This window comes from Nitrobacter vulgaris (assembly GCF_031453995.1).
GTDB classification, from domain to species: Bacteria; Pseudomonadota; Alphaproteobacteria; order Rhizobiales; family Xanthobacteraceae; genus Nitrobacter; species Nitrobacter vulgaris.
The window spans coordinates 92,251-147,977 of sequence record NZ_JAVDPZ010000005.1 but is presented as its reverse complement, the minus strand read 5'-3'; the positions used below and the strand labels follow the sequence as shown (position 1 = coordinate 147,977).

General features: G+C 58.2%; 57 protein-coding genes and 1 tRNA gene (1 of these 58 running past the window's edge). 32 read left to right on the top strand and 26 right to left on the bottom strand.

The window, feature by feature from the left end:
* The first annotated feature begins 46 nt into the window (after positions 1–46).
* Positions 47–718 (top strand): HAD family hydrolase, encoded by a 672-nt coding sequence (locus tag GGQ85_RS04825; RefSeq protein WP_309773598.1) that lies wholly within the window; start codon positions 47–49, stop codon positions 716–718.
* A 790-nt stretch (positions 719–1,508) separates the two neighbouring features.
* Here GGQ85_RS04825 and GGQ85_RS04820 read toward each other — a convergent pair.
* Entirely contained in the window at positions 1,509–1,700 is a 192-nt protein-coding gene (locus tag GGQ85_RS04820) for a DUF2934 domain-containing protein (protein ID WP_309773597.1), read from the bottom strand.
* Between the two features lie 251 nt (positions 1,701–1,951).
* Between GGQ85_RS04820 and GGQ85_RS04815 the strand changes: the two genes are divergently transcribed.
* On the top strand, positions 1,952–2,380 hold the full coding sequence (locus GGQ85_RS04815; RefSeq protein ID WP_309773596.1) for a hypothetical protein: 429 nt from the start codon (positions 1,952–1,954) through the stop codon (positions 2,378–2,380).
* A gap of 56 nt (positions 2,381–2,436) precedes the next feature.
* Here GGQ85_RS04815 and GGQ85_RS04810 read toward each other — a convergent pair whose 3' ends face one another.
* On the bottom strand, positions 2,437–2,844 hold the full coding sequence (locus tag GGQ85_RS04810; RefSeq protein WP_309773595.1) for a hypothetical protein: 408 nt from the start codon (positions 2,842–2,844) through the stop codon (positions 2,437–2,439).
* A gap of 420 nt (positions 2,845–3,264) precedes the next feature.
* On the opposite strand from GGQ85_RS04810, the gene GGQ85_RS04805 reads away from it, so the two are divergent.
* Positions 3,265–3,462, top strand: coding sequence for a hypothetical protein (locus GGQ85_RS04805; protein ID WP_309773594.1), 198 nt, complete (start codon positions 3,265–3,267; stop codon positions 3,460–3,462).
* Between the two features lie 548 nt (positions 3,463–4,010).
* Here GGQ85_RS04805 and GGQ85_RS04800 read toward each other — a convergent pair.
* A complete protein-coding gene (locus GGQ85_RS04800; protein ID WP_309773593.1) occupies positions 4,011–4,394 on the bottom strand; it encodes a hypothetical protein in 384 nt (127 codons plus the stop codon).
* A gap of 206 nt (positions 4,395–4,600) precedes the next feature.
* Here GGQ85_RS04800 and GGQ85_RS04795 point away from each other — a divergent pair, with 206 nt between their 5' ends.
* Positions 4,601–4,864 carry a hypothetical protein gene (locus GGQ85_RS04795; protein WP_309773592.1) on the top strand — a complete coding sequence of 88 codons (264 nt, stop codon included), beginning with the start codon at positions 4,601–4,603 and terminating at the stop codon, positions 4,862–4,864.
* A 290-nt stretch (positions 4,865–5,154) separates the two neighbouring features.
* Here the strand turns inward: GGQ85_RS04795 and GGQ85_RS04790 are convergent, their stop codons facing one another.
* Entirely contained in the window at positions 5,155–6,318 is a 1,164-nt protein-coding gene (locus tag GGQ85_RS04790; RefSeq protein ID WP_309773591.1) for a sensor histidine kinase, read from the bottom strand.
* 437 nt (positions 6,319–6,755) lie between these two features.
* Here GGQ85_RS04790 and GGQ85_RS04785 point away from each other — a divergent pair, with 437 nt between their 5' ends.
* Entirely contained in the window at positions 6,756–8,195 is a 1,440-nt protein-coding gene (locus tag GGQ85_RS04785) for an MFS transporter (RefSeq protein WP_309773590.1), read from the top strand.
* A 371-nt stretch (positions 8,196–8,566) separates the two neighbouring features.
* Here GGQ85_RS04785 and GGQ85_RS04780 read toward each other — a convergent pair whose 3' ends face one another.
* Together GGQ85_RS04780 and GGQ85_RS04775 are read right to left on the bottom strand one after the other, a co-directional pair.
* Positions 8,567–9,175 (bottom strand): cysteine hydrolase family protein, encoded by a 609-nt coding sequence (locus GGQ85_RS04780; protein ID WP_309773589.1) that lies wholly within the window; start codon positions 9,173–9,175, stop codon positions 8,567–8,569.
* 110 nt (positions 9,176–9,285) lie between these two features.
* Positions 9,286–10,074 (bottom strand): OBAP family protein, encoded by a 789-nt coding sequence (locus tag GGQ85_RS04775; protein WP_309773588.1) that lies wholly within the window; start codon positions 10,072–10,074, stop codon positions 9,286–9,288.
* Positions 10,075–10,320: 246 nt separating this feature from the next.
* Between GGQ85_RS04775 and GGQ85_RS04770 the strand changes: the two genes are divergently transcribed.
* Positions 10,321–11,022 carry a hypothetical protein gene (locus GGQ85_RS04770; protein WP_309773587.1) on the top strand — a complete coding sequence of 234 codons (702 nt, stop codon included), beginning with the start codon at positions 10,321–10,323 and terminating at the stop codon, positions 11,020–11,022.
* Positions 11,023–11,289: 267 nt separating this feature from the next.
* Here GGQ85_RS04770 and GGQ85_RS04765 read toward each other — a convergent pair whose 3' ends face one another.
* From GGQ85_RS04765 to GGQ85_RS04745, 5 genes are all read right to left on the bottom strand, one after another.
* Positions 11,290–11,997 (bottom strand): hypothetical protein, encoded by a 708-nt coding sequence (locus GGQ85_RS04765; RefSeq protein ID WP_309773586.1) that lies wholly within the window; start codon positions 11,995–11,997, stop codon positions 11,290–11,292.
* Positions 11,994–12,410 carry a phage holin family protein gene (locus tag GGQ85_RS04760; RefSeq protein ID WP_309773585.1) on the bottom strand — a complete coding sequence of 139 codons (417 nt, stop codon included), beginning with the start codon at positions 12,408–12,410 and terminating at the stop codon, positions 11,994–11,996. The genes GGQ85_RS04765 and GGQ85_RS04760 overlap by 4 nt, the downstream gene beginning before the upstream one ends.
* A 1-nt stretch (position 12,411) precedes the next feature.
* Positions 12,412–12,963, bottom strand: coding sequence for a hypothetical protein (locus GGQ85_RS04755; RefSeq protein ID WP_309773584.1), 552 nt, complete (start codon positions 12,961–12,963; stop codon positions 12,412–12,414).
* Between the two features lie 27 nt (positions 12,964–12,990).
* Positions 12,991–13,887, bottom strand: coding sequence for a DUF3618 domain-containing protein (locus tag GGQ85_RS04750; protein ID WP_309773583.1), 897 nt, complete (start codon positions 13,885–13,887; stop codon positions 12,991–12,993).
* 756 nt (positions 13,888–14,643) lie between these two features.
* The gene (locus GGQ85_RS04745; protein ID WP_309773582.1) at positions 14,644–15,129 is read right to left on the bottom strand and encodes a YciE/YciF ferroxidase family protein; all 486 of its coding nucleotides are present in this window, start codon (positions 15,127–15,129) and stop codon (positions 14,644–14,646) included.
* 286 nt (positions 15,130–15,415) lie between these two features.
* Between GGQ85_RS04745 and GGQ85_RS04740 the strand changes: the two genes are divergently transcribed.
* The 3 genes from GGQ85_RS04740 to GGQ85_RS04730 are packed head-to-tail and all read left to right on the top strand — an operon-like array spanning position 15,416 to position 16,790.
* Complete coding sequence (locus tag GGQ85_RS04740; RefSeq protein ID WP_309773581.1) at positions 15,416–16,006, top strand: phosphatase PAP2 family protein; 591 nt, start codon at positions 15,416–15,418, stop codon at positions 16,004–16,006.
* Positions 16,003–16,344: a DUF3147 family protein gene (locus tag GGQ85_RS04735; protein WP_309773580.1), complete on the top strand. Its 342-nt coding sequence runs from the start codon at positions 16,003–16,005 to the stop codon at positions 16,342–16,344. Before GGQ85_RS04740 ends, GGQ85_RS04735 begins: the two co-directional genes overlap by 4 nt.
* A 2-nt stretch (positions 16,345–16,346) precedes the next feature.
* Entirely contained in the window at positions 16,347–16,790 is a 444-nt protein-coding gene (locus GGQ85_RS04730; RefSeq protein WP_309773579.1) for a hypothetical protein, read from the top strand.
* Between the two features lie 11 nt (positions 16,791–16,801).
* Here the strand turns inward: GGQ85_RS04730 and GGQ85_RS04725 are convergent, their stop codons facing one another.
* Both GGQ85_RS04725 and ku read right to left on the bottom strand, forming a co-directional pair.
* Complete coding sequence (locus tag GGQ85_RS04725; protein WP_309773578.1) at positions 16,802–17,845, bottom strand: ATP-dependent DNA ligase; 1,044 nt, start codon at positions 17,843–17,845, stop codon at positions 16,802–16,804.
* The gene (ku, locus tag GGQ85_RS04720) at positions 17,842–18,693 is read right to left on the bottom strand and encodes a non-homologous end joining protein Ku (RefSeq protein ID WP_309773577.1); all 852 of its coding nucleotides are present in this window, start codon (positions 18,691–18,693) and stop codon (positions 17,842–17,844) included. Before ku ends, GGQ85_RS04725 begins: the two co-directional genes overlap by 4 nt.
* A 75-nt stretch (positions 18,694–18,768) precedes the next feature.
* On the opposite strand from ku, the gene ligD reads away from it, so the two are divergent.
* Positions 18,769–21,447 (top strand): DNA ligase D, encoded by a 2,679-nt coding sequence (ligD, locus tag GGQ85_RS04715; RefSeq protein ID WP_309773576.1) that lies wholly within the window; start codon positions 18,769–18,771, stop codon positions 21,445–21,447.
* A 511-nt stretch (positions 21,448–21,958) separates the two neighbouring features.
* Here the strand turns inward: ligD and GGQ85_RS04710 are convergent.
* The 7 genes from GGQ85_RS04710 to GGQ85_RS04675 all read right to left on the bottom strand — a co-directional run bounded on the left by GGQ85_RS04710 (position 21,959) and on the right by GGQ85_RS04675 (position 27,629).
* Positions 21,959–22,231: a hypothetical protein gene (locus GGQ85_RS04710; RefSeq protein WP_309773575.1), complete on the bottom strand. Its 273-nt coding sequence runs from the start codon at positions 22,229–22,231 to the stop codon at positions 21,959–21,961.
* Positions 22,232–22,440: 209 nt separating this feature from the next.
* Positions 22,441–23,295, bottom strand: a complete 855-nt coding sequence (locus GGQ85_RS04705) for a PhnA-like protein (protein WP_309773652.1) — start codon at positions 23,293–23,295, stop codon at positions 22,441–22,443.
* Between the two features lie 823 nt (positions 23,296–24,118).
* Complete coding sequence (locus GGQ85_RS04700) at positions 24,119–24,265, bottom strand: hypothetical protein (RefSeq protein WP_309773574.1); 147 nt, start codon at positions 24,263–24,265, stop codon at positions 24,119–24,121.
* A 458-nt stretch (positions 24,266–24,723) separates the two neighbouring features.
* Positions 24,724–25,110, bottom strand: coding sequence for a DUF3597 domain-containing protein (locus GGQ85_RS04690; protein WP_309773573.1), 387 nt, complete (start codon positions 25,108–25,110; stop codon positions 24,724–24,726).
* Positions 25,111–25,148: 38 nt separating this feature from the next.
* A complete protein-coding gene (locus GGQ85_RS04685) occupies positions 25,149–25,637 on the bottom strand; it encodes a YciE/YciF ferroxidase family protein (protein WP_309773572.1) in 489 nt (162 codons plus the stop codon).
* Between the two features lie 370 nt (positions 25,638–26,007).
* Positions 26,008–27,207, bottom strand: a complete 1,200-nt coding sequence (locus tag GGQ85_RS04680; RefSeq protein WP_309773571.1) for an extracellular catalytic domain type 1 short-chain-length polyhydroxyalkanoate depolymerase — start codon at positions 27,205–27,207, stop codon at positions 26,008–26,010.
* A 5-nt stretch (positions 27,208–27,212) separates the two neighbouring features.
* On the bottom strand, positions 27,213–27,629 hold the full coding sequence (locus GGQ85_RS04675; protein ID WP_309773570.1) for a ribbon-helix-helix domain-containing protein: 417 nt from the start codon (positions 27,627–27,629) through the stop codon (positions 27,213–27,215).
* Between the two features lie 174 nt (positions 27,630–27,803).
* Here GGQ85_RS04675 and GGQ85_RS04670 point away from each other — a divergent pair, with 174 nt between their 5' ends.
* Positions 27,804–29,909: an ATP-dependent helicase gene (locus GGQ85_RS04670; protein WP_309773569.1), complete on the top strand. Its 2,106-nt coding sequence runs from the start codon at positions 27,804–27,806 to the stop codon at positions 29,907–29,909.
* Between the two features lie 12 nt (positions 29,910–29,921).
* On the opposite strand, the gene GGQ85_RS04665 is transcribed toward GGQ85_RS04670, so the two are convergent.
* Positions 29,922–30,509, bottom strand: coding sequence for a cupin (locus GGQ85_RS04665; protein ID WP_309773568.1), 588 nt, complete (start codon positions 30,507–30,509; stop codon positions 29,922–29,924).
* Here GGQ85_RS04665 and GGQ85_RS04660 point away from each other — a divergent pair.
* The 8 genes from GGQ85_RS04660 (at position 30,508) to GGQ85_RS04625 (ending at position 37,953) form a co-directional block, all read left to right on the top strand.
* Positions 30,508–30,657, top strand: coding sequence for a hypothetical protein (locus GGQ85_RS04660; RefSeq protein WP_309773567.1), 150 nt, complete (start codon positions 30,508–30,510; stop codon positions 30,655–30,657). The genes GGQ85_RS04665 and GGQ85_RS04660 overlap by 2 nt on opposite strands.
* 760 nt (positions 30,658–31,417) lie before the next feature.
* Entirely contained in the window at positions 31,418–31,834 is a 417-nt protein-coding gene (locus GGQ85_RS04655; RefSeq protein ID WP_309773566.1) for a hypothetical protein, read from the top strand.
* A gap of 16 nt (positions 31,835–31,850) precedes the next feature.
* Positions 31,851–33,236: a site-specific DNA-methyltransferase gene (locus GGQ85_RS04650; RefSeq protein WP_510184772.1), complete on the top strand. Its 1,386-nt coding sequence runs from the start codon at positions 31,851–31,853 to the stop codon at positions 33,234–33,236.
* A complete protein-coding gene (locus GGQ85_RS04645; protein ID WP_309773565.1) occupies positions 33,233–33,718 on the top strand; it encodes a DUF5681 domain-containing protein in 486 nt (161 codons plus the stop codon). Before GGQ85_RS04650 ends, GGQ85_RS04645 begins: the two co-directional genes overlap by 4 nt.
* Positions 33,708–35,108, top strand: coding sequence for a phage terminase large subunit (terL, locus tag GGQ85_RS04640; RefSeq protein ID WP_309773564.1), 1,401 nt, complete (start codon positions 33,708–33,710; stop codon positions 35,106–35,108). The genes GGQ85_RS04645 and terL overlap by 11 nt, the downstream gene beginning before the upstream one ends.
* A 502-nt stretch (positions 35,109–35,610) precedes the next feature.
* Positions 35,611–35,958: a DUF3489 domain-containing protein gene (locus tag GGQ85_RS04635; RefSeq protein WP_309773563.1), complete on the top strand. Its 348-nt coding sequence runs from the start codon at positions 35,611–35,613 to the stop codon at positions 35,956–35,958.
* Entirely contained in the window at positions 35,955–36,452 is a 498-nt protein-coding gene (locus GGQ85_RS04630) for a DUF2924 domain-containing protein (protein WP_309773562.1), read from the top strand. The genes GGQ85_RS04635 and GGQ85_RS04630 overlap by 4 nt, the downstream gene beginning before the upstream one ends.
* Positions 36,442–37,953: a recombinase family protein gene (locus GGQ85_RS04625; RefSeq protein WP_309773561.1), complete on the top strand. Its 1,512-nt coding sequence runs from the start codon at positions 36,442–36,444 to the stop codon at positions 37,951–37,953. The genes GGQ85_RS04630 and GGQ85_RS04625 overlap by 11 nt, the downstream gene beginning before the upstream one ends.
* Before the next feature lie 406 nt (positions 37,954–38,359).
* Here the strand turns inward: GGQ85_RS04625 and GGQ85_RS04620 are convergent.
* Positions 38,360–38,434 (bottom strand) — tRNA-Gln (locus GGQ85_RS04620).
* 263 nt (positions 38,435–38,697) lie between these two features.
* Between GGQ85_RS04620 and GGQ85_RS04615 the strand changes: the two genes are divergently transcribed.
* The 8 genes from GGQ85_RS04615 (at position 38,698) to GGQ85_RS04580 (ending at position 48,673) form a co-directional block, all read left to right on the top strand.
* Positions 38,698–40,482, top strand: a complete 1,785-nt coding sequence (locus tag GGQ85_RS04615; RefSeq protein ID WP_309773560.1) for an acyl-CoA dehydrogenase family protein — start codon at positions 38,698–38,700, stop codon at positions 40,480–40,482.
* A 29-nt stretch (positions 40,483–40,511) separates the two neighbouring features.
* Complete coding sequence (locus GGQ85_RS04610) at positions 40,512–41,267, top strand: enoyl-CoA hydratase-related protein (RefSeq protein ID WP_309773559.1); 756 nt, start codon at positions 40,512–40,514, stop codon at positions 41,265–41,267.
* Positions 41,268–41,457: 190 nt separating this feature from the next.
* Positions 41,458–42,387 carry a histone deacetylase family protein gene (locus tag GGQ85_RS04605; RefSeq protein ID WP_309773558.1) on the top strand — a complete coding sequence of 310 codons (930 nt, stop codon included), beginning with the start codon at positions 41,458–41,460 and terminating at the stop codon, positions 42,385–42,387.
* 66 nt (positions 42,388–42,453) lie between these two features.
* Positions 42,454–42,702: an exodeoxyribonuclease VII small subunit gene (locus GGQ85_RS04600; protein ID WP_309773557.1), complete on the top strand. Its 249-nt coding sequence runs from the start codon at positions 42,454–42,456 to the stop codon at positions 42,700–42,702.
* Positions 42,703–43,233: 531 nt separating this feature from the next.
* Positions 43,234–45,162, top strand: a complete 1,929-nt coding sequence (gene dxs / locus GGQ85_RS04595; RefSeq protein ID WP_079445772.1) for a 1-deoxy-D-xylulose-5-phosphate synthase — start codon at positions 43,234–43,236, stop codon at positions 45,160–45,162.
* Positions 45,163–45,361: 199 nt separating this feature from the next.
* Positions 45,362–46,117: a TlyA family RNA methyltransferase gene (locus tag GGQ85_RS04590; RefSeq protein WP_309773556.1), complete on the top strand. Its 756-nt coding sequence runs from the start codon at positions 45,362–45,364 to the stop codon at positions 46,115–46,117.
* Between the two features lie 122 nt (positions 46,118–46,239).
* Complete coding sequence (locus tag GGQ85_RS04585) at positions 46,240–47,478, top strand: class I SAM-dependent RNA methyltransferase (RefSeq protein ID WP_309773555.1); 1,239 nt, start codon at positions 46,240–46,242, stop codon at positions 47,476–47,478.
* A 136-nt stretch (positions 47,479–47,614) separates the two neighbouring features.
* Positions 47,615–48,673: a class I SAM-dependent methyltransferase gene (locus tag GGQ85_RS04580; RefSeq protein ID WP_309773554.1), complete on the top strand. Its 1,059-nt coding sequence runs from the start codon at positions 47,615–47,617 to the stop codon at positions 48,671–48,673.
* A 138-nt stretch (positions 48,674–48,811) separates the two neighbouring features.
* Here the strand turns inward: GGQ85_RS04580 and aroC are convergent, their stop codons facing one another.
* Both aroC and GGQ85_RS04570 read right to left on the bottom strand, forming a co-directional pair.
* Positions 48,812–49,918, bottom strand: coding sequence for a chorismate synthase (gene aroC / locus GGQ85_RS04575; protein WP_309773553.1), 1,107 nt, complete (start codon positions 49,916–49,918; stop codon positions 48,812–48,814).
* 129 nt (positions 49,919–50,047) lie between these two features.
* Entirely contained in the window at positions 50,048–50,641 is a 594-nt protein-coding gene (locus tag GGQ85_RS04570) for a histidine phosphatase family protein (protein WP_309773552.1), read from the bottom strand.
* A gap of 616 nt (positions 50,642–51,257) precedes the next feature.
* Here GGQ85_RS04570 and GGQ85_RS04565 point away from each other — a divergent pair.
* The 3 genes from GGQ85_RS04565 to GGQ85_RS04555 all read left to right on the top strand — a co-directional run bounded on the left by GGQ85_RS04565 (position 51,258) and on the right by GGQ85_RS04555 (position 52,996).
* Positions 51,258–51,983, top strand: a complete 726-nt coding sequence (locus tag GGQ85_RS04565) for a helix-turn-helix transcriptional regulator (RefSeq protein ID WP_079445765.1) — start codon at positions 51,258–51,260, stop codon at positions 51,981–51,983.
* A gap of 78 nt (positions 51,984–52,061) precedes the next feature.
* On the top strand, positions 52,062–52,694 hold the full coding sequence (locus tag GGQ85_RS04560; RefSeq protein ID WP_079445764.1) for an acyl-homoserine-lactone synthase: 633 nt from the start codon (positions 52,062–52,064) through the stop codon (positions 52,692–52,694).
* 95 nt (positions 52,695–52,789) lie between these two features.
* On the top strand, positions 52,790–52,996 hold the full coding sequence (locus tag GGQ85_RS04555; protein ID WP_079445763.1) for a hypothetical protein: 207 nt from the start codon (positions 52,790–52,792) through the stop codon (positions 52,994–52,996).
* Between the two features lie 190 nt (positions 52,997–53,186).
* On the opposite strand, the gene GGQ85_RS04550 is transcribed toward GGQ85_RS04555, so the two are convergent.
* Positions 53,187–54,143 carry a DnaJ C-terminal domain-containing protein gene (locus GGQ85_RS04550; RefSeq protein ID WP_309773551.1) on the bottom strand — a complete coding sequence of 319 codons (957 nt, stop codon included), beginning with the start codon at positions 54,141–54,143 and terminating at the stop codon, positions 53,187–53,189.
* 121 nt (positions 54,144–54,264) lie between these two features.
* Positions 54,265–54,744, bottom strand: a complete 480-nt coding sequence (locus GGQ85_RS04545) for an RT0821/Lpp0805 family surface protein (protein ID WP_244553408.1) — start codon at positions 54,742–54,744, stop codon at positions 54,265–54,267.
* Positions 54,745–54,785: 41 nt separating this feature from the next.
* Here GGQ85_RS04545 and pdxH point away from each other — a divergent pair, with 41 nt between their 5' ends.
* Both pdxH and GGQ85_RS04535 read left to right on the top strand, forming a co-directional pair.
* Positions 54,786–55,427, top strand: a complete 642-nt coding sequence (gene pdxH / locus GGQ85_RS04540) for a pyridoxamine 5'-phosphate oxidase (RefSeq protein ID WP_079445761.1) — start codon at positions 54,786–54,788, stop codon at positions 55,425–55,427.
* A protein-coding gene (locus tag GGQ85_RS04535; RefSeq protein WP_309773550.1) for an SDR family NAD(P)-dependent oxidoreductase crosses the window boundary here: on the top strand, positions 55,424–55,727 show its 5' portion. Its footprint extends 488 nt past the window's final position; only the first 304 of its 792 coding nucleotides appear in the window; the start codon lies at positions 55,424–55,426; the stop codon falls past the right edge of the window. Before pdxH ends, GGQ85_RS04535 begins: the two co-directional genes overlap by 4 nt.

The window sequence follows — 55,727 nt, the reverse complement described above, 5'->3', positions numbered from 1 at the left end:
TCGGCGACTAAGCGTTGCCGCTTCTTTTGATCAGGAAGAATATTAATTGCCTAAGGCCGCTATCTTCGACCTAGACGGTACGCTTCTCGACTCAGTCGATCTGCACGCGCTCGCATGGCAAGAATCTTTGGTCAAATTCGGCCATGCCGTGCACTTCGAAAACGTCCGCAGCCAGATTGGCAAGGGCGGGGACAAACTCATTCCTGTCTTCCTGTCCGCCGACGAACAACGTAATTACGGCGAAGAGCTGGCACGATGGCGAGGCAATCATTTCAAGGATAAATATCTGCCGTTTATCAGGCCCTTTTCGGCGGTTCCTGAACTGTTGCACCGCGTGCGCGAGGCTGGACTTCAAATTGCCGTCGCTTCATCCGCCAAGAGGGATGAGCTCGATAATTTTCTTGAAATCGCGCAAATCGTAGATCTGGTAGATGTTGCGGTCTGTTCGGACGACGCCGAGGAATCAAAGCCGGCGCCGGATGTTTTCGAAGCCGTCTTGAAGAAACTTAACATCCAAGGACTGGATGCCATCGCGATTGGCGATACGCCCTATGATGCCGAAGCAGCCGCGAAGGCCAACGTAGCTACTATCGGTGTGCTTTGCGGCGGCTTTCCGGAAAAGGCATTAATCGACGCCGGATGCGTCGAGATTTTTCGAGGACCAGCCGCGTTGTTTGCCCGCTTTGGGGATAGCTTACTGGGGCGATCCGAAATCTAATTCCACGACGGAATGATGGCTGAGCGCCTGGAGGCCAAGCCAGCGCAACCATTACTTGTCCGTGAAGAACGTCAAAAGCACTTTCTTGTTTTCGTCAATGAGGCACAGGAAAGTTCGTCTTGTGTCTTGTTTTCCGTTTTCCATAAAGGCGTCACCGACCACGACTGTCTTGGTGTGTCCTAGATCTTGGATTTAGCCTTCGTGACTGTCATGCCTCGACGTCGAGTGTCATGTCTTTAATCGCCGGATTGCGCTCCCGCAGAGCCACCAAGCCGGTGGATTGGCATAATTCAGGACCTTGAGCCGCCGCGGATTGAACTGACACACAAGCTAACAGCAGCTACAGCATTGGTCGATTTCCAGACCGTCATCTTGATTCCCTCAGATAAGCCGCGGCGATGATGCTTCGAGACGGTCAAGCGTGCTCGGACGAGTGTCGCCCACGTACGCCGGGATCGTCAAAATTTACAGCGACAAACGGGATACTTCGAGCGAGCATCACCTTTATGATTGCGTCGGATTGTTCACGCCATGCCGAACTGCCGCGAATTGGGTTATGCTCATCCGCCCTGGCGTCGGCTTCAGCCAAAATCCGTCCGATGCTTTCGTGCGCCTCGAGCAGCGTCTCTTGGGAAGCGGTTTCGAGATTCCGATGGTGCAAAATATCACCGCGCATTTTGAAGCCACCGTTTATTACCGACAAAAGAGGTCCGCCGGCGTGAACGCCGCTGACACTCCTAGTCAACACGTGGCAAGCCGCTCATCATTCGCGCGGTGGAAGTGACCTCCCCTAGGACGATGTCGGTGCATCGTCCGGACTTCCCTTCGGGTCCTCGCCCCGGTCCTGCAGTCCTGACAATTCCCGTTCTGAAGTATGCCAGAACTCGTCATCGCGATTGTCAGGCTTGCCATGCGTCTCCCACAGTTCTTTGGCGCGCTGACGGATCTCTTGTTCTGATGGATTTGATGGTTTTGATGGCATCGCTGACCCTCTCCATACGTTCGTACAGACCTCGTCCTACGAAAGATTAAGAACCGCGCGGGCACTGCACCGCGGTCTTGCTGGTGACTGTCCCGCTGCCGCAGAATTCCGGCCCCACGACAAAAGTCGGTCATCGGGGATCTGTTCCTGGAATGTGGTCAGAATTCCAATTGCTAAACACTGGAACGCACCTGGACTTCAGGCATTAGTCGGGCTTAAGCGCTGCTCGAATAGCGCTTTGGAGGATTGTCATGTCGCGGGGTTTTGGCGCTATTCAAATGGCAGTGCTTGATGCCTTGTCAGCTAACCAGATCCTCTCCCTCTCTACGATTGATCTGGCTTTGGTGCTAAACAACGGCGTTCGCAGCAGGTCGATCATCGCATCGGTTCATCGTGCGCTCCGAACGTTGGAGGCTGTGGGAAAGGTGGTCCGTATTGAGGGCAAATGGGTCTTGGCGACGCGGCAGAGAGAAGCCAGAAATTACAATCGAAGAAAGCAGCATGCGCCGGCAACACCTCAAGATGGACGATTGAGGTTACTTTCGAAAATTCTTGGCATGCTCGGCTCGTCTGAAGATGGCGAAGTCCTAGCGGCCGCGAGAAAGGCAGAAGCCAAAAGAATGGAGCTCGGCTTGTCGTGGGAGACAATCATCATGCACGACCCAATCGCTATAGACTAAGCGTGCCACTTGCGCGCCGGCAGAGACGGATCACGCAGCCCTGTGCAGGCGTTGATCTAATCCGAACTGGCGTCCTTCGTCATGGTCGGAACGAGTCTGCCTCGATTGGCGCGCAACCCCCTCCAAAACTCTTCCAGATAGGGAAGCAATTTGAATAGCAGGACCATGCTCAGAATGGTGGTGACACAAAGGATCGGTAGCGGTTCGGGCTTCCAGCTTACGTCAGTACGCAACGCTTCCGATCCGGCGCCGAACACCGCCAGGAACTGTTGCCAGTGTAGCGACACGACGCTGACGATCGCCATCAAGGGTATTATCTCGAGGAAGCTATGGATATGCTGTTCGATAGGCGTGACCGTGCGAAGTGTCGTCGCATAACTCACATCCCATAATGCAGTTACTTCGTGAACGAAGAACATCACAATCATAAAGGCGATAATCAAACCGTTGATGTCCAAGAACATGGCGGCAAGCAGCGGAAACCCAACTCCGCGAACATCAAAAGATGGAGCAGTGACTCTTTTGCACCGCTTGTCGTTTCGATGTCACTCGCGCGGTGACAGAGCCAGTCAGCAAAGCCTGCCTCCAGCCAAAGCGGCAAGATAAAATACATCAGAATGATCACCGTCGGATCGTTTAGCATCGCATTCTACACCGAGGTCCTTTCCGATACGGTCCTGACAACCAAGTTTGAATTCGAGCATACGTTCCTGGCCGATCGGACGGAAGGAAACCCGACAGGCGAACGTAGGGCTTTAAAGCCCGGTGTGCTGAGCGAGACGATCTACCGCACCCCCGAGGTGACTAAGCCATGAGAATTTGATCGCCCGAAGTATTCTTCGACGTTAGAATTTCACTGGTGTTCAAACGGTGGAGGTGCGGCAATGGCCGAGCGTCATGGTTTGAAGCAACTTACTTTTCTGGCTCGCCTTGCAGCCTGGGCCGACCAGGTTCGGGAGCAGGCAGAGGCGATGGCGCCAGGGCCTGAGCAAGATGTTCTGCTTAAGAAAATCGCGCAGGCCGATGAAGCCACTGAGCTTTATAATTGGTTCAACTCGCCGGAGCTTCAGCCACCGAAGTGATCCACGACCGTTGCTTCACGCTATGGCCGATACCTTTACGCGCGATCGATATTGTAGTCGATGGCCACGCTGCGAACCGCGTATCCGACAATAGTGCGGCTGTAGAAGGCGTCACCCCTGTAAGCCGCTTGGTATCCTCGCGGCAAGGATACCTATATACGGCATTGCCGCAGCAGATGGGTCAACTCCACCCAACGCTCCGTTTGCGGTGAAATCGATAATCATGGCGTTGCCGCTGGGAGGGATAAGTCCCCCGTAGTCTCACTTGCGTCGAATGCGATACGTTTCGAGATGAGAAGGTAATGGGCTGACTGGCTGGCGATTTGAGTCGAGATCTGCCGAGGACCTGGATCTTTGTAATGCGTACCACCGGCTGCTAACGGACGCCTCAGTAGTACAGAGAACCTTAGCGATAACAGAGATAGGTTTTCCGCATTTCTTCATATGGCAGAGCTTCAGGTCATCATCGGTCGTCCATTGTCTTGCCATCGCTGAAATGCCTATCGTTTAAGCGAGACGCCCCCGATCTTTCGGGAGCGTCTTTCGCGTTACCTCGGGCTGGAGGGGCTGGACGTACCGGTTCCCGTTTGGCCCGGTGAGCGTGTGGATCCCGAGCCTTGTTCACCCAGCGGCTGACCGAGTCGTCCAGGCGCGCTGTCGGTCGAACTGCCGGGAGTATTGGTGCTTCCCATACCACCGGTGCTCATACCGCCGGTGCCTGCGCCGCCAGTCATGCCGCCTGTACCGGCCGATCTTCCACCCGTGCCAGTATTTCCACCGGCACCGCTACCACCAGCACCGCCTGCTCCAGCACTTCCGCCGCCGGCGCCACCTGCCCCACCACCACCTCCGCCGGCCTGCGCGAACGACACTTGAGCGGTACCAAGAGCCAGCGTGCATGCTAGCGCCGCCATAACGATCATCTTCTTCATGGTTCTCTCCCTGACTGCGATCTCGCGCGAGTCAAAGTCATGCCGACCGGCTCCGTTCCAAAATTCTTGCCTTCTATTGGTCGAATGTCCGACCCGACCAATTGGTTACGCGCTCGACCAACTTGGCGGCTGTCTTGCAAAGTCGTCATCGAGTCCCGGGTGGGGCCCGCAATTTGTCTCAAACCAGTGCAGTCAGGAGTACTCAAATGGCACAAAGCTTCGTTTCTGGGACAGACGGCATGTTCGATGCGGCACAGGTAGCGTCGTTGATTGGCGACCTTGATAGGACACTTCGACAGCTGGATTTGGAGATACAGGCGGAGGAAGAACGAACTAAATCGTTTGATCCGAACAGCATCGCTTACCCGCCGCTGGCGCGATCGCTGCGTATACGACGTGACAATCTCACAGCAACCCTTGCCACGCTCGAAATGAAAGCTGGTTCACCCACGATCCAAACCGCCGCCTGATGATTAAGGGCTAGCTTCTCGGTTCCATTCGTAAAGATGCTCCGGGCTGCGTAAGCTTTCTCGAAAGCAAAGCAGTGCGACGGATCAGTGATTCGTCCTGGCTTATCTTATTTTGGCATGTGAAGCATTCGACGGCAGCAAATCCAAAAGCGTTTCGGCGAGCCATCGTCACGGGAGCACCGATTCGATTGCGCTCACCATTATTGATGTCGCTCCGCTCGTTGGGCCTGTAATAGCGATATTAGAACAGCGAAAATGGGAGCCTCGGCTTTTTTTTAAGCCAAGTCCGATTAATTCATAAGCGGAAATATCAGCGTAGTTGTTGTGCCCGAACTGCCGCTCTGTTGAGTGATGGCGCCTCCGATTTGTCTGGCTAGAGACGTAATCAATCTAAGACCGGACCCATTTCCGTTGGATTTTTGGATGCCCCGCCCGTTATCGGAAACGGTCAACCGGGCCTCACCGAAGCCTACCCCTCCAACTAAGCGCACCTTGATACTGCCGCCATCCGGACCGAAAGCATGCTTTATGCTGTTCATCGCCACCTCATTCAAAATGAGGCCGACCCTCAGTGCCCGGTCGATGCTTAATTCCAGCTCATCGGATTCGACCTGGAGTTCGATCTCCTCGACTTGCTGGCGGATCGCACTGCAAAGCGCGTGTATATAATCGGAAAGCCTGACCGTTTGGCCTTCCTGTCCCGGCGCCAACTGATCGTGCGCAAGCGAGATGGCGTTGATAAGGCTCGCGACATGATCTAACGCGCTTTGAACCTCCGCTCCTTGATGCCGACGCTTCTGAAGGGAAATGGATGACAGGACCAGTTGAAAATTGTTCTTCACACGGTGCTGCATTTCGCGCAGTAGGACTTCTCTCTTTTGAGCCTCAGCAGCGGCGGCTGCAAAGCGAGCTTCGTAGTCCTGACCTGCATGTGGATGAATCACAGCTCCAAGGAGCGCAGCGGCGGCGGTTAAAAAATCTACACTGTCTTCTGTGAAATCTCGCGATCTGGTGCTGTCCACCTCCAGCACTCCCCAGGCTGCTCCGTTCATCAAGATAGGGACGTTCAATAACGAAAGGATGTGGTGGTCTCTCAAAACGTCCGAATAAACATATTCGCGCTGCTCCGGGAGATTATGAACAGTCACCGGTTCCGCTGTTTTAAAGGCGCGTCCAGGGGGTGAACGCAGGTCAGCAGATAAGGTGGCGCTGCCGACTACCCCTTCCTTCCAACCTACCCCTGCCACGATAAGAAGATCGGAGGTGCGCGGGCGGTACTGAAGCACTTTTACATGGTGTATTTCCACGGCGCGCGCGATTTGTACAACAACCTGCCCTAGGAGCCGGCTCATATCGGCATGCTCATTAACCAGCCGTCCGATGTCGACTAATATGCGGATGTAGCGACGGAGTTCCTGCCGCAGGTTATCGTCGCTCTGTGAAGTGCCCTCCATGTCTCATTAACCCGGTGCCTTCCGAAAAGTGCCAAATTGTCGGCTTGCCCCTCCGAGAACCTGGACGGGTGCTGTCGGGCCGGACGCCGGATCCTCCTCGCGGGCTTTGACACTTTTCGACTGAAACACACGGGGCTGGTCCGCCACCGCACGAACGAACCGACATCTAACCCAATCCCATTTACGGTAAGTACCTGCTGGTAGCTGGTCAGCGAACGTTGCTGCGAGACGGAGCCGAAAAAGCCCGTGGCTCCAACGCCTGCTTCAAGTCACTTAGTGTGGGGACGTTCAGTCTGCGATTCCTCGGTGCGTAATGGAGATTTCACTGTCTAGCCGGCCCGGCCAAGGCCATCGAACTCCTGCATGGCCATCGCGTTGCTTACCTTTGGTGAAGCTAATTCGGCCACTGACCCCACTTCAATCGACATGAAGCCAAAATGACAGAAGCCCTATCATCTCTCCCCATGATCCGGACCAATATCCCGTTCCGTCTCGATAGACTACCCTGGAGTCGGTTTCACTTGCTGGTCGTCATCGGCCTGGGGATCACCTGGATTCTTGACGGACTCGAGGTCACTATCGTCGGTTCGCTGGGTCCGGCCCTCCGAAGCGTCGAGACCCTGCATCTTTCCAATGCCAACCTCGGAGCCGTCGCGTCATTTTACGTTGTGGGAGCGGTAGTTGGTGCTCTTATCTTCGGCTGGATCACAGATCGGCACGGCCGGCGTCTCGTGTTCTACGTAACCTTGATCGTCTATTTGTGTGGAGTGCTTCTCAGTGCATTCGCCTGGGATTTCTGGAGCTTTGCAATTTTTAGGATGATTACCGGACTCGGCATCGGTGGCGAATACGCTGCTATCAATTCCGCGATCGACGAGCTCATTCCCGCAAAATACCGAGGGCGGGTCGATCTCGTCGTCAATGGCAGCTTTTGGCTTGGAGCCGCCGGTGGAGCGCTCGCCGTTCCATTTCTGCTCGACCAGCGGCTATTCGCGCCGGATATCGGCTGGCGGCTCGGCTTCGGCATTGGAGCAATTCTTGGCCTGGGCATTTTGTTGCTCCGCCGCTTCGTGCCTGAGAGCCCGCGGTGGCTTGTGACACATGGGCAGAACGAGAAAGCGGAGGAAACTGTCACCGAAATTGAAAAGGGAATTGCAAAGGCCGCAGGTAAGTATCCGCCCGCCCCGCGGGAAAGCATCGAAGTCCATCCCAAAAAATCCTTCGGAATCGGATTAATCTTATCGTCCATGATTGGGAAATATCGAAAACGGAGCATTCTGGCGCTTACCTTGATGATCGCGCAGTCCTTTCTCTATAACTCTGTATTCTTCACATTCGGTCTCGTACTCTCGCATTTCTACGGCGTCCCAAGCGAACGAATAGGACTCTACCTTTTACCGCTCGCAATAGGAAATTTCTGCGGGCCGCTGTTTTTGGGAACACTGTTTGACACCGTCGGCCGCAAGGCCATGATCGCAGGAACGTTTGCAATCAGTGGTTTGTTGCTGCTGATAACCGCCTATCTATTCGCAGCCGGTTTTCTCACTCCGGTGACACAGACGATAGCATGGTTTTCGATCTTCTTTTTTGCCTCCGCGGCGGCGAGTTCGGCCTATCTGACCGTCAGCGAGATCTTCCCACTCGAGACTCGCGCCTTGGCCATTGCTTGTTTCTACGCACTGGGCACCGCCATTGGCGGAAGCACATCGCCGCTTCTATTCGGATGGCTCATTGAATCCGGATCGGCTTGGCGCGTCAGTGCCGGGTATGCCTTGGCTGCCGGACTTTTGTTGACAGCTGCCGGTGCGGAACTAATGTTGGGCATCGATGCAGAAGGCAAATCCCTCGAAAGCATTGCCGATCCGCTATCCAGTTGAGTTAACAAAGCGCGTCATGCTTCGTTAACCGTTCAGTCCCTCAATTACCTGAATTGGCAGACCGTGCTGTTCCGTTTCGCTCGGACCGCCCTGCTTCGCCGATCGATGTTATAGTCGGGCGAGTGATAAGCCTCCGCGCTGTTTCATTCCTCTTACGGTGGACATTAGACCGCGCCCCCGGTGAGCGTCCAAACAACGCTCCATGATCCGAGATCGCCACTCTCGGCCGAGCCGACTGACCAAAGGACGCGCCCTCGGGGCGGACCGATGCCGGCGAAAGCCGTCGAACCAGTCCGACTGATCGACCGTTACCAGTTCCTTGGCAAGTCGATCAGCAGGAAATGCGAGACCCCCCGCTCGTGAAATTTTGTTTACCAGCATTTAAGAAGAGTCTCCGTCGTAACGGTCTCAACCTGCTCTCCGAACCGATTCATGTAGATATTCATCATCGCGTCATGAGTTTCATCAGCCGAACTGCAAAGCGCGTCCTGTACGAGGATGACCCGAAAGCCCCAGTCGATCGCGCCCAACATCGTGCTTAGAACGCACACGTCCGTTTCCCCGCCGGTTATGATGAGGCTGTCGATTCCAGCACCGCGCAGCTGCTGATGAAGGTCGCTTCCGGTCCAAGGGGAATAGACATGCTTGTCAAAGACCCTGCCGGGAGGGACGAACGCGGCGAGGTCAGGGACCAGCCCCATCATGTCAGACCCGATCCGGTCGATAGTCATTGAGGCCCATCGCTCGTAATAATGCCGCCACATCCCCACGCCGTGCCCCGGCTGCTCGGCCGGAATAAAGCGGGTGAAAATAGTTCTCTCAGGATGAACGGATGTGACCGCGATGATGTTCGGCAGGACTCGCTCAAGCCAGTGCATCTTCCATTCGGTGCCCTCGGCAAACATTCTCTGCATATCGACGCAGAGATGCACCGCGCTCTCTCCCGGAGGGCCATGCCGTAATGTATCGCTCTTTGACATGGCTTTCTCCGAAAGCAATACCGATTAGCGGGCCGGTCGGCTCGCAGAGTGTTAAGTTGGGCGAGCCACCCAAGCTGTCTCCCGCGCTGTTCGCAGTGCTTTTCCCCACATTATCGCTTATTCAAAAGAGGCGTCTTGGTTAGGACGAGCTGCTGCGTCGTGCCTTTCCACGCGTCGGCCGCCGCGTCGGGCTGCGGCGCGGAGCTCGCCAAATCCTCGCGGGACTTTTTCGCTTGCGAGGTGTAGGTGCCCAGCTCCTTGTCCCGGCTCTTGATCATCTCGGGCTTGAGCTGGCCGTCCGCCGTGAAGCCCATCATCAGTTGCGGGATGCCGGTAGGCAGACTGGAGTCCCTATCTATCTGCCAAGTATGCCAGGTCTTGCCATAAGTGGAGACGAGCGCAGTCATGGCGATGTGCTGCACCGTCGCCGGTATTCCCGGCATCAGCAGCTCGCCCGCGAGCGCCTCGTGGCGGTGGCTGTGCCATAGCGCTTTCTCCTCCTCGGGAAGCGACTTGAATATCCGCTCCGAGACGATGTACTCGATGCCTATGAGCCGGGAGTGGGGCTCGTTCCCGTCGTAAATGACGCACTGGTAGAATTCCTCAGTCACGTGGCTGCAATAATGATGCGCCTCGATCTGCCGGCCCATGTCGTCGGCATAGAAGTGAAAGCCGTTGAGGTACATGTTGATCGCGCTGACGGGGCCGCGGCTCTGCAAAAGGTCCGCCCCCGCGCCGAGCATTGTGCTCTTGGCGGATTTCTCCCCGCCCGGAATGCCGCCGCCTTTCTCAGGCTGCTGAGCGTGCGCGCGGCCGCACGCGCACGACAGGAAAGCCGCTGCCGATCCGGCGAGCCCCACAAACCCGCGGCGATTGAACGAGGGATATCTGAGAGCCATGGCGACAATCCGTGCGGTTGACTTACGGAACCGACAATCATCCCAAAACCTGATTGTTCCTGACGGGTGATGCAGGTGCCTCAACCTCGTCCGGATAAATGTACTTTATCAAGTTTGCGCGCGCCCTTGGGCATGTGTCATTGTCTTCACTTCTAGGAACGATTTGTCTCCGATCGCCATTAAATATTGTCGCGTTTGGAGCGTTCGACCATACCGTTGAGACACTGTCCGACGCTGGGAATCGACATGGAAAATCCTAACTCCCTTAGCCCAATCGAGCGCCGACCTGACCAGCTTCGGGAGGGGATTGAACGGCTGCAAAGGCAGATATCCGAACTGGAAGCGTTCGATTGCTCGCTTGTCAAAGCGCGCGGCGCGAATGAGACTCGAGCCCTCCAGGCAAAAATTGCCAAAACGCTGGCCAGAACGTTCGGTAAGGAAACATCCGATTATAAGTACTATGCGTCCGCAGCCCGATTAGACAATGGGCCGATTTACCTCAGCGGGCGCCCGCCGGTGGAACTTGTGGTCGAATGGATAAACGAGGGGAAAGCGATGTCTCTCGCGCTCCTAAGACGAGCGGTAGTGAGCCTGCAAGCAGAACTGACCAAATTGGGGGACAAGGCCTTTCCTGACCACGATCGCGCCGCAGAAGACGCCAGCTGGGATTTCGAAACCGTTAATCAAAATGAAGCCGAAGGCAAAATAGAAACAAATCTCCGGCTTATAAGTGCGGCAGCTCTGTTTCTTTCAACATGCATTCTGATCTTCCATGGACGAAAAGTAAAATCAAAGGTTCGAAAATCCACTGGCACTGCTTCCTGCAAAAAATGCGGCGCAAACATTTCGATTTCAAACCCGTCAGCTGTTAAGCAAGACTTTAGCGCAACATGCCCGGATTGCCAGACCACTGACACTTATAAAAGCACTGACTTTCAAGTAGCGTAGACCGGGCCTCGCAAAGAACCCAAAGTGCGTGGCCATTGGCCAGTTCGACCGTTGCCGTGCTAGCATACAAAGCGCGTTGCAGCGGCGCATTAGATTCTCGAAGAAGGCGTCGAATTAACGATTGTGAGTTCCCAAGTTCGAAAAACCAATTCAACGGTGAATTTGGTGGTCGGCTAGCGATTGCGATGCACTTCGAGACGACTGCGGGAACGGATCAAGGAGCCGTGCCGGGTGGCGCTTGCCACGTACCGGGAAAGCGCAAGAGGATCAAAACAGCTTCGCGGCTTCCCGTGCAGCGTTTGCGGCCCGCGCGGCGGTCTGCCTCGCCCGATCAACTACTTCGGAGCCCGCTTCGCCAAGTTCCGTTTGAAGCTTATCCGCGACTCCATGGAGGCCTTGCGATACCGCTCCCCCTCGTGTGGTCAGATCGGCTTTAACCTCGTCGCTGAGTTCGCCCATCCAATCTTTCTCTAGATCGGTTGTCCGAAACGCTCCTGCCATAGCAGCCCCGGCGGTTAAGCCTAGGATACCGAGAACTAGCGGTTGTCGTTCAAATAAATCAGCCAATGAAGACTGAGTCTTTCTGAGCGCTTCTTCTCCAGGCCCGCCGATGTTCTCTCGGACATAGTCGGCACCATCGCGCAGTCGATCTTTGATCATGTCGGTAGTGCCAGATACGGCGCTCGAGGCCGCACCACCCACATCGCGTAACGTTTCACCTACAACTGATCCCGACTCCTCCGATTCATGGCCTTGCGGCGCCGTTGCAGATCGCTCACGAGCCGCCAAAGGCGAACGCGAACCCAGAGGGTGAAGATCTTTCGGCGAAGCCGCTTTCGCGCTTGCGGCATTCATCACCCTTTGATTGCCGGTAAACAAATAAAACGTACCGGCTCCGATAAGGACGGCAGCTAATGGATTACCCTTCGCCGTCGCCACAAGATTATCGAAAAATCCTTTATTCTCATTGCTCATCGCACCATTTCCTTCATGGCTTCTTTGTCTTTTTCGAGCTGCCCCATGGTTTCATGTGGCACCAGGCGTCCCGCTTGCAACCTGTTGATGCCGACGGCGAATAGTGCGCCGCCGACCCCTGCCGCTACGGCCGCTGATATAAGATAAGAGAGCGTCTGCGACCAACCCGACGCAATGAGAGCCGCTGATAATGCGAACAGCGCCATCACCACAGCGGGAATCACCAAGATGGCGCCGGCAGCGATGAGGCCCATCGCGGCAAGGACCTCCTGCGCTTTTTCGCCCAGTTCCGCCTTCGCCAGATCGACTTCATTTTGGAAGAGCTTGGAAAATTGCGAAAGCGCATCCCCAAGCAAATTCGAGATCGTATGGAAATCGTTCTGGCTGGTTTTGATATCGTTTTGGATGCTCATATCACTCTTGCCCCTGTGAGGAAGGTGACGAAGACGAAGCTCGCTGCTCTCCGGACGCTCTGAGGAAGCGCACCGCCGCAAATCCCGCGAGTGCCGACAAGCCGAGAAATGCGGCCGGCTGGCGTCTCGCGAAATCGCTCGCACCGTCGAGAAGATCGCGGAAACTTCCATTTTGGATCATTTCCGATGCCTCATGGACATAGTCTGCAGCTGATTCGATGCCGCGCGCCGCGAACGGCACGTCGTTTTCGAAGGCTCGCGCCGCTTTACGAATATCATCGGCGAAGCGCCCGATAAAATCAGCGCCGGCCTCTTGCTGCTCATGAGCTCGGCTACCCAGATGCTTGGCTGTTTCTGAAACAACATCTTGGGCGGCATTCGCTACTTCCTCAATCTTGTCGCTCGCAAGGTCGGTCGAGGTGCGCAGCGTCTCACCCGCGCGATGTTTGAGCTCGCCACCCGCCCTTGATACCTCCTCCTTAAGGTTGTGTGTCGAACCGGGGGCTTGGTTCCGATTCAAGGTGTTCGGTGTTGTCGTGTCAAAGTTGCTCATCTTGTCTACCCTTGTGTTTAGATTTCGCTATTGACGGAACGCCGCTCTCACAACGTCGTCGGCACCCTCCTTGAGCGTGTCAGACACGTTCTGGGTCATGCGGCTAACTTCTCCACCTAAATCGCTTTCGCCAACGGCTTTCGCAGCTGCGTCGAGGGCCGAGGTTGCTGAACTCTTGGCCGTGGCAAATCCGGATTGGATAGCTTCGCCGGCCTTCCGTTTAACCTTATAGCTTGCTTCGCCCATCGCTTTGGCTTCAGCCCTCGTTTCGGGTAGAGAAGCGGCAATGATGGCGCCAATCGCGACTCCAACCCCCCCGATCAATGCAGCATCACCGCTACGCTGACGAGCCGTTGACCATTGGGTCGCCACCGCATCTTTGGCCGCACCGGTCTTGTTCCTGAGCGTATCGCCGCCGCTAGAAATTTTGTCTGACCAATCGCTGGCTACTTGAGTGGCACGGATTTTGAGGTCATCGGCTGTTTCAGTGGCTTGAGTTCGAGCCGCCGCTAGCCGGTCCTTCACGTCCGCAACGAGCGGTGAATTTCCTGCCTCCACAAGCATCTCCCCCGCTTTCTCTTTTATTGTAACCGCGCCTTGTGCAGCGCGATCGCGGGCCGTCTTAGAGGTCAGAAAAGCCCCCGCGCCCAGCATCAGAAGCGGCAGGGGTAGGCTCCGCGCCATACGTATGAGGGAGATCGCAGCAACGGCCCCTGCTGCTACTGTCCCCATCGGATTGTCTGTCGCTCGTTGTTTCAATGTCTCACCCCAACCGTGTGCCTTAAGGCCGATGTAATCGGAGAGCTCCGATTTCACGTATTCCGGCGAGAGTTTTTGACGAATATCGTCGGCCGCATCCGAGACCCGTTCCCTCAACTGATCAACCGTCGTTGCCAGGTCGGCCCGGTTTCGCTCCGCCTCCAACCGTAGTTCCTCCACCGACCGTGTCATGTCGCGATCCTTTCCAAATTTTCTTCCCGGCAACTCGCGCTCTCTTCAATCGTTCCTACGAGGGCGGCGCAGCGTCAAACTGTTCACTATCGGATTGGCCCTCTAAACGCGGCTCCTTCCCGACTAAGAAACGGACACCGAGGAACGAGATGGCTGGGTTTGGACGAGAGATCAATTCGCGGGCGACGCGCTCTGTGCATTCGTTCAACGCCGGGACCCGGTCGGGTTAGCCAATACCCCTTGGAGTTAGCTCGCAACCAGAGCCCTAGAATCTGAAAACGACAAATTTTGCTAGTGGCCATGCATGTCGGTGCGCGGCAAAGCAATAACGCGTGCCCCTTTATCCCTGCACCCCGCGGGCAACGAAATTGAATTCTACCCACGACCTCAAACGTTGGATGCTTTTAAAGTCACCGTAGAACGTGACTCGGACTGCCCCGTCGCCTAACGACGTCAATGAAATTTTCACCCACTGGAGAGCGACAAAAACGTCGTGGCTGCAAAGGCCATGTGTTTCAGGTCTCTTGAGTTCAACTTTGATTATCAGCCCGCGGAACTCGGTTTGGCTGCGATCACCGCGCTCTTGCTCGCCTCGAGAGCCTCGTCTGGCCCAAGGCAGACGTCTTGTTCTCGTCGGGTTCGTACTCAGACACGATAGAGTTGATACAAGGGTACCCCTCGCCGCTTCAGTCAGAGTGATCCCGTTGATGCTCGATTTGCGGCTAAGCATCATCCTTCAGCGTTCACTGCCGTCTCGGCGATTTTGGTCAAGGTCTCGTCGGTCTTCTTTTCCTCGGCAAGCGTCTGATCAAGCAACTTGGCTGCATCTTTCATTCCAAGCTTAGTTGCCCAAGCTTTTAGCGTGCCGTAGCGCGAAATTTCATAATGCTCGACTGCCTGCGCTGCAGCCAAAAGGCCAGCGTCAAGAGCGGGCTCGTCTTCGTACTCCTCCATAATTTCTTTGCCTTCGTCTAAAATACCCTCGATCGCATCGCACTTTTTGCCGCGCGCCGGTTTACCGAGAAGTTCGAAGACTTGTTCAAGCCGTTCGATCTGTCCTTCCGTTTCATCGTGGTGCTTTTCGAAGGCCGCGCGCAGTTGCTCAGACGCTGCAGCTTTTGCCAATTTTGGTAAGGACTTATAGATTTGCTTTTCGGCGTAATAGATGTCCTTCAAAGTATCGAGAAACAAGGCATTTAAATCTTTCGCGGGCATAGTGGTTTTCCTTTGTGAGAACGACAGTTAAGGCTCTGACAATCTGCCCTGCCGCAATGCTTTACTTAGTAGACGCTCCGCCGCGGCGCCTGATGAACGGCGCACGTCCTCGGACGCTTCAATGCATCCGGTCGAGGAACGTTCCAATAACAACCACTACGAACAGTTTGAGCCGGTCGGTTCGCCTCTTCCGCGTTAGGCCGATGCTCGGGGGACGAGGGCTTTGGTCGGAACTAATTCATGCGATGGCGAATTGCGGGTCTTTGGTCACCAATGGATTGGCGTGATGGCCCTATTTCGCGTGGAACCCACCTTGATGGACGAACGTCTTGCGAAGAGGATTGCTTCGAAAGCGAGTCCGGTGCCGGAAGAAGTTGCAAGCGGGTTGAGTTGGGGTGCTGACGAACATCTTTTGCTTGGTTGCGCGGCGGCGGCATGTATCGCCCTGACAATCAGCCGCTCGCCACTTCGTCCTGCAAGCAGCCACTTGCTCCTGGTCGCGGCGGCCAGTGCGGCACTCCCGCACGGATTGAAGCTCGTTTTCGATCAGGTTCGTCCTGATCGAAGGACATTGAAAGGTCATCTCCATGGCATCCCGTTGTCCGGAGATAGGCTTGATGCATTTCCGTCGGGTCATGCGGTTCACATGGGCGCGCTTGCTTCGGTCGCCTCGGTGCTTCTCCCACGTTACAAGCTACCGATCTGGGGCGTTGCCGTAGGGCTGTCCGTGACGAGGGTCGCGATTCTTGCTCATTGGCTCTCTGACGTTGTCGTCGGCTTCACGATCGGCGTCGTTCTGGAGCGCGCGGCTCGTCGCTTCACCGGCTACCCGGATGCATACTTCCGTCGTGCTCTTTCGCGGGGGCGGAAGCGATGACCGAATATATGGTGCGCTTTATCGTTGGCGGCCTCTTTGTCTCGCTGTTCGCCATCATCGGAGACGTTGTTCGGCCCAAGAGCTTTGCGGGATTGTTCGGCGCCGCTCCGTCCGTCGCGCTTGCCACGCTTGGCATCGCCTGGGCTCAACATGGCTCCCATTATGCCGGCGTTCAGGCAAGCTCAATGGTTCTCGGAGGCATTGCCTTGCTCTGCTATAGTGTCATTGTCTGCCAGATTCTGATGAGTACCCGCGCCAGAGCCCTGACAGCGACACTGGCCTCGCTTCCGGTCTGGCTGATCGTTGCCCTTGGATTGCACGCCGTTGTTCGAGGATAGCAATGCAGATCCAGCTCTCGACATCATCGCTTTCCGATGGACGGTGGTACGAATATCTCATCCGCTTCGCGTTGGGCGGAGCCGCCACTGTGCTCACCGGACTTATCAGCTCCGCGTTTGGCGCCTCAATTGGAGGCCTCTTCCTAGCACTTCCGGTGATTTTCTGCGCCAGCGCTACGCTGATCGAGCGGCATGAAATTCGTCGCAAGCGGAACGCGGGAGGCCGCGGAGAGTGCCGGGGCCGGAAAGCCGCCGCACTGGACGCCGCAGGCGCTGCGCTCGGCAGTGTGGCGATGGTGACCTTTGCCATGGCTTTCCTAGCCGTCTCGCCTTATGGCGCGGTGGCCGCGTTTCTCTGTTCGGCGATTGTGTGGATCCTGACCGCGGTCAACTTATGGTACGCGAGATGGAAATTGAAATGTTTGGTGCGACGGCTCGGGTCATGATCCGGGGGGAGCTATGGGATGATGACGGCCATCAGCCGACGGTCGCTCTTTTGGTTGAGCTGTTCGAAGGTACATTGACGCGGCTTCTTGTCGGGCCGCCACCTCAAGATCGATGTACCGTGCCGAAAGCGTCCGCCGGTGAAGTGATCATAGGAGATTTCAACCACATATTTCGGCTTCAGCGGTTGCCATTCCGACGAACGTTTTGTCGACCATCGGCTCGGGCCGCCTGGCGCGTTTCCTGTAAAGCTCCGATCAGTTCCTGTGGCCTCAAGCCTGTCAGTGAGCGCGGGCTTATCCTTAGCCTTGATGCCGGACGAAAATCCCACGTGGTGGAGCAGGCCCTCGTCATCGTACAATCCGAGCAGTATAGATCCGACGACCTTTCGACCACCTTGGAGCTTTTCTCCGTACCTAAAGCCGCCAATCACACAATCAGCACTACGATAGCACTTTATCTTCTGCATACCGTCGCGATTGCCGCTTTGGTATGGAAGATCTAGCCGCTTCGCGATGACGCCGTCGCTTCCGCCGCCTGCCGCCGCAAGCCAGCGTTCGGCGTCCTTCAGTTTCAGGCTGGCCGGCGAAAGGCGAAAGAGCGCGTCGTTCGAGAAATTGCTGTCTGCGAAGCCTTCCAGTCTCGAACGTCGCGCCGATAGGAGGTGATCGGTGAGCTCGGTCTTGCCTTTCTTTAATAGATCGAACGCCAGAAACACGGCCGGCGTTTGCTCCGAAAGCTTCTTTACGCGGCTGGCAGCCGGATGAATGCGCTGCAGAAGAGCGTCGAAAGAGAAGCCCTTTCCAACAGGGACAACGATCTCACCGTCGAGCACGAAGCGCTTCTCGCGCAAGGAAAGTGCCGCGGCGACCACTTCCGGAAAGTAGCGACTTAAATCCTGCCCTGACTTCGAATACATGGCCACAGTGTCGCCGTCCCGCGACAACAGGCAACGAAATCCGTCCCATTTGGGCTCGTACTGCCACTGTCTGCCCGTGGGAATAGCATCGACGGAACGCGCTTCCATCGCTTCAACAGGAGTGCGGCTCGTCCTCACGCGGCTTTTCGCTTACGGCTGCGGCGCGCCGATGTCCGCTTCTTGGCTTTGACCGGAGCCGGCCTGGCTTTCTTACCGCTCAAACTCTGTTTCAACGCATCCATCAGGTTAATGACGTTGCTTTCCGCCTCTTTCTCTTCCGGCACTTCAATCGTCTTGCCAGCAGCCTTGCGCTTGACCAACGCTTTCAACGCAGCCTCATATTTGTCCTTGAATTTGTGCGGATCAAATTTCGAGGCCTTCTTGTCGAGGATATGAGAAGCAAGTTCGATCATGTCCTTGGATACCCGTGGGCTCGGAATGCCGTCGAAATAATCATCCTCATTTCTCAACTCATAGGGATAACGCAGGGTGGTTCCCAACAATCCCTTACCCAGGGGCTTCAACGCGATGACATGCTCCCTATTGGCGAGCACGACGCGCGCTAGCGCTACCTTGTCCTTTCGCTTCATCGCGTCGCGAATGACGACAAACGCATCAACTCCAGTCTTGCCGTTCGGAATAATGTAATACGGCTTGTCGAGATACCGCTCGTCGATCTCCTCAGCGGGAACAAAATCGTCGATGTCGATGGTATGAGTGCTTTCGAGTCTCAAAGCCTCGAGCTCTTCGTCCTCGATCGCGACGTACTTACCCTTAGAGAGTTCGTAGCCTCTGCCCTTATGTTCCGGGTCGACGACCCTACCGGTCTGTTCGTCGACCATCTGCTGCCTCAGCCGGTGACCAGACTGGGTGTTGATCTGGTGAAAGTGAGTTCTTTCCGCCTGGGTCGAAGCCGGAAAGAGCGCGATCGGACAAGTCACGAGCGAGAGCTTGAGCGAGCCCTTCCAATAGGCACGAGGCGCCATTTGATCCTCCGTGATAGGCGGAACTTTAACCGAGCCGGTAACTTTCAGTTCCGTGGAGATCCGAGCGAGGTGCCTATGGCCAAAAAGCTGCTGGCAAAATACCGCGCCAAGCGCGATTTTTCGAAGACGGCCGAACCGAGCGGAAGCGCCACGGTCAAGCCTTCAAATGGGCTTCGCTTCGTTATTCAGAAGCACGCAGCATCGCATCTCCATTACGATCTGAGGCTCGAACTCGATGGCGTCTTCAAATCGTGGGCGGTCACCAAAGGGCCTTCGCTGGATCCGCACGACAAGCGCCTCGCTGTTGAGGTCGAGGATCATCCCCTCGATTACGGCGACTTCGAAGGCACCATCCCGAAGGGCCAATACGGCGGCGGCACAGTCATGGTCTGGGATCGCGGCTATTGGCAATGCAACGACCCGAAGCAGGCATACCAGAAAGGCAAGTTGGACTTTACCCTGACCGGTTCAAAACTTCACGGCGGCTGGATCCTGGCTCGGATGCGGAAGCGAGAGGGAGAGCAGCGGACCAATTGGCTCCTGATCAAACATCGAGATGAATTTGCTCGGGAAGGGACGAAGAACAATATCTTGCAACAGGATACGTCGGTGGCCTCGAGCCGGTCGATGGAGCAAATCGCGACTGGCACAGGCAAACGTCCAAAGCCTTTTGTTGCGGCCATGAGATCAAGAGCGCCGGCAAAGGCCGAATGGAAATCGAACCGCGCTTCGGCTCAAGCATCTAAGTCACGAAAGAGGTCGAGTCCCGACACATCCCGGAACAAGAAAATTGGAACGAAGGGCAAGGGGAATGCTGACCGCAGCATGCCAACTTTCATCGCGCCTCAGTTATGCTCTTCGGTCGAGCGTCCTCCGACGGGTAGCGAATGGATCCACGAGATCAAGTTCGACGGCTACCGCATTCAAATGCGGGTCGAGGGGGGCGAGGTGTCCTTGAAGACCCGCAAAGGCTTAGATTGGACGCCAAAGTTCGCCGCAATTGCGAGGGCCGCGGAACAACTACCCGATTGCATCGTGGATGGAGAAATCGTTGCGCTCGACCATAGAGGCTCGCCTGATTTCGCGGGATTGCAGGCCGCCTTGTCGGATGGAAAGAGCGACGACCTCATTTTTTTCGCTTTCGATCTTCTGTTTTTGAAGGACGATGACCTCCGCCAACAGAGTCTTGCAGATCGCAAACTGAAGCTAAAGAAACTTATCGAGAAGACATACGGTCGCGATCCGGCGGAAATTCGATACGTCGAGCATTTCAAGAACGGTGGAGAGGCGGTGCTCAAGTCGGCTTGCCGAATGTCGCTCGAGGGTATCGTATCGAAGCAAGCTGCCGCCCGTTACGTATCTGGGCGAACCCACTCCTGGTCCAAAGCCAAATGTCGCGGAGGGCACGAAGTCGTCATCGGCGGCTGGAACAGTAACGGGAGCCAATTCAAATCCCTGATGGCCGGCGTATATCGAGGTGATCACCTCGTCTACGTGGGTAACGTCGGGACCGGCTACGGTGCCGACAAAGTTGCGCGACTGATGCCAAAACTCAAAGCTGCCGCTTCGCAGACAAACCCGTTCGGCGGCAAGAATGCGCCCCGCAAGAAGGCGGGAATGCATTGGTTGAAGCCCGAATTGGTCGCGGAAATCGAGTTCGCGGGATTCACCGGCGCGGGCATGATCCGGCAAGCGGCCTTCAAGGGTCTTCGCCAAGACAAGCCTGCAATGGAGGTTGAGGCCGAGACGCCGGCGCCAGCTGATAGCACCGGCGTCGCAAGACCTGTGCCGACGCAGCGGTCCAAACCCGCTACCAGCCCTTCCGCAGCTAATGGCGGCATCGTCATGGGTGTGCCTTTGAGCCGGCCGGATAAGGTCCTGTGGCCCGATGAGGGGCAAGGTCCGGTCACCAAGATCGACCTCGCTTTGTATTACGAGAGCGTCGGCGCCTGGATGATGGAGCATCTCAAGGGTCGTCCCTGCTCGATTATCAGGGCTCCGGACGGTATCGGTGGACAACGCTTCTTTCAGCGGCATTCGATGAAGGGCGGCTCCAGCCTACTTGAGGAGGTCACGGTCTCCGGCGATCGAAAGCCCTATGTGCAGATCGATCGTATCGAGGGTTTGGCCGCCGTAGCGCAGAGTGCGGGTGTCGAGCTGCATCCTTGGAACAACCAGCCCGGCGACCCTACCCTTCCCGGACGGTTAGTCTTCGATCTTGATCCCGCGCCGGACGTGGACTTCGGGGTCGTGATAGACGCCGCAAAGGAAATGCGCGACCGCCTGTCCGAGCTTGGCCTGGTCTCGTTCTGTAAGACCACCGGTGGCAAAGGCCTGCACGTCGTTACCCCGCTCGCGCGCCCGAAAAGAGGACAACAGCTGGACTGGGCCACAGCGAAGCAGTTCGCCCGCGACGTTTGCAGCCGGATGGCTCGCGAAAGTCCGGAGCGATATCTCATCAACATGAGTAAGTCGAAACGAGTGGGAAAGATATTTCTCGACTATTTGCGGAATGATCAGTTCTCAACCGCGGTGGCGCCTCACTCTCCCAGGGGGCGCGCGCATGCACCGGTGTCGATGCCGATCACGTGGGTTCAAGTCAAACACGGCCTTGACCCCATGCAATACACCATCCGTACCGTGCCCCAGCTTCTCAAGAAGTCGAAGGCGTGGGTCGATTACTGCGAAGGTGAACGCCCGCTTTCGGAAGCGATTGCTAGACTGGCAAGACTGTCGACGAAGTTGGCAGCTTGATGCTTTCCTCGTTAAGCAACGAGCGCCTGTTCGAACCGCTCCTTAGGGCTCCACGCTACCATTCTCTCTCGAGATGAATGGAAGGGAGCTGTCCGCGGAAGACTGCCGTCCATGTTAAGGTCGTTCTGAAGACCTACATCGGCAACCATCGGCTGCATTCGGAAACGAAGATGCTGAACTACGGGTACGACACGCAATCAGGAGCCAGACCGTCGAGAACGGAATGGATTTCTTCCCTTGGTGACCAGGCTTCGCGAGCAGCCGAGGGAAAGTGGGGAGTCTCGGTTTAATCTCCTATTCGCGGTTCACAACCACACCAACAGCGAAAATCATCGAGGACAGGCACTTCATTACGTGTGCACCGAAAAGTGCGCTGTTATCATTCGACATGCCAGCGACCAGGATTCTCGATTCCATAATCCGGCTCTCGATCGGCATCGGACGGTCTCATGGCGGGTGTCGCTCAAGATCTGGACCCAACAATCGCGACGTGATTCATTCGAATTATCGATCAAAGAATGGTCGTGACCTCATAAGCCAAGACGGCCGCGCCGAGACATCGGCGCCAGGGGTTCACCCCGCGGACGATCTCATCGATTGCCCAAAAAATGAGACCGCCCTTGAAGACAATTTCCAAAGCAGAGTGTGGGCCGCCGGGTTTAGGCCAGAACCAGAGCAGTACGCCCGCTGCGATGACTACCCACAGGGCAAGATTGGGCGCCTGGACGATCGTGATCTCGCCCGTTTCGCGATTTCGGAAGAACCACACCAAGAACTTGCGCATTATTGTAGTCGCTTCCCCGCGGACAGCGATGGTTCTCTCGCAGCAATTTCAACGCACGTTCTGGAAAAACATGCGATTAAGTATCAATAGATTACAAACCTCTTTAGAATGCTAGGGGTTTTCGCAGATGCAGTGCCGTGGGTGGGAGAAGGCGGTATCTCACACCTCGCACGACGGTAGCGGGACTTCGTTGTTCGGCACAACGACATCTAAGCAGTAGGAGCGAATCGGGCTTCAGTCACGGTCCGATTGACTGCGCTCGCCTTGCCGGACACAAATGCCGCGAGGGCCCCAAGCATTAGGGCGAGTGCACCGAATAGAGCTCCGCGCGATACCGCTTTGGCGGTTGCATCCGCGGCTTGCTTGGCCTGCAACTTCGCCTTCGCCACAGTGTCCTTGTACTGCTGCTGATACTGATCAACTTGCGATCGTGCTTGATCGACCGGAATATCCTGGGCTTTTGCAAGGGCTTCAACAGCCTTGTCAGTGGCAGCGGCTTGCTCAGCAAGATCACCAGAAAGTGCGGCACGTATTGAGGAAGCTGCCGCGTCACGGAGTGCAGCAGGATCCTGACCACCAGATGCGCTTCGAACCTGGTTCTCGATCCTCGCCATTGGATCGTTCATATTGTTCAATGATGGAGCAGCCGTCTGCAAGGCCGTTTGGACCGAACTGCCCATCGCATTTCCCGCTCCGCTTAAAGCATTCGACACAGTGCTAAGCGAGCCACCAACCAGGCTACTGGTTGCTGACGATACCAGGTAAACCAGTACAAGCGTCGATAGAGCCCAGGAAGCCAGGCCATGATATGCCGTAGTGGATGACGACGGCTTTCCAGACAGCCGGCCAGCCAGGTAGCCACCGATACCGGCCGCGATGATTCCAGAGATGATCCACCACAGACCTGCCCCAAGCGACAACGAACTGGCGCTAGGACTGTCGCCCGCGACTGCATCGACAGTGGATAGCCCGATGCCGAGGCCAACCATGTTGAGAATCACCTGAACCACAAGCCCCAGTATGGAGCCGGCTATGACCGCTCCCCACGACACTTGGTTCAACACAACAGTTCGGACATCGTCAGTTGCCGACGTTGAGCTCAACTGTGGTGGATTGCGATCAGGTACGACAGTCTCAAAACTAGATGAGCGTGTGGGTGACATGATATGATCTCTCTCTCGATCCCAAGGCCGCCGAGACGACAGCAAAGAGGGTCTTCGATGCTGGAGGCGATGTACGCGTGAGGCCGGACGCCGCAGCGCTTGGCTGTTGAAGAGCTGAGCAATCCGTTCGTTCCTAAGATTTATGGAGGTGCCGTCTAGCGTCTTAGCGCTTTAATCGGAACAGGATCGTAAACAAAAGGTCCCCGTAGTCTTACATGCGTCGAATGCGGCTCGTTTCGATATGAGAAGCTGGCCGGCGATTTGCGTCGAGATCTCCCGAAGACATGGATCTTTGTAGTGCGTGCCACCGGCTGCTAACAGACACCTCAGTCGTGCGGAAAACCTTAGCGATAACGGGAATCGGCTTTGTGGGAAAGCTTCCGGTCATCATCGGTCGTCCATTGTCTTGCCATGGCTGAAATGCCTATCGTTTAAGCGAGACGCCCCCGATCTTTCGGGAGCGTCTTTCGCGTTACCTCGGGCTGGAGGGGCTGACGTACCGGTTCCCGTTTGGCCCGGTGAGCGTGTGGATCCCGAGCCTTGGTCACCCAGCGGCTGACCGAGTCGTCCAGGTGCGCTGTCGGTCGAACTGCCGGGAGTATTGGTGCTTCCCATACCACCGGTGTTCATACCGCCGGTGCCTGCGCCGCCAGTGGCGGCGCCACTAGTCATGCCGCCTGTACCGGCCGATCCTCCGCCCGTGCCAGCATTCCCGCCGGCACCGCTACCACCTTGCACCGCCTGCTCCAGCACTTCCGCCCCCGGCGCCACCTGCCCCACCGCCACCTCCGCCGGCCTGCGCAAACGAAACTTGAGCGGTACCAAGAGCCAGCGTGCATGCCAGCGCCGTCATTACGATCATCTTCTTCATGGTTTTCTCCCTGACTGCGATCTCGCGGAGTCAAAGTTATGCCGACCGGCTCCGTTCCAAAATTATCGACATCTGTTGGTCGACTGTCCGACCCGATCATTGGTTACGCCCTCGATCACCCAGTTGGCGGCTGACGGCGGGGATTGCCGCTGAGTCCTCGCCTCGCAGCAATTGCCGATGCGCTCGCAAAGGTGCTTTTGAATATCAAGCTCATGTTGCACATTGAGAGGGTGCTGGCCGAGGAACTCGATCTCGAAATGCCTCGAAAGCGGCAGTGCGCTTACAAATACAAGCGACAAATCCATATCCGTGCACTGTTTCAGCGATGCCATACACAATAACCGTGATGCCCAATGCGACAAATCCATCGCCTGTCTTGGAAAGCTTGGCTCGGTTTGGCATCCGAAATACCAGCCAGCCGAGGGCGTGCAACGCAAGCAACCATCGCGCCTGGGCCGTTAGGGCCTCATGTCGGGCGGCAACGTACCGCCGTTGGCTGCAAGTTGAGCTATCATCTGCTTGTGAAGCCAGACGTTCATCGCGGCTGAATCGTTCATGTCGCCCGAGTAACCGAGGTCCTTCGCTAGCTCCTTGCGAGCAGCCAAGCTGGAGTCGACGTCGAGAGCCTTCATGAGATCAACGATCGAAGTCCGCCACGCCAGCTTTTCTTTCTTCTTGGCAACGGCTTTATCGAGAATGGCTACAACGTCAACATTGCCGCCGGCGGCCGCTTCATTTGACGTGGAAGTGGCATGGCGTCCGCCTGCCTCGGGATTTGATGCCGGTGTCGCAGCTTCGGCGTGGCTGCCGAAGATAGCGCCCATGATCTTTCCAAGAATGCTCATCGTGACGCTCCAGTTAGGACCAAACCTTGCATGATGCATCATCCAGCATCGGCGTTGATCGCTGTATCTGCAATCTTGGTCAAGGCGTCGTCGGTCTTCTTCTCTTCAGTAAGCGTCTGATCAAGCAAATTGGCGGCGTCTTTCATCCCAAGCTTGGTTGCCCAGCTCTTCAATGTGCCGTACCGCGAAATTTCATAATGCTCGACTGCCTGCGCTGCAGCGAGAAGGCCAGCGTCCAGGGCGGGCTCGCCTTCGTACTCCTCCATGATTTCTTTTCCTTCGTCCAGGATGCCCTCAATCGCATCACACTTTTTGCCTCGCGCGGGTTTGCCGACAAGTTCGAAAACCTGTTCAAGGCGTTCGATCTGTCCTTCTGTTTCGCCGTGGTGTTTTTCGAATGCGGCCCTCAGTTGCTCGGACGCTGCAGCTTTGGCCATCTTCGGCAGAGATTTATAGATTTGCTTTTCAGCGTAATAGATGTCCTTCAAAGTATCGAGAAAAAGCGCATTTAAATCTTTAGTTGGCATGGCGGTTATCCTTGACAATCTCAGTTAGGGGCGGGGCGGCCGGATGGATTGTGGAGGCAAGGTATGCCATCCAACATCCCATAATGTTATGATCCGCCTGAAGTTCCTATTCGGGCCGCCTGGCCTGCTTCCGCGTCGGGATATCGCGCGTTGAGGGTTTGCGGTGCTTCTCCCTCTAAATTTCAAGCTTACGGTGCGAGACGGCTCAGAGGCTCAAAGCGATCGCGTGTTGCGTCCGCCGCCGGTGGTTGAACCGCAGACAATAACCGCCGGACCGCGTTTCAGTGAGCCTCGCCATCATTTCGCCTCGCGTCACCCGGAAGGATCGCCGGCAGTTGGTGCCTAAAACGCCTGTAGCAATTGAGGCGACTTATTTCGCTGGGAGCGAATGTTCGAAGAAAAAACGAAGCATTTCTCGAGTAGCGTCCGGTCCACCAGGATCGGTGTAGGAGCCCGCAGGGCTGCCTCCTGACCATGCATGTCCGGCACCGTGGATATTCCAGTGCTCCAACATTTTGCGTCCGCTCGCGTCGCTCAAGACCGTCCGGGTATAGGCATGTCCTCCGGGCACTTGGCCGCGATGCACATACTTTTGCGAGGCCATCGTGTTCGCCGACTGCTCGAGAATCTGAGCGCCGTTGTTTGGATGCACGGTGGTGTCGCGATCACCATGAAAGACAATGGTAGGAATAGGTTGCCGGTTACCCAAGATTACCTTGTGATCGCGCGGGTCACCTTGTTTCATAGCGGCAAGCGCTGACGGAAGGTCCGAGGCAACTCCGCATGCGAGGCCAGAATGAATGCCGATGGCCGCGTACAAATCGCTATATGTTGCGCCCATAACGGCTGCAGCCGCGGCTCCGGCCGACAACCCGCCAACGTAGACGCGCTTGCGATCGACCAGATAGCTTTCCATGACTTGACGAGTGATACCCGCGATAAGCGAGGGTTCACCTCGGCCTCGCTGTTGATCGGCAATGCGAAACCAGTTCCAGCATTTCGCCTGGTTTGCTCGGGTGGGCTGAGCGGGATAGACTACGAAGCAGTTATGTTCCTCCGCGATAAAGTTCATCCGCGTGCCTGCTGCGAAATCGTCCGGCGACTGGGTGCAGCCGTGAAGCATGACGACTAAGGGAAGCGGCCGCTCTTGGTAACCGCTCGGGATGAAAAGTTTGTAGGCGCGGCTTCCCTCGGGACTGCTGTACGTACCTTCGATGAACCGGGTGCCATCTGGCGCGATGTCCTGTGGGGACGGCGCGCGCTTCATGAAACCTTTCAGACCGACCCCGGGGTGCCCGTTTGCGCGATCCAATAACGCCCGGAGCACGTGCGGTTGAGCGGTAGCTGGCTTTAATGGCTGAGGACGATCTATCTCTTCGACGGTTTTAGCTTTCGCATCGATGGTGAGCGGTTCGCCACCGGGAGCAAGAGCTATGCGATCTTCGGGACGCGATGATGCGTCGGTCACCCTTTCGCCGCGAAGCATGCGCTGAAGGAGCGTGGTCGCCTCAATCAGCTGGCCTGCGCGCGTGAGGCGCGCCGCCTCCCGAATGACGTCCGGTCTCAACATCGCTTTCACCTTGTTCTGTCGGAAAGAGCGGCTTTGACCGCTGCGCTAGCGTGCAATGCACCCAGCACGGAAACGGAAGCTATGGTCGCACGAGCAAGCTCAGGTGTGACGTCTTGCGAAATGCTGGCAAGGCCCAAAACGTTGATGTGCAGCATCTCGCCACTTCGCCGCACCGCTTCCAGGTCTTCGCGGCTGTAGTTTCGCAGCCCGAGGTCCAAGCTTTTTCGGGCCGTTGATTGCTTTACAAACTCGGCATGACGTTCGAGCTGGTTGCGGATCGCACTCCGGATGAAATCGGAGCGGTTGGAGTAAAATCCCTCCGCAACCATGAGATCGATGTGGCCAAGATCGACATAGCCAAGATTGATCGTAATTTTTTCTGTATCGGGCGCTTTGGATCGCAGTTGAATACCAACGGACATGTGCGTTCTGCCGTTCACCATCTCTATGGATGGCATATGGATGGCTTCTGCCGCCTTTCAAGGTTTTGTTTCGATCTGCCGTCACCAACGTCAACCAGCCCAGGAAAAGCGAACCAGATCGACAACTGAGATTGTTCATGATTTGTACTGTATCCAGGATTGAGGCAAATCGAAATGCTGAAGCAGGTTAAAACAAGTTGCCAACATCACGCCGGGGATACCGGCTATCTGGCTGGGTTGAATCCGCAGCAACGGCGCGCGGTCGAGCATGGATGCCTTGACCTAAATGAGGCCCCGCCCCTCCTGATCATTGCCGGCGCCGGCTCCGGCAAGACCAACACGCTGGCGCATCGCGTCGCGCACCTGGTTGTTTCAGGCGCTGATCCGCGCCGGATCATGCTGCTGACTTTCTCGCGGCGCGCCGCGATTGAGATGCAGCGCCGGGTGGACCGGATCATGACGAAAGCGCTTGGGCCCAACGCCGGCGCGATGTCTGATGCGTTGGCCTGGTCGGGAACGTTTCACGCGATGGGCGCGCGGCTGCTGCGCGAATACGCGTCCGACATTGGACTAGACGCGGCCTTTACGATCCATGATCGTGAAGACTCCGCCGACTTGATGAACCTGGTGCGGCACGACCTCGGCTTCTCGAAAATGGAGAAGCGCTTCCCGATGAAGGATACGTGTCTGGCGATCTATTCGCGTGCCGTGAACGCGGAACAGCCGCTTGGTGAGGTTCTCGGTGGTATCTTTCCTTGGTGCGCCGAATGGGAGGCCGAGCTGCAAAGGCTGTTCGGCTCCTATGTCGCGGCCAAGCAAAATCAGAACGTGCTCGATTACGATGATCTGCTGCTCTACTGGGCGCAGATGATGATGACGCCGGCGCTGGCCGACGATCTCTCCGATCGCTTTGATCACCTCTTGATCGATGAATACCAAGACACGAACAAACTTCAGGCCTCTATTCTGCTCAATTTCAAGCCGACCGGCCGCGGCCTCACGGTCGTTGGAGACGACGCCCAGTCGATCTATTCGTTTCGTGCCGCGACGGTGCGCAACATTCTCGATTTCCCCGGTCACTTCACGCCGAAGGCCGAGCTGATCACGCTCGAGCAGAATTATCGCTCAACCCAGCCGATCCTCGAAGCCGCCAACGCGGTGATTGATCTCGCCTCGGAACGCTTCACCAAGAACCTCTGGTCCGATCGCGCATCGTCCGACCTGCCCGCGCTCGTCAACGTCACTGATGACCATGCGCAGGCCGGTTACATCGTCGAAGCCATCCTCGCCAATCGTGAAGCCGGTCAACGACTCAAGTCGCAGGCAGTCCTGTTCCGCACCTCGAGCCACAGCGCGACACTCGAAGTCGAGCTCACGCGCCGCAACATCCCATTCGTGAAATTCGGCGGCCTTAAGTTCCTGGAGGCGGCGCATATCAAGGACGTGCTCGCCGTGCTGCGCTGGGCGCATAATCTGCGTGACCGCGTCGCCGGGTTTCGGGTGGCGCAGCTTCTGCCCGGCATCGGACCGAGCACGGCCGCGAAACTTCTCGACGGCATCGCCGAGAGTGGTAGCGCAATGTCGGGCATGGAGGGTTTCCGTCCCCCGGCTGCGGCGGTCGCGCACTGGCAGGATTTCGTCGAGACGATGAGCACGCTACATCTCGGCGCGGCCGGATGGCCCTCCGAGCTCGATCTCGCCTGCCACTGGTATCTGCCGTTCATGGAGCAACGCTACGAGGACGCGCTACAACGGCAGGCTGATCTGACCCAGCTTGCGCAAATCGCAGCGAGCTATCCGACCCGCGAACGCTTCCTGACAGAGCTGACGCTCGACCCGCCTGACGCCACCAGCGACCAGGCTGGTCCGCCGCTGCTGGATGAGGACTATCTGATCCTCTCGACCATTCACTCCGCCAAAGGTCAGGAATGGTCCTCGGTGTTCGTGCTCAACGTCGTGGACGGATGCATTCCATCCGACCTCGGCGTCGGCTCGACGCCGGAGATTGAAGAAGAGCGGCGGCTGCTCTATGTGGCGATGACCCGCGCCAAGGATCAGCTCCATCTCATGGTCCCGCAGCGGTTCTTCACGCACGGCCAGCGCCGCCTCGGCGACCGGCACGTCTATGCGCAGCGCACGCGCTTCATACCGAATGCGATGACCAAGCATTTCCAGAACCGTTACTGGCCGCGACCGCAAGCGGCTTCCGCTGCAACGCGATCGACGCGCGCGCCGATCGACATGAAGGCGCGGATGCGGGGCATGTGGGGAGGCAGTTAGAGACGAAACCGCCTACCAGAGCGGATGCTGGCTTCCATAGAGTGGATGCTGCTTCGGCACGCCTACCCGGCCAATGGCCTTGATCGCCTGGTCGCGCTCCTGAAAGCTGCCGCGGCATTCATTGTAAGTGCCGGTCGGCGGATAGGCGCCGACCACCAGGAACGTTGCACTCGCTTTCAAACATTCATGGCCAACACCGGCCGGAACGACGATGACATCGCCGGCGGCAACCTTCACCGTCTTGCCCTTGTTGCCGCCAAGCTGCAGCGTGGCGAAGCCCCGAGCGATCCCCAGCACCTCGTGGATCATCGAGTGATAGTGGACGTAATCATAAATCCCGTTGCGCCAGGCATCGCCCCAGCCGTTGACGTTAAAGACCTTCTCCAGGACAGCGCCGGGATCGTGCTTGCGCCCGAACCGAAGGACTTTCCGGTAGTGAAGCAGCGGAAACTTAGGGTTGTTTGGAATATAGCCGTCGTCCCGGAATTTCATGCGCGAGGGGCGGACGTTCCGCACGCAGGCGAGCGCCTCCTCCCGGCTCGGGATGCCGATGCCGGTCGCCCTTTCGGCCAACCGCTTGACGGGTTCGATGATGTCCATGCCGTTGCTCAACGCGCAAAACGACGCAGAGTTGCGCGTGCAGGCGATGACCACTTATTTTGAGTACAACACGACTTCCTGCGTTGAACATGGAAAACTGGCGACAGCCATCTATGCGCGTCGAGGAGGCTCAACTTTATATGGCTAGCTCGGACTGCTTCTCGCAGCGTTTTTGCTGGGTGCGGCGTCCTACATCAATTTCGCGGAATACCACGAACAGCTGCCACTCGACGATCGCAGCAGACTCCGCAAATGGAAGTCTTCACGTTTCACGACAAGCAAGCCTCGCTGCCATTTATGAGGACCGGATTGTGAGGGGTGGCCGCGGCTGACCGGGTCTGCATTTGATCTGGCGAACTGCCCCCTTACGCTGTGTGGAACGATGGTTGCCGATCAATCGCGGCCTGAAAACGATCAAGCGACGCCGGAATCGGCACCTTCGTTCCATAACGTCCAGCTCCAGCGATTGTTGTCCCGCTTCTTGGTGTCAGCTTCTGCCGCCGTTGAATGCTGATGCTGTCGATCAGGAGACTGCTCTAACAGGAAGCGCTATCGGACATTACGAAATGTGCTCGCACGCCGCCTGGTGCGTCCGATGTCGTCGATCGCACGCCCAAGCTTTCGATTTCCACGGTCGAATAAACTTGCAAATTGATGTTTCAATTGATTGACTCAAAATAGAAACCTGATACTAGGTTAGTATGTTTTTTAAGCGTAACCAAGTTGAAGAGGCGATTTCGCGAACGATTGAGGAGCAATCACCTGAACCTAGCCAGACATTAAAGACCCAGATTAAGCGCCTTCTCGACCTAGATCGAAGTCTAAGACGCTCAGTGGGATCTCGCGATCCCGATCGGTCGAGATTTGCGTTCTTTGACAGCATACCTCCGGGGCGAGGAGCCGAGGTCATGTTTTCGGAAATCAACGCTTTCGCTCTACTCGTCGGGATTGGGATGCTGAAACACGGCTGGCCGCAAAGTTTCGTGGTATCACACCTACGTCAAGCCCATGAAGAACTCGCTTCCCGGCATAGGGCTATTCTTTCGGTTACCCCTCGACCTCCTAAACAGGGTGTGGGAGAGCCAGGAGAGATGGCTTTCTCCTATCCCAATTCACCATTTTTGCTCGTTGTGTCCGACAAAAAAACTGGTCATCCCGACAAGGGGTCATATGTCATGTTTTTTGACGATCATGAAGCCGCGTTCCGGTTTCAGATGAAAGAGGTCGGACGATCCTGCTCTTGGTTTGCATTAGAAGGCATCGCGAGAGCGCTTCACGAGCATCTCATTCGTTCGCTTCCGAAACCGCGTGGCCGCAGCACTTAATTAATGGAGATTTCCGATGTCGATTTGCAAATTTGAAGCTTCATTAAACACTACAAACGGGACGCTACCAAGCTCACTTAAAAAAAGCTGGAATGATCGCGTTCAACTCATCAAGACAACGAATTTAAAGCCCTCACCTCACAATTCCCGCACTCATTCGAAGAAGCAAATCGAACAAATTGCAAATAGCATTTCGCGATTTGGTTGGACGTACCCAATATTGGCTGACGAGAACCTTGTAACTCTGGCGGGACATGGACGCCTTCTTGCGGCTCGGCAACTCGGCTTAAAGAAGATACCTGTGATTGTTCTCGGTGGCCTCAGCGACATCGAAAAGCGCGCGTTGATGTTGGCGGACAACAAGATAGCTGCCAATGCAGGCTGGGATCGCAAAATCCTTGCTAAGGAGCTTGGCGAGCTCTCCGATCTTCTTCCCGATATCAATCTGGATATTGAGATAACCGGATTTTCGGCGGCCGAGATCGAACCCCTACTCGTCGATTTGGTCGATGCCGAATGCGATCCAGCCGATGACGCTCCCGCTTTGGCTAAAGAAGCCGTCACGCTCAGGGGCGACATTTGGCTACTCGGCGACCACCGCCTCATTTGCGCGGATGCCTGTAGTCGCAAGGCATACCGAGCGCTTATGAAGGGATGTCTAGCTTCCGTGGCGATACCCGATCAACCCTACAACGATTCGATAGCCAAGATTGTCGGTCGAGGGAAGACAAAGCACCGAGAATTCGCCCATGCCTCTGGTGAGCTCTCACCCGAGCAATTTGTCAGCTTCCAACAAAAATGGATGGAGTTGTGCTCCGAGTTTTCCAAGCCTGGCTCAATCCATTTCGTGTTCATCGATTGGCGCCATCTCACCGAAGCTCTGACGGCGGGGCAAGCGATCTACAGTGAGCTGAAGAATGTCGTTGTTTGGTGCAAGACCAATGCCGGACAAGGCAGTTTCTATCGCTCGCAACATGAGCTCATTCTTGTTTTTAAGAATGGTGACGCTCCGCACCAGAATAATATCGAATTGGGCCGTCACGGTCGCAATCGTTCGAATGTCTGGACCTATGCCGGTGTCAATACCTTCCGCGCCGGACGGATGGACGATCTGTCGGTCCATCCAACCGTCAAACCGGTCGCAATGGTGGTGGATGCGATCAAGGATTGTTCGCGCCGCGGCGACATTGTCCTCGATCCCTTCATGGGGTCGGGAACGACAATTCTTGCTGCTGAACGGGTTGACCGACGCGCGTTCGGCATCGAGATCGATCCGCTCTATGTCGACGTGGCGGTCCGTCGCTGGCAGCAGTTTACCGGGCGAGATGCAATCCTCGAAACCAGCGGCTTAACCTTTCAGGAGACAGAGGCCGAACGATCCGCCGATGGAGGAGGCAGATGAGCAAGTGCGGGAGCAACGACCGTAAACGGCACACGTCTCCAACCAAGCGTATTTCACAGAAGCGTGCTTGCATCCTGCGCAAGGCGAAGAATCCAGAGGTCGGTTATTGCAGACCACCGGTCGAAAGCCAGTTCAAGCCTGGTCAGAGTGGCAACCCAAAAGGCCGGCCAAAAGGGCGCAAGAGCGAAGCGAAGATGCTCGATGAGCTTCTCTATCGCAAAGTGCTTGTAAGGGGGCCACAGGGCCCGCGAAAGATTACCGTTTTCGAGGCAATCCTAAACGGCGTCGCTCAGGATTCTATCAAGGGAAATACAAAAGCTGCGGCATTTCTGTTCGGTCGCCACGCGACGGTAGCCGAAGGAGGCCACGATGCGCCGGAAGTCAAAGCAGACGACCAGGCCTTTTTGGACGAGTACCTACGGGACTACTTGGCACAGCATGGAGACATCTACACCAAGGGGAACAAGAAGCATGAAAAATGAGATCGACCTTCTCAATGCAATCCTGCGAAACGACTTTGCTGGCTTCGTGCGTCGTTCGTTTCGAACATTGAACCCAGGATCCACCTTTGTTCCGAACTACCACATCAACGCGATCGCTTATCAGCTCGAACGGATCCGGCGCGGAGAGATCAATCGTCTGATCATCAACCTGCCACCTCGCTACCTCAAATCGATCGTTACGTCGGTGGCTTTTCCCGCCTTTCTTTTGGGCCAAGACCCAAAGCGGCGGATCATTTGCTTAAGTTATGGGGCCGAACTGGCCGCAAAGCATGCGGCCGATTGCCGGGCAATCATAATGTCGGACTGGTATCACAGAGCGTTCCCGCAAATGATCGTCTCGCGGACGGCTGACTCCAACATCTATACCTCTAAGCACGGCTTTCGCAAAACCAGCTCGGTCGGAGGCGCCCTCACCGGTTTGGGAGGTGACCTGTTTATCATCGATGATCCTCAGAAGCCTGTGGATGCCCAATCTCAGCCTTTACGAGATCAAATGAACCAGTGGTTCACCAATACGCTCCTATCTCGCCTGGATAATAAGGAGAAGAGCGCCATCATTGTCGTCATGCAGCGCGTCCATCTTGGCGACCTCACCGGTTATCTCACCGAAACCTCCGATAGATGGATGGTTCTGAGTCTCCCGGCCATCGCCGAAGTCGACGAGCGCATTCAAATCGGTGATTCAAAGTTCTACGACCGCCGCGCGGGTGAAGCGCTGCACGAGAGTTATGAATCGTTGGCCACTTTGGAGAAGCTTCGTCGGGAAATGGGGACGGAGGCGTTCAATGCGCAGGAGCAACAAGCCCCGGTTCCGCCGGGCGGGGCAATGATCCAGCGGCGATGGCTTCGTTATTACGACACTCCACCCGATCGCTCGAATGGCGCACGGATTATTCAGAGCTGGGATTGCGCGGGCAAGGAAGGCGCGCAGAATAGCTGGTCGGTTTGCACAACGTGGCTCCATGATCGGGACAACTACTATCTGTTGGATGTGGTACGAGGTCGTTTCGATTATCCGAAGCTGCGCCAGACGGCGCTCGCCGTAGCCGAGAGGTATGATCCGACGGTAGTTCTTATCGAGGATGCGTCTGCTGGCATCGCGCTCGCTCAGGAGCTTCGAGATGCCGGCCACTTCCGTGTTCAATCGATCCCGGTAGATCGCGACAAGGTCACGCGCTTGTACGTACAGGCGGCCAAGTTTGAAGCCGGACGCGTTTACTTCCCAAAGCACGCACCCTTCCTGGCTGAGCTCGAGGCAGAGTTGCTGACGTTTCCGCAAGGAAAGCACGATGATCAGGTCGACAGCATAACGCAGGCGCTAGCGTTCGATAATTACGGGTATGATGAGTCGCTTTCCTGGGTCGGGTAATAAACCCAGGCGCATTGATGCCGACCGGTGCGTCGCGGACCATGGGGATCATATCCTGATCTATGGGCCCGCCAAGCGTTGCGACACCTTAGCGAAGCCGCGCCTTGTCCGGCCCTGGATCACATCGTGATCCAATGTCGATGATCTTCGTCATAAGATTATCCAGCTTCCGCTCGACATTGCGACATAGCGGAGCATCTGTGTGGACCACGACCGCGACGACCTGGCAGTTTGGCTTTGCTTGCTGATTTTTTCCAGCCGAGAGCTAGGCCGATTCAGGCCCCTGCCGCCACAGCGCGGGAGTCGAACTTGATGGATATCGAGCAGCCAATCTTAGAGGCTAAGCAGCTCCATGACACAAGTCGCGGCTCCGCCGCGTGAGGTAAGAGTAGGCAAAATCGGATTGAGTGGGGTTCGATCGCCGGCGCATCCTCTGCGCCCCGCATGCTGCGGGGCTTGAGTCAGTGGCACCGGTGCGTGCTCTGACACAGAGGAGATCTAGATGTCCGTCAGCAAATCAAAGCCCAAAGTGACAAACGCGACCAAGACTCGTTCGAGCCGCGCCAATCCAGGAAAACGCAAAGTGAGGTCGAAGTCCAAATCGGTCAAAGCGTCTGAGGCCGCCAGCCGAAATCGCACCGCCCCCTCAAAGCAAGACACGGTGCTCGCCCTGCTCCAGCGTCCCAAGGGCACCACGCTTCCAGAGATCACCGAGGCGACCGGATGGCAGCCACATTCGGTGCGCGGCTTTCTGTCCGGCGTTGTCAAGAAGAAGCTCAAACTCAAGATCGAGTCGCGGAAGGACGGCAATGATCGGAGCTATCGCATCAAGAGGCGCACATCGCCATGATCCGGCCGGTACGCCCTGTCGGTAGCGATCGGATTGTCGAAGCCGAACTGGCAAAACTCCCATCGATGCTGATCGCGAATCTCCGGTTGCGGTATCGCGAGCTGCTCCGAGCCGATCCGCCAAAAGCGTTCGGCCCGGACCTGCTCCGCCGCTCAATCGCGCAGCGGATTCAGGAACGCGCCTACGGCGGACTCTCGCAGGACAGCAGAAGGTTGTTAAGGCAGTTGGTCAAGGCAGTGAGAGGCAAACCGAACGGCAAGCTGGAACTGCCCCGCAGGATCAAGGCTGGTTCGGAGCTGGTGCGGACATGGCGAGGCACGACCCATCGGGTGAAAGTCACCGCGGATGGCTTTGCTTTTGGGGGCGAGACCTACGCCAGCCTGTCCGAGATCGCCACGAAGATTGCGGGCACCAGATGGAATGGGCCGCGCTTCTTTGGATTGCGGACGTCAACGGCGCCATCGGGTTCGGAGGATGAGCCGAATGCCGAGTGAACGCCAAAGCGTCCTGCGCTGCGCCGTCTATACCCGCAAATCCACCGAGCATGGGCTTGAGCAGGAGTTCAACTCGCTCGACGCCCAGCGGGAGGCCTGCGAGTCATATATAAAGAGTCAGGCCTCGCAGGGCTGGCGAGCCCTTCCCGCTCGCTACGATGATCCGGCCTATTCCGGAGGTAACCTCGATCGTCCGGCCTTGAAACGCCTCCTTGCCGATATCGAGGTCGGCAAGGTCGACGTGATTGTGGTCTACAAGATCGACCGTTTGACCCGGTCGCTGGCAGATTTTGCCAAGCTGGTCGAAACGTTTGACGCCCGTTCGATCTCGTTTGTCGCGGTGACCCAGCAGTTCAATACCACAACCTCGATGGGGCGGCTGACCCTGAATGTGCTGCTGTCCTTTGCCCAGTTCGAGCGGGAACTTGCGTCGGAGCGGGTCAAGGACAAGATCGCCGCCTCCCGCAAGAAGGGCAAATGGACCGGCGGCACCGTGCCCCTCGGCTATGAAATCAAGGACCGGAAGCTCGCCATCAACAAGACCGAGGCACAAACCGTTCGGACCATCTTCAAGCTTTATCTGCAGACAGGGTCACTCAGCAAATTGATCGCGGAACTCGACAAGCGAAAAATCGTCACCAAGCGCCGCAACACCGAGGTCAAGAAATACCAGGGCGGCATCCCCTTCACCTATGGCCCCCTCGCCTACCTCCTGAAGAACCGGATCTATCTCGGCGAAATCCATCACGGCGGCAAATGGTTCAAGGGCGAGCATCAGCCGATCCTGGACCGCACCACCTTCAATCGGGTCCAGGACCAGCTCAAATCGAACACCGTCAATCGACCGAAAGGCCAGTCAGCAAATGACGCGCCCCTGACCGGCAAACTGTTCGACGACCGCGGCAATCGCATGGGCCCGAGCTTCAGCCGAAAAAACGGCGTCCGGTACCGTTTCTACACCAGCACGGCGCTGCGTGGCCGGAAGCATCTTGCCGGATCGGTCAAGCGGGTGCCGGCAACCGAAATCGAGCAACTGATCGAGCACACCATTCGGGAGCAGCTCAACCTCGTTCATGCCGCATCATCCGACATCTTCGACGGTGTCGACCGCGCCGTCATCAACAGAAACCACATCTGGATCGCCATGAAGCCGGCCTACGCCGGACGGCCCATCGAGATCCCTTGGAGATTAGGAAAAGCCAACGCCGTCACAGTCATCGAGACCACGGACCAGAGCCAATCCGATCCCAAGCTCCTCCAAGCCATTGTCCGCGCCTACGCCTGGCTCAACGACCTTAAGTCTGGGCACTACGATTCGATCGAGGCGCTCGCTAGAGAGGTCAGACTCCACCCTAAAATTATCCGCCAGCAGCTCCGCCTCGCGTTCCTAGCACCGACAATCACGGAAGCCGCAATTGCAGGAGGAGCAAGCACGCTGACCTTGGGGGCAATCCCTAAAATGTTGCCGCTCTCGTGGTTTGAGCAACGGAAGGCACGATAGCAGTTTAGATTGCGATCGCTGACCTTAAGGTCGGCTTTGCGCAAGGCCACCTTCGCGATTACGTGTCCAAGCGATACCAGGCCGGCGCGATCTAATTCGATTCAAGGTGACAATCTGCAGTAGGATACTCCTCGATTTTGCTGTTTCTTTTCGAACAAGGGTTAAAAGCATCGTGGTGCCCAGGAAAGCACTGTGACCTTCAGGCGGCAGTCTGGATCGAACTATATCTCCGGTCCCGGCTTCCCATAAACGGGAATATTCGGAGCGTGAGCCGGAGACTTTTGGCATTTCAATTGCCTATGACCGTAGAGCGAGCGAGCGTAAGTGAAAGCTGAATGCACAAAAACCCGCTATTGGCGGGCACTTTCGCTAATTCTTTGGAGATTTCGGAAAATATCGGACTGGATGGCTGGGGCGGGAGGGATCGAACCTCCGAATGGGGGAATCAAAATCCCCTGCCTTACCGCTTGGCTACGCCCCAACGGCCCGAAAATGCACGGAACATAGTCTCGCAGACTTTCTCGAGCCCCGCCGGTCTACAGACAGTGCCGTGTCTTTTCAACCGGCCGGCGACGCCTAAAAAGGTTGGACCCATTCATTTCAAACCCCTTCCCGTCAACGCGGGACCGCATCCCGCCTTCCTGGAAAGGTTGAGAGCCGCGCGTTTTGGTGGAAAGACTGCTCTCGACTCATAATATGACAGGAGGCCCTCCCCTGTCAGGCCCTTGCTCCCGAGGCACCGTCATGACCTATCGCGCTCCGATCAGCGACATGCTCCTTGCACTCAACCACGGCGCCGGGCTGAAGGACGCGGTCGGGGCTGGTTACTACGGAAACTTCGATATTGAGATCACGGCCGCGATACTGGAAGAGGCGGGCCGGTTCGCGAGCGAGGTTTTGGCGCCGCTCAACCGCGCCGGAGACCAGCATGGCGCGAGGCTGGACGATGGGCACGTGACAACCGCGCCCGGCTGGGCCGACGCCTACCGGCGCTGGACGGCGGCGGGCTGGAACGCCGTCTCGGGGCCGGAGGATTTCGGCGGACAGGGGCTACCGCTTGCGATCAACGCCGCCTGCACCGAAATCTGGAGCGCGGCGAATATCGCCTTCGGCCTGTGTCCACTGCTGACACTCAGCGCGATCGAAGCGCTGCACACCCATGGCAGCGACGCGCTGAAGGCGATCTATCTCGAAAAACTAGTGTCCGGCGACTGGACCGGCACGATGCAACTGACCGAGCCGCAGGCGGGCTCGGATGTCGGCGCCCTGCGCAGCCGGGCCGAACGCGCCCCCGACGGTAGCTACCGCATCTTCGGCACCAAGATCTTCATCACCTATGGCGACCACGACATGACCGAGAACATCGTGCATTTCGTGCTTGCGCGACTGCCCGATGCGCCCGTCGGAACCAAGGGAATCTCGCTGTTCCTGATTCCGAAATTCCTCGTCAACGCCGACGGCTCGCTCGGCGCGCGAAACGACATCCACGTTAGCGGCCTCGAGCACAAGCTCGGCATCCACGCCTCACCGACCTGCACCATGACCCTGGGCGACGACGGCGGCGCCGTCGGCTATCTGATCGGCGAGGAAAATCGCGGCATGCGGTGCATGTTCACGATGATGAATCAGGCCCGGCTCGCCGTCGGACTCGAGGGCGTCGGCATTGCGGAACGTGCTTACCAGCAGGCGCTCGCTTATGCGCGGGAGCGCAGACAGGGACACGCCGTCGGCGTATCCGGCGACGGCATGGACACCATCATCGTACATCCCGACGTCAAACGTATGCTGATGCAGATGCGCGCCCTCACCGCCGCCGCCCGCTCCATCTGCTACGCCACCGCCGTCGCACTGGATGTCGCGGCGCGCGCGACCGATCCCGAGGTGCACGCGGCCGCGGTCGCCCGCGGCGCACTTCTGACGCCGATCGCAAAGGCCTTTTCGACGGACACCGGCAACGAGGTGGCCTCGCTCGGCATTCAAGTTCACGGCGGCATGGGGTTCATCGAGGAGACCGGCGCGGCGCAGCATTATCGCGACGCGCGCATCACCTCGATCTACGAAGGCACCAATGGCATCCAGGCGATCGATCTGGTGACACGCAAGCTGGGGGCGGACGGAGGCGCTGCGGTGCGCGCTCTTCTCGACGAACTGTCCAAGATCGTCGCGCGCGTCGAAGCCTCGAACGATCCCGCGTTCGGCACGGCCGGTACAAGACTGCGCGATGCGCTTGGGTCGCTCGAACGCGCGAGCAACTGGATTCTGGAGCGGCTGGCCTCCTCGCCAAACGATGCGCTGGCCGGCGCGACGCCGTATCTGCGGCTGTTCGGGTCGACGCTCGGTGGATGCAAACTCGCGGAAGAAGCTCTCGCAGCGCGCGATTCCAGCGAGGGGTTCGGCGACCCTTTGCGTTACGTTACGCTGGCGCGCTTCTTCGCCGAGAATGTCGCTGTGCAGGCTCCAGCGCTGGAGCGCACGGTGATCGACGGCGCAGAAGCCATCAACAGCGCCGAGGCAATCTTGCTGGACTGAATTCCCGCGACACCGACAGGCTCGAACCCATGGGACATCTCCTGGTCAGCGACAATGACGCCATCCGCGTCATCACTCTGCAACGCCCCGAGAAGAAGAACGCGATCACCCGGGACATGTATCGCGCGATGAGCGGTGCCATCGACAGCGCGCAGAACGATCCGGTGATCCGCTGCATCGTCATCACCGGCAACTCTGGCGTGTTCACGGCAGGCAACGACCTCGACGATTTCCTGAAGGACGGCACTTCTGGCGGCGATGAACGCGCTTCCGATGCGGTGAAATTCCTCTACTCGCTAGTGCAGAATACCAAGCCCCTGATCGCAGCGGTGGAAGGTATCGCCGTCGGCATCGGCACCACCATGCTGTTCCATTGCGACTACGTTCTCGCCGGAAGCTCGGCAACATTCTCGACTCCTTTCATCCATCTCGGTCTGGTTCCGGAAGGCGCATCCAGCCTGCTCGCGCCACAGTCGATCGGTTATCAGCGCGCCTTCGCCATGCTGGTGATGGGGCGCACACTCAACGCGAATGAGGCTCGCGAGGCGGGATTCGTCAATACCGTGGTCGCGCCGGGCGAAGCCGCGGCCGAGGCCGAAAAGATCGCCCGCGAAATCTGCGCACTGCCGGCGGAAGCCGTCGCGCTTTCGCGCAAGCTTCTGAAACCGCAGCCGGAGGAGCTGACGCGCCGGATCGACCTGGAAAGCCGTCTGTTTGGGGAGCGGTTGCGCTCGGAGGAAGCGATCGCTGCATTCCAGGCGTTCTTCGCCCGCAAGAAGCGATGACGAGCGATAGCGAGATTCACGAGGCTCCCGCCTGCATGGAGGACTAAAGCGCAAGCCGCGGTTCGCCCTCGCTCTTGCCGCGCCAGCCATGGTAACATGAGGCGCCAACGCGCACTTTCGGAACCTCGCCCAACCCGATACCATCGACTTTCGCTGCCCCGCGATGCCGACGTGGCGGCCAGGATACTGCATGACAACGCTGGTTCTCACGCATGCTGCCAGTTTCGGTCATCTGACGCCGCCCGGTCACCCGGAGCGGCCGGATCGGATTCGTGCCATCGAGGAGGTGCTGACCGGAGATCGCTTCAGGAATCTGACGCGCGGCGAGGCCCCCGAAGGATCGCTGGATTCAGTCGCTCTCTGCCACAACGAGCATTATATCGGAGAACTCCGGCATCTCTCGCCGACAGATGGTCTGGTTTATCTCGACAGCGACACCTCAATGTCGCCGGGGACATGGGAGGCGGCGATGCGCGGCGTCGGCGGCGCGATCGCGGCAACAGAAGCCGTCATCGCCGGCGATGCGAGCAACGCGTTCGTCGCCACGCGCCCTCCCGGACATCATGCCGAGACCGGTAGAGCGATGGGCTTCTGCTTGTTCGACCAGGCAGCCATCGCGGCGAGGCATGCCCAGCGCAAGCACGGGATCGACCGCGTGGCGGTGGTGGACTTCGACGTGCATCACGGTAACGGCACGCAGGATATTTTCTGGGCCGACCGATCGGTCATGTACTGCTCGACGCACCAGATGCCGCTGTTCCCGGGCAGCGGCGCCATCAGCGAACGCGGCGATCACGACACCATCGTCAATGCGCCGTTGGCGTCCGGCGACGGTGGGGCCAAATTTCGTTCCGCGTTCGACAACTTGATCCTTCCTCGGCTCGAGAAATTCGCGCCGGAACTCTTGGTAATCTCCGCAGGCTTTGACGCGCACAGTCGCGATCCATTGGCCAATCTCAATCTGTCCGCGAGCGATTTCGGATGGGTGACCCGCAAATTGATGGATATCGCTGACGCGACGGCAGGCGGTCGAATTGTTTCGGTGCTCGAGGGCGGCTATGATCTAAAAGGATTGCAGGATTCGGTGGCCGCGCATGTCGCCGCACTCATGGGTGCGTGACAATGTGCCGCGATATTCCCGAAAAACGTCATAATCCGCCCAAACAATCGAGTCGGGAAAACCCAGATGGCCGAAAATGCCCCTGCTGACGTGAAGACGCTTTCCTTCGAGCATGCCATTGAGGAACTCGAATCGATCGTCAAGCGCCTGGAGGACGGCAAGGTCGCGCTCGAGGAATCGGTCGCAATCTATGAGCGCGGAGAAGCGCTGAAACGGCGCTGCGAGGAGTTGTTGTGCCGGGCAGAAGCAAGGGTGGAGAAAATTACCACGGATGCTTCCGGTCAGGTCACAGGCACCGAGCCGCTCGACGTATAGTGAAGCACCGCGCGTCGCGGGAAGTCGGACGGATCACTATGGCATGCTCTTCATATGATCTGTCAAAAGGTCAGCGTTATAAGAGGTATTAAAAACCCTTGAATGAATTGTCATTTTATTGTGGTCCCGCGAGGGCTTCCAAGGCTGCAACCTACGCTCCTCGACCACGTTAACATTTCAGTAGCCCGGTTCAGGAACTCTTGAACCTGCGGCAGAGTCACCTCTACTCGAGTGAAAGGGGGTGCCCGTTGGCTTTAGCGGCGGGTTTGGTGTAAATGCTTCTGGAACGATGCGAACCGGCTCCGCCGCTGGCGCTCAAGTGGAGTAAGTGCTTCAAGCAGCTTGCAAAAATGATTGGACTACGCGATCCGACACATAGTGACGCCTATCATAATTCCCGGCCGGAGCATCAGGTAAACTTCGGACTCACGTTTCTCAGCGCGGGAGGTTTCGTGGCTCTTGGACGCTTTATGCGTGACCACGCCAGCGTCCGTTTGCCGCTCCCGGACATGCAAGATTGGAAATGTCGCAGTGACCGCTTTCAATAAGACCCCGCTTCTCGACACCATCCGCACCCCCGCCGACCTGCGCAAGCTCAAGGTGGAGCAGGTCCGGCAGATTGCGGACGAGTTGCGCCTGGAGACGATCGACGCGGTTTCTGTGACGGGGGGGCATTTCGGTGCCGGTCTCGGCGTGGTCGAACTCACCACGGCCATCCACTACGTCTTCGATACTCCGCGCGACCGGCTCATCTGGGATGTCGGCCATCAGGCCTATCCGCACAAGATCCTGACCGGCCGTCGCGACCGCATTCGCACGCTGCGCACCGGCGGCGGCCTATCCGGATTCACCAAGCGCACCGAAAGCGACTACGACCCGTTCGGCGCCGCGCATTCCTCGACCTCAATCTCCGCCAGCCTCGGCATGGCGGTGGCGCGCGACCTCTCCGGCGGCAAGAACAACGTCATCGCCGTGATCGGCGACGGCGCAATGTCCGCAGGCATGGCGTATGAGGCGATGAACAATGCCGGCGCGATGAACTCGCGGCTGATTGTCATTCTCAACGACAACGACATGTCGATCGCGCCGCCTGTTGGCGCAATGTCCGCTTATCTGTCACGGCTATACTCCGGCAAGACCTATCGCTCGCTGCGCGAGGCGGCCAAGCAGCTCGGCAAGCACCTGCCTAAAATGATCGCCGACCGCGCCGAGCGCGTCGAGGAATATTCGCGCGGCTTCATGACCAACAGCGGCACGCTGTTCGAGGAACTCGGCTTCTACTATGTCGGCCCGATCGACGGTCACAACCTCGATCACCTGTTGCCGGTGCTGAAGAACGTCCGCGACATGGAGAACGGCCCGATCCTGGTTCACGTCGTGACCCAGAAGGGCAAGGGCTATCCGCCAGCGGAGGCCGCCGCCGACAAGTATCACGCCGTGGTCAAGTTCGACATCTCCACCGGCGCGCAGTCCAAATCGAAACCGAACGCACCCGCCTATCAGAACGTATTCGGCCAGAGTCTCGTCAAGGAAGCCGAGAAGGACGACAAGATCGTCGCCATCACCGCGGCGATGCCGTCCGGCACCGGCGTCGACATCTTCAACAAGGCTTTCCCGAAACGCACCTTCGATGTCGGCATTGCCGAGCAGCACGCTGTGACGTTCGCCGCCGGCCTCGCTACCGAGGGTTTCAAGCCGTTCTGTGCTATCTATTCGACATTCCTGCAACGTGGGTACGATCAGGTGGTGCACGACGTGGCGATCCAGTCGCTCCCCGTGCGCTTCGCCATCGACCGCGCCGGCCTCGTCGGCGCCGACGGCGCGACACACGCCGGCTCGTTCGACAACGCTTTTCTCGGCTGCCTGCCGAACATGGTCATCATGGCGGCGTCCGATGAGGCCGAGCTGGTGCATATGGTGGCGACGCAGGTCGCGATCAACGACCGCCCCAGCGCGGTACGCTATCCGCGCGGCGAAGGCCGCGGCGTCGAAATGCCGGAGGTCGGCGTTCCGCTTCCGATCGGCAAGGGCCGCATCGTCCGCTACGGCAGCAAGGTCGCGCTATTGTCTTTCGGCACCCGTCTTGCCGAATGCGAAAAGGCGGCCGACGAACTTGCAGCGCATGGCCTGTCCACCACCATCGCCGACGCCCGTTTCATGAAACCGCTCGACGTTGACCTGGTGCTGAAACTCGCGCGGGACCACGATGTGCTTGTCACGATCGAGGAAGGCTCGGTTGGAGGCTTCGGCTCCCACGTGTTGCAGACGCTGACGGATAACGGCGCGTTGGACAGCGGCCTGGTGCGGGTACGCTCGATCATCCTGCCCGACGAGTTCCTTGACCACGATACCCCAACCGCGATGTACGCTCACGCCGGGCTTGATGCCAAAGGCATCGTCGCCAAGGTATTCGAGGCACTCGGCAAGGACGTCAGCGCCGAGACCGTCAAGCTGGCCTGAGTATCACATGATGCGCGCGCCGTTATTGCACGCACGCGACAAAATTGGCCCTTGCCAATTTTGCGCTGGGCCAAGCAATCCAGCGTTGCACGCGAAGACCCGATTGCTTCGTCGCAAGTGCTCTTCGCAATGAAGACGATATAAATCGTCCGCGCGCATCGGATCGGTTTCCGGCCGGTCTCAAGGCTTTGAGCTCACCATGGCGAAGCGCGACAATACCGGACCCCACGCTCGCAAGCGAGCCGACGTTCTGCTGGTCGAGCGCGGCCTGTTCGAAAGCCGGGCGCGGGCTCAAGCCGCGATCGAGGCCGGGTTCGTTACCGCCGACGGAAAGGCGGTGACAAAAGTTTCCGAGACGATTGACGTCAATGCCGCGATCGAGGCGCGACCCGCGCACCCTTACGTGTCGCGCGGCGGCGTGAAGCTTGCCGGCGCGCTCGCGAAGTATCCGATCGAAATCGAGAACCATATCTGTCTTGATGTCGGCGCCTCGACCGGCGGCTTCACCGAAGTGCTGCTGAGCGAGGGTGCGTCGCTGGTGTTCGCCGTCGATGTCGGCCGCGATCAACTGCATCCGAGCCTGCGCGGTCATCCCCGGGTGGTGTCGATGGAGTCCACTGACATCCGCTCGCTGGAGGGCACGCGGCTGCCGCAACGGCCGGACGTGGTGGTGATGGATGCGAGCTTTATTTCGTTGAAAGCCATCCTTCCGGTCGCATTGTCGCTGGCGGCAGCTCCGATGCATCTGCTCGTGTTGATCAAGCCACAATTCGAGGCGCCGCGTGTCGCGGTCAAAAAGGGCATCGTCCGCGATGCAGCGGTGCATCGGGCGGTGTGCAACGATATCGCTGCCTTCGCGGCGACTCTGGGATGCCGCGATATAGAGATTTTCCCGTCCCCGATCCCAGGCGGCGACGGCAACATCGAATTCTTCCTGGGTGCCAAGCGTGGCTGAACACATTGCCGTCATTGCGAGCGCCAGCGAAGCAATCCAGATTGTCGTAGCAAAAACTGGATTGCTTCGTCGCAAGTGCTCCTCGCAATGACGACGTCTCTCTTCCAGAACTCGTGCACCGCATGACCAAACACCTGACCATCGATCACGTCGGCCATCGCGGCGACGGTGTCGCCCTGACCGATGGCGGCAACGTTTATGTCCCTTACACACTGGGCGGAGAAGCCGTCGAGATCGAACCGCTCGCCGGCCATGGAGACCGCGCGCGCCTCCTCCGCATCGAGACAGCGAGCCCGGATCGGATCGCGCCGTTCTGTACTCACTTTGGCGCATGCGGGGGCTGTGCGATCCAGCACTGGCGGCCGGAGGCCTACCGCGCCTGGAAGCGGCAGATCGTGATCGACACGCTGGCACAGGCCCGCATCGACTGTGCGGTGGACGAACTCATCGACGCGCATGGCGCCGGCCGCCGGCGGATTACCCTCCATGCCCGGAGCGACGACGGCAAGCTGCGCGTGGGCTTCTCCGCACCGAACAGCCATGCCATCGTGCCGATCGATGCGTGCCCGGTGCTCGACCCTGCCCTCCACGGCGCGATTGATGCAGCGCGTGAGCTGGCCGAAGCGTTGAAGCCTGCGAACAAGCCGCTCGATATCCAGGTGACCGCGACCTGCAATGGCCTCGATGTCGACGTCCGCGGCTCCGGACAACTGCCCGCCGCGTTGGTCGCAACACTATCGCGTATCGCAGAGGCGCACCGGCTGGCCCGGCTGACCCGCCACGGCGAACTGGTGCTGATGCGCGCGCCGCCTATGATCGAGATCGGCGCGTCCCGGCTTGTCCTTCCGCCGGGCTCATTCCTACAGGCGACGGTCGCCGGCGAAGAAACGCTGGCGGCCCGGGTCGCCGCGCATTGCGGCAAGGCCAGGCATATCGCCGATCTGTTCTGCGGCGTCGGCCCATTCGCGCTGCGCCTGGCGGCCCGAGCGCGGATCGCGGCCTTCGACAGCGACGCAGCCGCAGTGGCGGCGTTACAGAAGGCGACAGCAGTCCCCGGGCTGAAACCGATCAAGGCCGAGATTCGCGATCTATTCCGCCGCCCGTTGATGGCCCAGGAACTGCGTGACCTCGATGCGGCGGTCTTCGATCCGCCCCGGAAGGGCGCAGAGGCGCAAAGCAAACAACTCGCAGCCAGCAGGATTCCCGTCGTTGTCGCGGTGTCGTGCAACACGGCGACATTTGCGCGTGACGCGCGCATCCTCATCGATGGAGGCTACAACCTGGAGACTGTAACGCCCGTCGACCAATTCCGACATTCGCCGCACATCGAACTGGTCGCGAAATTTTCACGCCGGCGGTGAACCGTTCGCGGCGTACAATGACCCACGACCGAGGGGCTCCGTTTGTCATCCGGAGGTATCGCTTCCTCCAACGCCATGGCTCGCGCGTATCAAGGCAAGTCGATGGACCCAGGATGAAACTTCACAGGAGGCTTTCATGGACGTGAATATGGATCGACTGCATCAATTCATGGGCAAGATGGTCACCGATATCGGCGCGGCCGCCAATGCAGCCCTGATCCGCACCGGCGACCGCCTCGGGCTCTACAAGGCGTTGGCAAACAAAGGCCCGATGACATCAGCCGAACTGGCGCAAGCCACCAGCACTACTGAGCGTTACGTGCGCGAATGGCTGTCGGCGCAGGCTGCATCGGGTTACGTCGAGTATGACGCAACGACGAAGACGTTCTCGATGCTGCCGGAACAGGCGATGGTGTTCGCCGACGACGACAGCCCGGTGTTCATGGGCGCGATCGGCGACATGATGGCTGCGATCATGCTCGATGAGCCGAAGGTCTCGGAAGCCTTCAAGAGCGGCAAAGGCGTCGGCTGGAACGACCGCGCCGAATGCCTGTTCTGCGGCACCGCGCGCTTCTTCCGTACAACCTACAAGCATCATCTGGTGCAGGAATGGTTGCCCGCGCTCGACGGCGTGGTTGCCAAACTCGAACGCGGCGCCAAGGTCGCCGATGTCGGCTGCGGCCATGGCATTTCGACGCTGCTGATGGCCAAGGCTTATCCGAATTCGCATTTCTTCGGCTTCGACGCCCATCCGGGCTCGATCGCCGCCGCACAAGCCGCCGCAGCCAGCGAGGGTTTGAGCCAGCGCGTCACCTTCGCAGTCGCCACCGCCAAGACGTATCCGGCCAACGACTACGATCTGGTATGCTTCTTCGATTGCCTGCACGACATGGGCGACCCGGTCGGCGCGCTCAGCCACGTCCGGGTGACGCTGGCGAAGGACGGCACCTGCATGCTGGTCGAGCCGTTCGCCCAGGACAAACTGGAAGACAACCTCAATCCGGTTGGCCGGCTGTTCTACGCGGCGTCCACCATGGTTTGCACGCCAGCGTCGATGGCCCAAGAGGTCGGCCTCGCGCTTGGCGCGCAAGCCGGCGAGACCCGGCTCCGCGAGGTCGCCAAGGCTGCCGGTTTCTCTCAGTTACGCCGCGCGGCGGAAACACCGTTTAACCTGGTGCTGGAGGCACGAGTCTGAGCCGATAGATCGGCTCTCGTCCTGCGGGCCACGTCCTGTAGCGATTTTGAGCGAAGTGGATACCGGTTCGCGTGAAGAAAACGCGTCAAAACAACAATCTGGAGCTTCGTTTGTGATTCAATCAGACGCGGAAAGGCTCTAGCGCGCGCCGACCTGCCCTCGGTGTCGCAGGAAATGATCCGCCAGGACGCAGGCCACCATGGCCTCTCCCACCGGTACGGCGCGGATGCCGACGCAAGGATCATGACGGCCCTTGGTGAGGATATCGGTATCGGTGCCGTTGCGATCGATGGTCTTGCGCGGCGACAGGATGGACGAGGTCGGCTTCACCGCGAACCGCGCCACAACGGGTTGGCCGGTGGATATGCCGCCGAGAATGCCGCCGGCATGGTTCGAGGTGAACACCGGACCGTGGTTGCCCATATTGGACGAAGAACTGCGCATCTCGTCGGCATTCTCTTCACCGGTCAGCGCGGCCGCACCAAAGCCAGCACCGATCTCGACGCCCTTGACCGCATTGATGCTCATCAGCGCCGCGGCAAGGTCGCCGTCGAGCTTGGCATAGATCGGCGCGCCGAGTCCTGCCGGCACCCCTTCGGCCACCACCTCAACCACGGCGCCGATGGATGAGCCACTCTTGCGGATGCCATCGAGATAGCTCTCGAAGAACGCGGCCTTGTCCCTATCGGGACAGAAGAACGGATTCCGCGCGATCTCGTCCCAATCCCATTTCTCACGATCGATCTTGTGCGGGCCCATCTGTACCAGCGCGCCGCGCACGGTCATATTGGGGACGATCTTGCGCGCGATCGCTCCGGCCGCGACCCGCATCGCGGTCTCGCGCGCCGAGGAGCGCCCACCCCCCCGATAGTCGCGCAGACCGTACTTTGCCTCATAGGTGAAGTCGGCATGGCCGGGGCGAAACTTGTCCTTGATGTCGGAATAATCTTTTGAGCGCTGGTCGGCGTTCTCGATCAAAAGTCCGATCGGCGTACCCGTCGTCACCTGCTGACCGGTCTCGGGATCCGCCATAACACCCGACAGAATCTTCACCGCATCCGGCTCCTGCCGCTGTGTCGTAAAACGCGACTGGCCGGGACGGCGGCGGTCGAGATCGCGCTGGATCTCCTCGACCGTTAGGGCGAGCTGCGGCGGGCAACCGTCGACCACGCAGCCAATTGCTACCCCGTGGCTTTCGCCAAAGGTCGTGACCCGGAACAGATGACCGAAGGTATTGTGAGACATCGATAATCCAAAGCGCGAAACCGCTACTTCTCGTAGCGGCATGTTGCGCAAATCGCAACTTTCCGGCTTGCGGTTCGGCCGCTCTGTCACCTCAGACTATGGAACCGCCGGGAAAGCGCGGTTTCTTGCTTAACTATGCTTGGCCAGTCCATCCTCGCCGAGCACATACACCGCACCCTGCTCGATGCGCAGACTGGCAGCTGCTTTCGCAGTCTGAAGCCCCATCACGACCATCAGCGCCCGCGCCGTGCCGCTATGCGCGACCGCGACGGTGGCGGACCTTAGCGAATGATACCAGTCGTGCAACCGCGAGGTGGCTGAGGCGTAGCTTTCGCCGCCCGGCGGCGCCACGCTCCATTTATCAGCCTCACGGGCGGCATAGACATCGGGATTGGCGACCCTCATCTCCGCCAGGGTCAGACCTTCCCAATGCCCGTAACCGACCTCGCGCAACCGATCGTCGACGGAATAGTCATGAAGCGGCAGGTTCAATACGCCGCGCGTCAGTTCCATGGTAGCGCGCGCGCGGACAAGCGGGCTGGTGACGAAACCCAATCCGACGGGATCGCGATCCTCACGCGCAAGCAGCTTGCGCAGAATGTCCCCGGCTTTCGTCGCCTCGGCGCGGCCGAGATCATTGAGCGGAATGTCCTGGAGGCCCTGGAAGCGGCCGAGGGCGTTCCATTCGGTCTTGCCGTGACGGATGTAATAGATGGTGGGCATATCAAGGGCGGCTGGACTGACGACCGATTAGAATCAACGAAGTCATTCCATGTTTTCACTTGCAAGGCCGTGAGGGCCGTTGACGCCCGACCCGAGGTCGGACAGGCGGTGATGGTTGATGACCGCATATACACTATTGGTTCAGCGGAAATACAGAGGCTATGAAGCCGCTCGCCTGCCAATATCGCATCCCGGACCGCAAGGGGCGTTTTCAGGTCATCGGCCTGCCGCGATATCACTACCCATTCGTAACGCCCCGTACTAAAATAAATTCCGTGAGTTTCGAAAAATGCTCCAATATTGTCCCTACCGAATCGCGGAACTGCAAACCGTCGTCGACTGGCTCAAAACATCGCTTCCAATTTCAACTAAGGTCGGACAACACGGTTGACCCGCGCAGCGAATCAGAACCGCTAGATTTGGACAACGATCAAGGCGAACGGATCGCGAAGCTGATGAATCTAGGGAACTTTGAGGAAATCGCCAAGTTACCCGGGCAGCCAAGCCCTAGCTGTAGCGGCCGTAGCGACACGCCGCATCATACAACAGTTGCAATTAATCCAAATGTCGCTCGATAGTGTACTCAGCCGCCTATATAGGCAGTTCGGGGGCCGGAATGTCGCGACAGACGCTGGACGATACCCTAACTTGTATTGCGAGACTTGATAAGGCTTCGACCCTGGCACAGATAGCCGATGTCGTTGTTGACGTCGCGCGCCCGTTCGGCTTTTCGCATGTGCTCGCAGGCATCATTCCCGTTCCAGGGATGACTGCAGAGCAGCAAATCTCAAATGTCGTTTTGCATCAATGGCCGCAAGCGTGGAGCGAGCGCTATTTCACGCAAGGTTATCTTTTCGACGATCCCACCATCCATCGGGTCAACACATCCACGGAACCATTTCTATGGTCCGAGCTTGAACCAACTTATCGGAACACACCAACGCCGACGCGCATCATGGGGGAAGCGCGCGAGTTTAATCTCGGGTGCGGATTCACTGTTCCGATGATCACCCTCGATGGTCAAACGGCCGGTTTCTCCCTGGCAAGTGAGCGTGCTGAAGTCCCCCCCAAGGTGCGGCGACAGCTACAACTCATCGCCATGCACGCTTTCGCGCGAGCCCTCGCGCAAAAATATAACTCAGCCCCAGTGAATCTGACTCCGCGAGAAATGGATATCCTGCAGTGGATGGCGGAAGGAAAAAGTGATTGGGAAATCGGTGTTATTCTGAAGGTCTCAGAACACCTCGTCGACAAGATCGCACGTCAGCTTCGCGCCAAACTGAACGCCACGAACCGCACCCAGACCGTCGCGACCGCGCTCAGACATAACCTTATCCGATAGGTCAAGGTACGGATTCCCGTACTTGTTCGCCGCCCTTCCTTCGCCCTAACTCGGCGTAGACATGGGCGGAGAACTTCAATGATTCACATCGTAACGGCTGAGAATATCGGTGCCTATCAGTGCGAGATGGAACAGGCCTATCGATTGCGTCACAATGTTTTTGTCGACGAAATGGGGTGGGAAGATCTGCGCAAGCCTGACGGCCGAGAGATCGACCAGTTCGACGACGGGCGCGCACTCCACATGCTCTACATCGAAGACGATCGCGTCCTTGGATATCAACGGATGTTGCCATCGATGCGCCCACACCTCCTCACGGAGGTGCTTCCGCACTTGTGCGAAGGCGATTTCCCTGTAGGACCTCATATTTGGGAATGGACGCGCTATTGCGTGACGCGAGAACATCGCGATCGCGGGCGCATTTTGAGCCCGGCCGGAAACCTGCTTTTGTCGTCTATCGTCGAATGGGGCCTAGCGAGCGGCGTCGGAAAGATCATCATCGAGATGAATCCATTATGGCTTCTTCGCTTGGTGCAATTGAACTTTCGCGTGACCCCCCTCGGATTGCCGCAGCAGATCGGGAAAGATTCAATTATTGCCGTTACCGCGGCGTTCGATCGACGCACGCTGCAGAAACTTCAGGAAATGCGGGGCAATGTCGCCCAAGCCATTGTCGCCCAACCTGAAGCGGATCAGCGGCTTCGTGCTTAGCCAAAAAACTCAGGCCCGTTTCGGTGCCGAGTGTTCGGCGGATTCGATCACTAGCAATCATTTTTTATGGCCATACCCGTTGGAGCGGCACGACAATGTTAGTTCGTCTCGAAAGATATGCAGCGGTTGAGCAATTGATCGATGACGCTTGGGAAATGTCCTGCCAACTCGATCTCGGCTTGGTAAAACTCCTCCTGGAAATGGCGAAACTTGAACTTTATGAGGAGATGCAGGCCGCGATCGGTTCAAACGAGATTAAGCGTTCAGAAAGGCGAACGGGGGCTCGTCGACAACTGCAATAGAGCCGACAGTCAAAGAACGTTGGGTTTTGCAGCTATCCGCCGCAAAAAAACGCCCTCCCACCGGAGCGAGCAGCGTGGCCAGTTGAGGAAAGACTTAAATGGGCCGAGCATCCTCGGGCACGGTAGCGCGACAGCCGGATGAAAATCCCGGCCAAGGCATCGCGTGATCAGGCTCCCCGACGCACACGCGCTAACCGAGATCGCGCCGGGGGCTGTAGGAGCGCGCCTCGCGCCACTTCTCCATGAGCGCCTCAAGCTCGGCGTCATTGCCGTCGGGCAGGACGATTCGCGTCGTAACGAATAGATCGCCGGAGGCCCCCCCCTTCGGGATGCCCTTGCCCTTGAGGCGAAAGGTGCGACCGCCCGAAGTGTTCTTCGGGATAGACAGTTCAACTGCGCCGCCGAGCGTCGGCACCCGCACCTTGCTGCCCAGCACCGCCTCATAGAGCGTGATAGGCAGCTCGGCGCGCAAATCGCCCCCGTCGATCTTGAAGAACGGATGCGGGGCGACCGTCACCGTGATCAGGAGATCACCGGGGCGATGTCCGGGCACGGTGTCGCCCTGCCCTCTCAGCCGAATCTGCTGGCCCGACGTTACGGCGGCCGGAATTCTGACATTGAGTTCCTTGCCGCTGGGCAGGCGGATGCGTTTCTCGCCACCTTTGACCGACTCCTCGAGCGTTACTGTCATGGCGATATTGAGATCGAGATCAGGCGAACCGAACGTGCTGGACTCAAAATCAAACGCCTGCGCGCCCGGCCGGCGTCCACCCCGCGCGCCGCCGAACATGCTGTTGATAATGTCCTCAAACCCGCCACCATCACCCCCGGGGCCACCGCCACCGCGGAAGCCGTACTGCTCGAAACCGCCGCCCGGCCGCGCGCCAGCGCGACCTCCACCGCCCGGGAAACCCTGAAAGCGCGGCTTGCCGTCTGCGTCGATCTCGCCCCGGTCAAACTGCTTGCGTCTGACCTCGTCGCCTAGGATCTCGTTGGCGGAATTCACCTCCGCGAACCGTTCGGCGGCCTTGGGATCGTTCGTGTTGGCGTCAGGGTGGTGCTTCTTCGCGAGCTTGCGAAAAGCACTTTTAATCGCCGCGGCGCTGGCGCCCCGCTGCACCCCCAAGACCTCATAGGGGTCGCGCATCCGTACCGTCTCCTTCAGGAATCTGGACAATGAGCCCCCGGACCCACCGTGCCTATCATTTGGGGTATCCGTGGCATTTTTGCAACGAGGTGGTTCAGCTATTCGCAGCTGCCGTTCTGCATCAGCTTCGCCAGGGTTTGAGGGATTGGATTTCCCACTGACCGCCGCGGGCTCTGCACGCCGCCCCCTGCAACCAACTTTCGGACTTTCCGTTAACGTAACTCGCCAAAAAATCACGGCAAGTGCGCCCCTCGGCGCTATAGGCCTGTGCCAGCGGCGTCACCGAGCCCCGCGCGCCGGTCGAGGGGTTTTCCCATGGCTGGCTCGCATCCTTATTCCCTTTAGTCAGCACGTCGGAGGCGGCTGTGCGCGCGAAAGCAAGATCGGTGTCCGTCGGACGCGCATGGGAGAGCGCTGCGATCGATCCGGTAGCCTCGTCGTCTCCCATCTGCGCGAACGCCGCTTGATTCCGTGCCATACTGCAGCCTCCGGTCGTAGCCCCGATCATGATCGCTGCCACGATGGCGGCGAAGGGTCCGATCGCGGATAGGCCAACGCGCAGACGTGCCCTATACAGGTTTGCCCTGTATAAGGACCGCAACGGACTTTCGACGATAGACCGGCGCAACCTGTGGACCCCGTATGAACGACACCACGGACATCAAGAACACAAGCCAGTTAACGTCCGGTGATTTCACGGAAGCCCAGGATCCTTTTGCCCTCTTCGCGGCGTGGCTCGCGGAAGCCGTCGCGTCAGAACCAAACGACCCCGATGCCATGGCGCTCGCTACCACAGACGCCGACGGCCTGCCTGATGTGCGCATGGTGCTGATGAAGGGCTTCGATGCCGGGGGCTTCGTGTTCTACAGCCACATCGCCAGCGCCAAGGGCCGCGAACTCGCCGCAAATCCCAAAGCGGCATTGTTGTTTCACTGGAAGTCGCTACGCCGGCAGGTCCGTGTGCGCGGGCCCGTGACGCCCGTCACCGATGCGGAGGCCGATGCCTATTTCGCCACGCGTCCGAAGCAGGCGCAGATCGGCGCCTGGGTCAGCAAGCAGTCGCAGCCGCTGGAAAGCCGTTTCGCGTTCGAGCAGGCGATCGCGAAGGAAGCCGCAAAATACATCATCGGCGGTGTGCCGCGACCGCCGGGCTGGAGCGGCTGGCGGATCGCACCGACGCAATTCGAATTCTGGCACGACCGCCCATTCCGGCTGCACGACCGCATCGAATTCCGCCGCACGGCGCCTGATGCTCCGTGGACCAAGACAAGGCTGTACCCATGACCCCCGACAAAGCAAATCCTCGAACCGAGATGGCGACGGCGGTCGACCCCAACGCGCCGCGCCGCACATTGCTGCTGACCGGCGCGAGCCGCGGCATCGGCCACGCGACCGTAATCCGGTTTTCCAGCGCGGGATGGCGGGTCATCACCTGCTCGCGGCATCCGTTTCCGGAACAGTGCCCCTGGGATGCCGGCCCCGAAGACCACATTCAGGTCGACCTGTCCGACCCCGAAAACACGATGCTGGCCATCCAGGAGATCCGATCGCGGCTCGAAGGCGGTAAGCTGCACGCGCTGGTCA

Bases quoted from the DNA above. Each gene is read 5' to 3' on its own strand.
- GGQ85_RS04820 (WP_309773597.1), bottom strand. From the start codon at position 1,700: ATGCCATCAAAACCATCAAATCCATCAGAACAAGAGATCCGTCAGCGC.
- GGQ85_RS04815 (WP_309773596.1), top strand. From the start codon at position 1,952: ATGTCGCGGGGTTTTGGCGCTATTCAAATGGCAGTGCTTGATGCCTTG.
- GGQ85_RS04810 (WP_309773595.1), bottom strand. From the start codon at position 2,844: ATGTTCTTGGACATCAACGGTTTGATTATCGCCTTTATGATTGTGATG.
- GGQ85_RS04805 (WP_309773594.1), top strand. From the start codon at position 3,265: ATGGCCGAGCGTCATGGTTTGAAGCAACTTACTTTTCTGGCTCGCCTT.
- GGQ85_RS04800 (WP_309773593.1), bottom strand. From the start codon at position 4,394: ATGAAGAAGATGATCGTTATGGCGGCGCTAGCATGCACGCTGGCTCTT.
- GGQ85_RS04795 (WP_309773592.1), top strand. From the start codon at position 4,601: ATGGCACAAAGCTTCGTTTCTGGGACAGACGGCATGTTCGATGCGGCA.
- GGQ85_RS04790 (WP_309773591.1), bottom strand. From the start codon at position 6,318: ATGGAGGGCACTTCACAGAGCGACGATAACCTGCGGCAGGAACTCCGT.
- GGQ85_RS04785 (WP_309773590.1), top strand. From the start codon at position 6,756: ATGACAGAAGCCCTATCATCTCTCCCCATGATCCGGACCAATATCCCG.
- GGQ85_RS04780 (WP_309773589.1), bottom strand. From the start codon at position 9,175: ATGTCAAAGAGCGATACATTACGGCATGGCCCTCCGGGAGAGAGCGCG.
- GGQ85_RS04775 (WP_309773588.1), bottom strand. From the start codon at position 10,074: ATGGCTCTCAGATATCCCTCGTTCAATCGCCGCGGGTTTGTGGGGCTC.
- GGQ85_RS04770 (WP_309773587.1), top strand. From the start codon at position 10,321: ATGGAAAATCCTAACTCCCTTAGCCCAATCGAGCGCCGACCTGACCAG.
- GGQ85_RS04765 (WP_309773586.1), bottom strand. From the start codon at position 11,997: ATGAGCAATGAGAATAAAGGATTTTTCGATAATCTTGTGGCGACGGCG.
- GGQ85_RS04760 (WP_309773585.1), bottom strand. From the start codon at position 12,410: ATGAGCATCCAAAACGATATCAAAACCAGCCAGAACGATTTCCATACG.
- GGQ85_RS04755 (WP_309773584.1), bottom strand. From the start codon at position 12,963: ATGAGCAACTTTGACACGACAACACCGAACACCTTGAATCGGAACCAA.
- GGQ85_RS04745 (WP_309773582.1), bottom strand. From the start codon at position 15,129: ATGCCCGCGAAAGATTTAAATGCCTTGTTTCTCGATACTTTGAAGGAC.
- GGQ85_RS04740 (WP_309773581.1), top strand. From the start codon at position 15,416: ATGGCCCTATTTCGCGTGGAACCCACCTTGATGGACGAACGTCTTGCG.
- GGQ85_RS04735 (WP_309773580.1), top strand. From the start codon at position 16,003: ATGACCGAATATATGGTGCGCTTTATCGTTGGCGGCCTCTTTGTCTCG.
- GGQ85_RS04730 (WP_309773579.1), top strand. From the start codon at position 16,347: ATGCAGATCCAGCTCTCGACATCATCGCTTTCCGATGGACGGTGGTAC.
- ku (WP_309773577.1), bottom strand. From the start codon at position 18,693: ATGGCGCCTCGTGCCTATTGGAAGGGCTCGCTCAAGCTCTCGCTCGTG.
- ligD (WP_309773576.1), top strand. From the start codon at position 18,769: ATGGCCAAAAAGCTGCTGGCAAAATACCGCGCCAAGCGCGATTTTTCG.
- GGQ85_RS04710 (WP_309773575.1), bottom strand. From the start codon at position 22,231: ATGCGCAAGTTCTTGGTGTGGTTCTTCCGAAATCGCGAAACGGGCGAG.
- GGQ85_RS04700 (WP_309773574.1), bottom strand. From the start codon at position 24,265: ATGAAGAAGATGATCGTAATGACGGCGCTGGCATGCACGCTGGCTCTT.
- GGQ85_RS04690 (WP_309773573.1), bottom strand. From the start codon at position 25,110: ATGAGCATTCTTGGAAAGATCATGGGCGCTATCTTCGGCAGCCACGCC.
- GGQ85_RS04685 (WP_309773572.1), bottom strand. From the start codon at position 25,637: ATGCCAACTAAAGATTTAAATGCGCTTTTTCTCGATACTTTGAAGGAC.
- GGQ85_RS04680 (WP_309773571.1), bottom strand. From the start codon at position 27,207: ATGTTGAGACCGGACGTCATTCGGGAGGCGGCGCGCCTCACGCGCGCA.
- GGQ85_RS04675 (WP_309773570.1), bottom strand. From the start codon at position 27,629: ATGTCCGTTGGTATTCAACTGCGATCCAAAGCGCCCGATACAGAAAAA.
- GGQ85_RS04670 (WP_309773569.1), top strand. From the start codon at position 27,804: ATGCTGAAGCAGGTTAAAACAAGTTGCCAACATCACGCCGGGGATACC.
- GGQ85_RS04660 (WP_309773567.1), top strand. From the start codon at position 30,508: ATGCCGTTGCTCAACGCGCAAAACGACGCAGAGTTGCGCGTGCAGGCG.
- GGQ85_RS04665 (WP_309773568.1), bottom strand. From the start codon at position 30,509: ATGGACATCATCGAACCCGTCAAGCGGTTGGCCGAAAGGGCGACCGGC.
- GGQ85_RS04655 (WP_309773566.1), top strand. From the start codon at position 31,418: ATGTTTTCGGAAATCAACGCTTTCGCTCTACTCGTCGGGATTGGGATG.
- GGQ85_RS04650 (WP_510184772.1), top strand. From the start codon at position 31,851: ATGTCGATTTGCAAATTTGAAGCTTCATTAAACACTACAAACGGGACG.
- GGQ85_RS04645 (WP_309773565.1), top strand. From the start codon at position 33,233: ATGAGCAAGTGCGGGAGCAACGACCGTAAACGGCACACGTCTCCAACC.
- terL (WP_309773564.1), top strand. From the start codon at position 33,708: ATGAAAAATGAGATCGACCTTCTCAATGCAATCCTGCGAAACGACTTT.
- GGQ85_RS04635 (WP_309773563.1), top strand. From the start codon at position 35,611: ATGTCCGTCAGCAAATCAAAGCCCAAAGTGACAAACGCGACCAAGACT.
- GGQ85_RS04630 (WP_309773562.1), top strand. From the start codon at position 35,955: ATGATCCGGCCGGTACGCCCTGTCGGTAGCGATCGGATTGTCGAAGCC.
- GGQ85_RS04625 (WP_309773561.1), top strand. From the start codon at position 36,442: ATGCCGAGTGAACGCCAAAGCGTCCTGCGCTGCGCCGTCTATACCCGC.
- GGQ85_RS04615 (WP_309773560.1), top strand. From the start codon at position 38,698: ATGACCTATCGCGCTCCGATCAGCGACATGCTCCTTGCACTCAACCAC.
- GGQ85_RS04610 (WP_309773559.1), top strand. From the start codon at position 40,512: ATGGGACATCTCCTGGTCAGCGACAATGACGCCATCCGCGTCATCACT.
- GGQ85_RS04605 (WP_309773558.1), top strand. From the start codon at position 41,458: ATGACAACGCTGGTTCTCACGCATGCTGCCAGTTTCGGTCATCTGACG.
- GGQ85_RS04600 (WP_309773557.1), top strand. From the start codon at position 42,454: ATGGCCGAAAATGCCCCTGCTGACGTGAAGACGCTTTCCTTCGAGCAT.
- GGQ85_RS04590 (WP_309773556.1), top strand. From the start codon at position 45,362: ATGGCGAAGCGCGACAATACCGGACCCCACGCTCGCAAGCGAGCCGAC.
- GGQ85_RS04585 (WP_309773555.1), top strand. From the start codon at position 46,240: ATGACCAAACACCTGACCATCGATCACGTCGGCCATCGCGGCGACGGT.
- GGQ85_RS04580 (WP_309773554.1), top strand. From the start codon at position 47,615: ATGGACGTGAATATGGATCGACTGCATCAATTCATGGGCAAGATGGTC.
- aroC (WP_309773553.1), bottom strand. From the start codon at position 49,918: ATGTCTCACAATACCTTCGGTCATCTGTTCCGGGTCACGACCTTTGGC.
- GGQ85_RS04570 (WP_309773552.1), bottom strand. From the start codon at position 50,641: ATGCCCACCATCTATTACATCCGTCACGGCAAGACCGAATGGAACGCC.
- GGQ85_RS04565 (WP_079445765.1), top strand. From the start codon at position 51,258: ATGTCGCGACAGACGCTGGACGATACCCTAACTTGTATTGCGAGACTT.
- GGQ85_RS04560 (WP_079445764.1), top strand. From the start codon at position 52,062: ATGATTCACATCGTAACGGCTGAGAATATCGGTGCCTATCAGTGCGAG.
- GGQ85_RS04555 (WP_079445763.1), top strand. From the start codon at position 52,790: ATGTTAGTTCGTCTCGAAAGATATGCAGCGGTTGAGCAATTGATCGAT.
- GGQ85_RS04550 (WP_309773551.1), bottom strand. From the start codon at position 54,143: ATGCGCGACCCCTATGAGGTCTTGGGGGTGCAGCGGGGCGCCAGCGCC.
- pdxH (WP_079445761.1), top strand. From the start codon at position 54,786: ATGAACGACACCACGGACATCAAGAACACAAGCCAGTTAACGTCCGGT.